Annotated in this window: 53 protein-coding genes (2 of these 53 cut by a window edge); 25 read left to right on the top strand and 28 right to left on the bottom strand. The window is 53.6% G+C overall.

Features of this window, described 5'->3' with window-relative positions:
* Positions 1 to 519, bottom strand: partial view of a nitrate regulatory protein gene (locus EPIR_RS09075; RefSeq protein WP_023655066.1) — the beginning only. Its footprint begins 699 nt before the window's first position; only the first 519 of its 1,218 coding nucleotides appear in the window; the start codon lies at positions 517 to 519; its stop codon lies off the left edge, out of view.
* Positions 520 to 670: 151 nt separating this feature from the next.
* On the opposite strand from EPIR_RS09075, the gene EPIR_RS09070 reads away from it, so the two are divergent.
* A complete protein-coding gene (locus tag EPIR_RS09070; protein ID WP_023655065.1) occupies positions 671 to 2,140 on the top strand; it encodes a catalase in 1,470 nt (489 codons plus the stop codon).
* Between the two features lie 66 nt (positions 2,141 to 2,206).
* Here EPIR_RS09070 and EPIR_RS09065 read toward each other — a convergent pair whose 3' ends face one another.
* The 5 genes from EPIR_RS09065 to EPIR_RS09050 form a co-directional block, all read right to left on the bottom strand.
* Complete coding sequence (locus EPIR_RS09065; protein ID WP_023655064.1) at positions 2,207 to 2,956, bottom strand: 5'-nucleotidase, lipoprotein e(P4) family; 750 nt, start codon at positions 2,954 to 2,956, stop codon at positions 2,207 to 2,209.
* 301 nt (positions 2,957 to 3,257) lie between these two features.
* Positions 3,258 to 3,467, bottom strand: coding sequence for a glycine zipper 2TM domain-containing protein (locus tag EPIR_RS18205; protein WP_012441463.1), 210 nt, complete (start codon positions 3,465 to 3,467; stop codon positions 3,258 to 3,260).
* Positions 3,468 to 3,695: 228 nt separating this feature from the next.
* Positions 3,696 to 4,349 carry an NAD(P)H-binding protein gene (locus tag EPIR_RS09060; RefSeq protein WP_023655063.1) on the bottom strand — a complete coding sequence of 218 codons (654 nt, stop codon included), beginning with the start codon at positions 4,347 to 4,349 and terminating at the stop codon, positions 3,696 to 3,698.
* A gap of 85 nt (positions 4,350 to 4,434) precedes the next feature.
* Positions 4,435 to 5,622: an aminotransferase-like domain-containing protein gene (locus tag EPIR_RS09055; RefSeq protein ID WP_023655062.1), complete on the bottom strand. Its 1,188-nt coding sequence runs from the start codon at positions 5,620 to 5,622 to the stop codon at positions 4,435 to 4,437.
* Positions 5,623 to 5,901: 279 nt separating this feature from the next.
* Entirely contained in the window at positions 5,902 to 6,564 is a 663-nt protein-coding gene (locus EPIR_RS09050) for a DUF3313 domain-containing protein (protein ID WP_023655061.1), read from the bottom strand.
* Between the two features lie 104 nt (positions 6,565 to 6,668).
* Here EPIR_RS09050 and EPIR_RS09045 point away from each other — a divergent pair, with 104 nt between their 5' ends.
* The 3 genes from EPIR_RS09045 to EPIR_RS09035 are packed head-to-tail and all read left to right on the top strand — an operon-like array spanning position 6,669 to position 8,297.
* On the top strand, positions 6,669 to 7,301 hold the full coding sequence (locus EPIR_RS09045; protein ID WP_023655060.1) for a TetR/AcrR family transcriptional regulator: 633 nt from the start codon (positions 6,669 to 6,671) through the stop codon (positions 7,299 to 7,301).
* Positions 7,302 to 7,309: 8 nt separating this feature from the next.
* Complete coding sequence (locus EPIR_RS09040; protein ID WP_023655059.1) at positions 7,310 to 7,975, top strand: DUF1345 domain-containing protein; 666 nt, start codon at positions 7,310 to 7,312, stop codon at positions 7,973 to 7,975.
* 25 nt (positions 7,976 to 8,000) lie between these two features.
* A complete protein-coding gene (locus EPIR_RS09035) occupies positions 8,001 to 8,297 on the top strand; it encodes an Rdx family protein (RefSeq protein WP_023655058.1) in 297 nt (98 codons plus the stop codon).
* Positions 8,298 to 8,342: 45 nt separating this feature from the next.
* Here EPIR_RS09035 and EPIR_RS09030 read toward each other — a convergent pair whose 3' ends face one another.
* From EPIR_RS09030 to EPIR_RS09020, 3 genes are all read right to left on the bottom strand, one after another.
* Positions 8,343 to 10,727, bottom strand: a complete 2,385-nt coding sequence (locus EPIR_RS09030) for a TonB-dependent receptor domain-containing protein (RefSeq protein WP_023655057.1) — start codon at positions 10,725 to 10,727, stop codon at positions 8,343 to 8,345.
* Between the two features lie 323 nt (positions 10,728 to 11,050).
* Complete coding sequence (locus tag EPIR_RS09025) at positions 11,051 to 11,530, bottom strand: GNAT family N-acetyltransferase (protein WP_023655056.1); 480 nt, start codon at positions 11,528 to 11,530, stop codon at positions 11,051 to 11,053.
* Between the two features lie 109 nt (positions 11,531 to 11,639).
* Entirely contained in the window at positions 11,640 to 12,974 is a 1,335-nt protein-coding gene (locus EPIR_RS09020) for an LLM class flavin-dependent oxidoreductase (protein ID WP_023655055.1), read from the bottom strand.
* Positions 12,975 to 13,192: 218 nt separating this feature from the next.
* Between EPIR_RS09020 and EPIR_RS09015 the strand changes: the two genes are divergently transcribed.
* Positions 13,193 to 14,110 carry a bestrophin family protein gene (locus tag EPIR_RS09015; protein WP_023655054.1) on the top strand — a complete coding sequence of 306 codons (918 nt, stop codon included), beginning with the start codon at positions 13,193 to 13,195 and terminating at the stop codon, positions 14,108 to 14,110.
* A 103-nt stretch (positions 14,111 to 14,213) separates the two neighbouring features.
* On the opposite strand, the gene fabV is transcribed toward EPIR_RS09015, so the two are convergent.
* Positions 14,214 to 15,413, bottom strand: a complete 1,200-nt coding sequence (fabV, locus tag EPIR_RS09010) for an enoyl-ACP reductase FabV (protein WP_023655053.1) — start codon at positions 15,411 to 15,413, stop codon at positions 14,214 to 14,216.
* Positions 15,414 to 16,011: 598 nt separating this feature from the next.
* Here fabV and EPIR_RS09005 point away from each other — a divergent pair.
* Positions 16,012 to 17,286, top strand: a complete 1,275-nt coding sequence (locus EPIR_RS09005; protein WP_023655050.1) for a Glu/Leu/Phe/Val family dehydrogenase — start codon at positions 16,012 to 16,014, stop codon at positions 17,284 to 17,286.
* Between the two features lie 61 nt (positions 17,287 to 17,347).
* Here EPIR_RS09005 and EPIR_RS09000 read toward each other — a convergent pair whose 3' ends face one another.
* From EPIR_RS09000 to EPIR_RS08990, 3 genes are all read right to left on the bottom strand, one after another.
* Entirely contained in the window at positions 17,348 to 17,773 is a 426-nt protein-coding gene (locus tag EPIR_RS09000) for a hypothetical protein (RefSeq protein WP_023655049.1), read from the bottom strand.
* Positions 17,774 to 17,822: 49 nt separating this feature from the next.
* Positions 17,823 to 18,269 (bottom strand): DUF441 domain-containing protein, encoded by a 447-nt coding sequence (locus EPIR_RS08995; protein ID WP_023655048.1) that lies wholly within the window; start codon positions 18,267 to 18,269, stop codon positions 17,823 to 17,825.
* Between the two features lie 102 nt (positions 18,270 to 18,371).
* The gene (locus EPIR_RS08990) at positions 18,372 to 19,004 is read right to left on the bottom strand and encodes an aspartate/glutamate racemase family protein (protein ID WP_023655046.1); all 633 of its coding nucleotides are present in this window, start codon (positions 19,002 to 19,004) and stop codon (positions 18,372 to 18,374) included.
* A gap of 255 nt (positions 19,005 to 19,259) precedes the next feature.
* Between EPIR_RS08990 and hpxO the strand changes: the two genes are divergently transcribed.
* Positions 19,260 to 20,417: an FAD-dependent urate hydroxylase HpxO gene (hpxO, locus tag EPIR_RS08985; protein ID WP_023655044.1), complete on the top strand. Its 1,158-nt coding sequence runs from the start codon at positions 19,260 to 19,262 to the stop codon at positions 20,415 to 20,417.
* Between the two features lie 40 nt (positions 20,418 to 20,457).
* On the opposite strand, the gene dcp is transcribed toward hpxO, so the two are convergent.
* Together dcp and guaD are read right to left on the bottom strand one after the other, a co-directional pair.
* Entirely contained in the window at positions 20,458 to 22,602 is a 2,145-nt protein-coding gene (dcp, locus tag EPIR_RS08980) for a peptidyl-dipeptidase Dcp (protein ID WP_048697241.1), read from the bottom strand.
* 47 nt (positions 22,603 to 22,649) lie between these two features.
* Positions 22,650 to 24,008, bottom strand: a complete 1,359-nt coding sequence (guaD, locus tag EPIR_RS08975; protein WP_023655042.1) for a guanine deaminase — start codon at positions 24,006 to 24,008, stop codon at positions 22,650 to 22,652.
* 367 nt (positions 24,009 to 24,375) lie between these two features.
* Between guaD and ydfG the strand changes: the two genes are divergently transcribed.
* The 3 genes from ydfG (at position 24,376) to EPIR_RS08960 (ending at position 25,982) form a co-directional block, all read left to right on the top strand.
* Positions 24,376 to 25,122, top strand: a complete 747-nt coding sequence (ydfG, locus tag EPIR_RS08970; protein WP_023655041.1) for a bifunctional NADP-dependent 3-hydroxy acid dehydrogenase/3-hydroxypropionate dehydrogenase YdfG — start codon at positions 24,376 to 24,378, stop codon at positions 25,120 to 25,122.
* Between the two features lie 177 nt (positions 25,123 to 25,299).
* Positions 25,300 to 25,647: a DUF1283 family protein gene (locus EPIR_RS08965; RefSeq protein WP_023655040.1), complete on the top strand. Its 348-nt coding sequence runs from the start codon at positions 25,300 to 25,302 to the stop codon at positions 25,645 to 25,647.
* A 38-nt stretch (positions 25,648 to 25,685) separates the two neighbouring features.
* Complete coding sequence (locus EPIR_RS08960; protein ID WP_023655039.1) at positions 25,686 to 25,982, top strand: DUF1161 domain-containing protein; 297 nt, start codon at positions 25,686 to 25,688, stop codon at positions 25,980 to 25,982.
* Between the two features lie 98 nt (positions 25,983 to 26,080).
* Here the strand turns inward: EPIR_RS08960 and EPIR_RS08955 are convergent, their stop codons facing one another.
* Positions 26,081 to 27,298 (bottom strand): MFS transporter, encoded by a 1,218-nt coding sequence (locus EPIR_RS08955; RefSeq protein ID WP_023655038.1) that lies wholly within the window; start codon positions 27,296 to 27,298, stop codon positions 26,081 to 26,083.
* Positions 27,299 to 27,402: 104 nt separating this feature from the next.
* Between EPIR_RS08955 and EPIR_RS08950 the strand changes: the two genes are divergently transcribed.
* Complete coding sequence (locus EPIR_RS08950) at positions 27,403 to 28,359, top strand: LysR family transcriptional regulator (RefSeq protein WP_023655037.1); 957 nt, start codon at positions 27,403 to 27,405, stop codon at positions 28,357 to 28,359.
* Positions 28,360 to 28,429: 70 nt separating this feature from the next.
* Here EPIR_RS08950 and bioD read toward each other — a convergent pair whose 3' ends face one another.
* From bioD to EPIR_RS08935, 3 genes are all read right to left on the bottom strand, one after another.
* Positions 28,430 to 29,092 carry a dethiobiotin synthase gene (gene bioD, locus EPIR_RS08945; RefSeq protein ID WP_023655036.1) on the bottom strand — a complete coding sequence of 221 codons (663 nt, stop codon included), beginning with the start codon at positions 29,090 to 29,092 and terminating at the stop codon, positions 28,430 to 28,432.
* 119 nt (positions 29,093 to 29,211) lie between these two features.
* On the bottom strand, positions 29,212 to 30,429 hold the full coding sequence (gene mlc / locus EPIR_RS08940) for a sugar metabolism global transcriptional regulator Mlc (RefSeq protein WP_023655035.1): 1,218 nt from the start codon (positions 30,427 to 30,429) through the stop codon (positions 29,212 to 29,214).
* 191 nt (positions 30,430 to 30,620) lie between these two features.
* A complete protein-coding gene (locus tag EPIR_RS08935) occupies positions 30,621 to 31,508 on the bottom strand; it encodes a LysR family transcriptional regulator (RefSeq protein WP_023655034.1) in 888 nt (295 codons plus the stop codon).
* A 102-nt stretch (positions 31,509 to 31,610) separates the two neighbouring features.
* Here EPIR_RS08935 and EPIR_RS08930 point away from each other — a divergent pair, with 102 nt between their 5' ends.
* Positions 31,611 to 32,879 (top strand): MFS transporter, encoded by a 1,269-nt coding sequence (locus EPIR_RS08930; RefSeq protein WP_023655032.1) that lies wholly within the window; start codon positions 31,611 to 31,613, stop codon positions 32,877 to 32,879.
* 108 nt (positions 32,880 to 32,987) lie between these two features.
* Here the strand turns inward: EPIR_RS08930 and EPIR_RS08925 are convergent, their stop codons facing one another.
* Complete coding sequence (locus EPIR_RS08925) at positions 32,988 to 33,785, bottom strand: DUF1460 domain-containing protein (protein ID WP_023655031.1); 798 nt, start codon at positions 33,783 to 33,785, stop codon at positions 32,988 to 32,990.
* A 247-nt stretch (positions 33,786 to 34,032) separates the two neighbouring features.
* Between EPIR_RS08925 and tus the strand changes: the two genes are divergently transcribed.
* Positions 34,033 to 34,962, top strand: a complete 930-nt coding sequence (gene tus / locus EPIR_RS08920) for a DNA replication terminus site-binding protein (protein WP_023655030.1) — start codon at positions 34,033 to 34,035, stop codon at positions 34,960 to 34,962.
* Positions 34,963 to 35,008: 46 nt separating this feature from the next.
* Here the strand turns inward: tus and fumC are convergent, their stop codons facing one another.
* Positions 35,009 to 36,406 carry a class II fumarate hydratase gene (gene fumC, locus EPIR_RS08915; RefSeq protein ID WP_023655029.1) on the bottom strand — a complete coding sequence of 466 codons (1,398 nt, stop codon included), beginning with the start codon at positions 36,404 to 36,406 and terminating at the stop codon, positions 35,009 to 35,011.
* A 401-nt stretch (positions 36,407 to 36,807) separates the two neighbouring features.
* Here fumC and EPIR_RS08910 point away from each other — a divergent pair, with 401 nt between their 5' ends.
* Both EPIR_RS08910 and add read left to right on the top strand, forming a co-directional pair.
* Complete coding sequence (locus EPIR_RS08910; protein ID WP_023655028.1) at positions 36,808 to 38,304, top strand: YdgA family protein; 1,497 nt, start codon at positions 36,808 to 36,810, stop codon at positions 38,302 to 38,304.
* A gap of 154 nt (positions 38,305 to 38,458) precedes the next feature.
* The gene (add, locus tag EPIR_RS08905) at positions 38,459 to 39,457 is read left to right on the top strand and encodes an adenosine deaminase (RefSeq protein WP_048697238.1); all 999 of its coding nucleotides are present in this window, start codon (positions 38,459 to 38,461) and stop codon (positions 39,455 to 39,457) included.
* Positions 39,458 to 39,522: 65 nt separating this feature from the next.
* On the opposite strand, the gene EPIR_RS08900 is transcribed toward add, so the two are convergent.
* The 5 genes from EPIR_RS08900 to EPIR_RS08880 all read right to left on the bottom strand — a co-directional run bounded on the left by EPIR_RS08900 (position 39,523) and on the right by EPIR_RS08880 (position 45,106).
* Complete coding sequence (locus tag EPIR_RS08900) at positions 39,523 to 40,563, bottom strand: oxidoreductase (protein ID WP_023655026.1); 1,041 nt, start codon at positions 40,561 to 40,563, stop codon at positions 39,523 to 39,525.
* 75 nt (positions 40,564 to 40,638) lie between these two features.
* A complete protein-coding gene (gene araC / locus EPIR_RS08895) occupies positions 40,639 to 41,550 on the bottom strand; it encodes an arabinose operon transcriptional regulator AraC (protein WP_023655025.1) in 912 nt (303 codons plus the stop codon).
* Between the two features lie 11 nt (positions 41,551 to 41,561).
* Entirely contained in the window at positions 41,562 to 42,542 is a 981-nt protein-coding gene (araH, locus tag EPIR_RS08890; protein ID WP_023655024.1) for an L-arabinose ABC transporter permease AraH, read from the bottom strand.
* A 17-nt stretch (positions 42,543 to 42,559) separates the two neighbouring features.
* Positions 42,560 to 44,083: an L-arabinose ABC transporter ATP-binding protein AraG gene (gene araG / locus EPIR_RS08885; RefSeq protein ID WP_023655023.1), complete on the bottom strand. Its 1,524-nt coding sequence runs from the start codon at positions 44,081 to 44,083 to the stop codon at positions 42,560 to 42,562.
* Between the two features lie 39 nt (positions 44,084 to 44,122).
* Positions 44,123 to 45,106 carry an arabinose ABC transporter substrate-binding protein gene (locus EPIR_RS08880; protein ID WP_023655022.1) on the bottom strand — a complete coding sequence of 328 codons (984 nt, stop codon included), beginning with the start codon at positions 45,104 to 45,106 and terminating at the stop codon, positions 44,123 to 44,125.
* A 359-nt stretch (positions 45,107 to 45,465) separates the two neighbouring features.
* Between EPIR_RS08880 and EPIR_RS08875 the strand changes: the two genes are divergently transcribed.
* The 10 genes from EPIR_RS08875 to nth all read left to right on the top strand — a co-directional run bounded on the left by EPIR_RS08875 (position 45,466) and on the right by nth (position 55,734).
* Positions 45,466 to 47,157 carry a ribulokinase gene (locus EPIR_RS08875; RefSeq protein WP_023655021.1) on the top strand — a complete coding sequence of 564 codons (1,692 nt, stop codon included), beginning with the start codon at positions 45,466 to 45,468 and terminating at the stop codon, positions 47,155 to 47,157.
* Between the two features lie 3 nt (positions 47,158 to 47,160).
* Positions 47,161 to 48,666: an L-arabinose isomerase gene (araA, locus tag EPIR_RS08870; protein WP_023655020.1), complete on the top strand. Its 1,506-nt coding sequence runs from the start codon at positions 47,161 to 47,163 to the stop codon at positions 48,664 to 48,666.
* A gap of 355 nt (positions 48,667 to 49,021) precedes the next feature.
* A complete protein-coding gene (locus EPIR_RS08865; protein WP_023655019.1) occupies positions 49,022 to 49,462 on the top strand; it encodes a DUF2569 domain-containing protein in 441 nt (146 codons plus the stop codon).
* A gap of 126 nt (positions 49,463 to 49,588) precedes the next feature.
* A complete protein-coding gene (rsxA, locus tag EPIR_RS08860; RefSeq protein WP_012441509.1) occupies positions 49,589 to 50,170 on the top strand; it encodes an electron transport complex subunit RsxA in 582 nt (193 codons plus the stop codon).
* Positions 50,170 to 50,745, top strand: coding sequence for an electron transport complex subunit RsxB (gene rsxB, locus EPIR_RS08855; RefSeq protein ID WP_023655018.1), 576 nt, complete (start codon positions 50,170 to 50,172; stop codon positions 50,743 to 50,745). The genes rsxA and rsxB overlap by 1 nt, the downstream gene beginning before the upstream one ends.
* Positions 50,738 to 52,714 carry an electron transport complex subunit RsxC gene (gene rsxC, locus EPIR_RS08850; RefSeq protein WP_023655017.1) on the top strand — a complete coding sequence of 659 codons (1,977 nt, stop codon included), beginning with the start codon at positions 50,738 to 50,740 and terminating at the stop codon, positions 52,712 to 52,714. Before rsxB ends, rsxC begins: the two co-directional genes overlap by 8 nt.
* Entirely contained in the window at positions 52,715 to 53,776 is a 1,062-nt protein-coding gene (rsxD, locus tag EPIR_RS08845) for an electron transport complex subunit RsxD (protein ID WP_023655016.1), read from the top strand.
* Positions 53,776 to 54,408, top strand: coding sequence for an electron transport complex subunit RsxG (gene rsxG, locus EPIR_RS08840; protein WP_023655015.1), 633 nt, complete (start codon positions 53,776 to 53,778; stop codon positions 54,406 to 54,408). Before rsxD ends, rsxG begins: the two co-directional genes overlap by 1 nt.
* Positions 54,401 to 55,102: an electron transport complex subunit E gene (locus tag EPIR_RS08835; protein WP_023655014.1), complete on the top strand. Its 702-nt coding sequence runs from the start codon at positions 54,401 to 54,403 to the stop codon at positions 55,100 to 55,102. Before rsxG ends, EPIR_RS08835 begins: the two co-directional genes overlap by 8 nt.
* On the top strand, positions 55,099 to 55,734 hold the full coding sequence (gene nth, locus EPIR_RS08830; RefSeq protein ID WP_023655013.1) for an endonuclease III: 636 nt from the start codon (positions 55,099 to 55,101) through the stop codon (positions 55,732 to 55,734). Before EPIR_RS08835 ends, nth begins: the two co-directional genes overlap by 4 nt.
* A 91-nt stretch (positions 55,735 to 55,825) precedes the next feature.
* Here nth and betA read toward each other — a convergent pair whose 3' ends face one another.
* Complete coding sequence (betA, locus tag EPIR_RS08825) at positions 55,826 to 57,466, bottom strand: choline dehydrogenase (RefSeq protein ID WP_023655012.1); 1,641 nt, start codon at positions 57,464 to 57,466, stop codon at positions 55,826 to 55,828.
* 44 nt (positions 57,467 to 57,510) lie between these two features.
* Positions 57,511 to 57,671, bottom strand: partial view of a betaine-aldehyde dehydrogenase gene (gene betB, locus EPIR_RS08820; protein WP_048697235.1) — the final stretch only. 1,297 nt of this gene lie beyond the right edge of the window; only the last 161 of its 1,458 coding nucleotides appear in the window; the start codon falls outside the window, past its right edge; its stop codon occupies positions 57,511 to 57,513.

Here is a 57,671-nt window from a genome sequence, read left to right as displayed (position 1 = left end):
CTGACCAGCAAGCTCTTTTCCCTGCATAAAGCTGAACATAGCCAGCAACGAACGTGAAATAAATGGGTCACTCGATGAGTCAGCGGCTTCAAATATCAGCGCCAGATGGGTGCGGATCACCTCACAGTATTGCAGCATGGCTTCTGGCTGACTTATCGTTAGCTCCTTAACCTGTTTTCTCAACAATGGCAGCGTGCTCAGGCTATGTAAAAAAGCGGCTATGCGGCTAAAAAGTCGTGAGGCGTTCGATAAAACAGAGTTTGTCGGATCTAATTCGACCAGCTGCTGATGCACTATCTGCTCTGCCAGCTGGACCTCTGAAGCTTTGTCATTCAGCCGATCGCCCCACGTTTTACCCCGTGAACAAAGATAGATATTGGCAGTACCTCGCTCTCTTTGCAGGACGTGAACCAGTTGGCTTATCGCCCCTACCAACTTTCCCATCTGCAATAGCTGCTGTAGGCCAGTGATTTCACTTTTCTTTGAAGCGAGGAGAAAATCCAGAGCTGAGAGGGCCATAGTCGAACCTGTCGATAAAAATCCATATAGATTAAATAGCAAGAACCATGCCACCGGTTGATGGCAAAACAGGCAAAACTCATCTCTTTTTTGCATTTTGTGTACTACGCTTACAGCAGCAATAACCATTGAAACATGGAGAGTATAAGCAATGAGCAATGATGTGCGTAAGCCAACAACAACTGACGCGGGTATTCCTGTAGCCAGTGATGAACACTCCTTAACCGTCGGTCCCGATGGCCCTATCGTATTGCACGATCATTACCTGATCGAGCAGATGGCAAACTTCAACCGTGAACGTATCCCGGAGCGCCAGCCACACGCCAAAGGCAGCGGTGCTTTTGGTCACTTTGAGGTGACTGAAGATGTCAGCCAATATACTAAGGCCGCCCTCTTCCAGCCCGGCGTAAAAACCGATGTGGTTATGCGTTTTTCTACCGTAGCGGGTGAACGCGGTAGTCCGGATACCTGGCGTGACCCGCGCGGTTTTTCCATCAAGTTTTATACCAGCGAAGGGAATTACGACATGGTCGGGAATAACACTCCGGTGTTCTTTATCCGCGACCCGATGAAATTCCAGCACTTTATCCGCTCCCAGAAACGTCGAGCGGATAACAATTTGCGCGACAATGATATGCAATGGGATTTCTGGACGTTATCTCCTGAGTCTGCACATCAGGTTACCTGGTTGATGGGGGATCGCGGTATACCCAAGACCTGGCGTCATATGAACGGTTATTCCAGCCATACCTATATGTGGGTCAACGCCCAGGGCGAAAAGTTTTGGGTGAAATATCACTTCAAAACCGATCAGGGTGTTGATTTCCTGGCTCAGGAAGATGCCGATACGCTGGCCGGTCAGGATGGCGATTATCATACGCGCGATTTGTTTAACGCGATCAAGGGTGGTAATGCACCAAGCTGGACGCTGCACATGCAGATCATGCCGTTTGCCGATGCTGAAACGTATCGCTACAACCCGTTCGACCTCACTAAAGTCTGGCCACACAGTGACTATCCGCTGATTAAAGTCGGTAAACTGGTGCTGGATCGCAATCCTACGGATAACTTCGCGCAAATTGAGCAGGTTGCTTTTGAACCGAATAATCTGGTGCCCGGCATCGGTCTAAGCCCGGATAAAATGCTGATGGGGCGTATTTTCGCCTATGCGGATGCACACCGCGCGCGACTGGGGGTGAACTACAAGCAGATCCCGGTCAATGCGCCTCAGTCCCCGGTAAACAGCTACAGCAAAGACGGCGCGATGCGCATCACCCCTGCTTCCGATCCGGTGTATGCCCCTAATTCAAAAGGTGGGCCTGCGGCAGATGGCGAACGTTATCCAACGGATTCCACCTGGTCTTCCCAAGGGGATATGGTGCGCTCTGCTTACACCCTGCGCGCGGATGATGATGATTACGGCCAGGCCAATGATTTGGTTAACAAAGTAATGGATGATGCTGCGCGCGACCGCCTGGTGAATAATGTCACCGGGCACCTGCTGAACGGTGTGGAAGAACCGGTCCTTTCACGCGCTTTCGAGTACTGGCGTAATATCGATAAGGTCACAGGCGATCGTATTGCGGCTAACGTATTACAGGAAAGAGCGAAACGCGGTTAATGTCTTGCGAGTAAAGCGCCCGTTGGGGCGCTTTTTTTATGTCAGCTTTTCACTACGATAGACTCGTTATTCTTTCTCTTTCCACGCATCGGTATCGTATTTTGACCAGGCGCCATAGGCAGCATTTGGCAGCACGAACCAGTCGTCGCCGAAGTGTTTAGCGCTCTCTGTGACTAACTGGCGTTGAGCATCAGCGCTTTTCTTCGGTTTAAACTGTGCCGCGAAGTCAGGCAGGCTGTCACCGAATAGCATGATTATCTGATAATCGTGCATTATTTTCTGCCTGCGCTGCTCTTTAGGTTCAGTATCCAGCAGGATATTCTGTTCAGAGACCTGTGGCAGCCCTAATTTTTTTAATGTTGCGATAGTCTGGGCTTTATTTTTCTCAAAGCGATCGGAGACATAAAAAATACGGACTTTTTTGCTGTCTGCATTGTCGAGGAAGGCTTTTGCCCCTGGGATCAGCTTGGGATTACCGTGCTGTTCCCAACTGTCCCAGGTATCCCACTGGGTATAGTCATGGCATTTCTCAACATCTCTCACCAGCAGGGCGCTGTTATCAATAACCGTTTCATCCAAGTCCAGTACCACTGCGGATTTTTCCGGCGCGCTTAACTGACTGACTTTCTGGTCGAAACGTTCCTGAGCAAGACGATAGGTCTGAAGCTGTAGGGCCATGACTTCAGCAGATTTTTGCTGGTAACGCAGCGCCATTTCATAACTTTGCGCAGGACAGAGCGATGAAGTCTGTGCCGCAAAGACTGAAGCGCTGACGAACGACAGTGTCAGAAGTATCGACTTTGGTAAAACGTGCATATTATCCCTCTCTAACAATAAAATTCAGATGCAAGACGTGCAATCTTCCTGCTCCGCCTTGCTGAGATAATAACATCTACACTTTTTTTATGAAGGAAGGGTGACAGTAGCTTAAATGTAATAACGGATGCGGTGACAAGAAATCGTGCGTGGCGTCTACTTCAGGCAAGTATCTTCTGATAATCATCATCATATAAATGCTAGTTGAATGGTGAAAAGCTTAAACCAATGAGACTATTGCTAGCGCAACCGGCAAAGACGGGTGCCGGAGAGCAGATTATGCGCCCCGGCACCTCAAGAATTAACGGCTAACCTGATGACCGACAATGCCGCCTATTGCAGCCCCGCCTAAGGTTCCCCATGTGCTGCCGCCTGTCAGAACGGCACCGCCGACTGCGCCAACGCCTGTGCCAATAGCAGTGTTCCTGCCGCGATGAGACATGCCACAAGCCGATACGGCAAACGTTATTAACAGAACAACTGCAATAGTACCACTGCGTTTTAACAGCATGTTTATCTCGCCACATAGTCGTTATGAAATATAAGAGTCAGCCATTCACTCTCATTTTTTTAGCACGGCTTAATGCCTGCCGTGCTCTGTGCGGAATATAATGCTTAGTGAGAAGACTTCACAGGTAAATATTCCGAGAATGAGCGATTTTACCCCTGACTCCAAGACTATCGACGTGACAAGATTGTGATCACATCAGGTATTATCCAGCCGCGAACTGGCAAAAACTTATGCTAGCGTTTTTATCGCCTCATCCACAGGCGTATTACCATCAGTCAGCTCAATGATGGTGCGCTTTACCTGGGGGTGTTCGACCAGCGCGACCAGCGCGCCTGCCACGTTGTCGCGGGAAATATTGCCGTAAGGAACGGCCAGTCCGGCGCTCACTTTACCGTTACCGGCCTCATCCACCAACGTGCCCGGGCGCAGAATAACCCAGTCAAGATTGCTCGCGGCCAAATAGACATCGGCCTGTTTCTTCACCGCCATATAGTGCTCGAAACCTGCTGACAGCTGCCGTCCGCGCCCGGCCTCAGGAAAAGCAGAAACCAGCAGGAAATTAGAGATGCCCGCCTGTTGCGCGGCCGCCACCGCCAGCTCCAACCCTCGGCCATCAATGGCGTTGGTGTTTTCCTCGCCACCTTTTCCCCCTGCTCCTGCGGTGAAGACCACGCTGTCGCATCCCGTCATCAGCGCGGCAAAATCATTCACGCCGAGGCTGGTCAGACTACCACTCGCCGGAACGGCACCCAGCTGTTTCAGTTCTTCACCCTGCTCTGCCTGTCGATGCAGCGCTACGGGCTGATGTCCACGCTGTATCAGCTGTTTCACCAGACGACGTCCAACGTTACCTGCCGCACCAATGATAAATACCTTGCTCATCACTTCCTCCGGATTGCGATTCAGCAACCAGTTTAGCTGACTGAGCGGGAATCGTTTTCCATCTCCGTGCTGTGCGCGAGAAAAATTACAGATGTTTCTTCAACAGTCCGGCCAGCGCCGACATTCCCTGAATAATTTTTTCTTCACTATGCGTGGAGTAGCTAAAGCGGGCAAAATTTTTGCGCTGTTGCGTTGGGAAGAACGTCGCCCCCGGCACCCAGGCGACCCTGGCCTGCGGCACCGCATACTCCAGCATAAATTTCTCGCTATCAAAGCTTTCAGGGAATTCCAGCCAGGTAAACAGGCCACCGTGCGGATTGGTGTAGCGGATGCCCGCTGGAAACTCGCTTTCCAGCACCGACATCATCGTTTCCTTTTTGGCCAGATAACGGGCCTTAATAACCTGGATATGCGCATCAATATCGTGCCGTTCAAGATAAAGCGACACCGCTGCCATGTTTAGCGTGCTGCACTGGGTATCTGCCGCCAGTTTCAGCAAGCCGAGCTTTTCGGTAATTTCTTGCGAGGCAACTGACCAGCCGAGACGTAGGCCGGGGGCCAGAATTTTTGAGAAGCTGCCAAAATAGATCACCCGCCCTTCACTATCCATACTCTTCAGCGTGGCGACCTTTTCCCCCTGATAGCGCACCTCACGGTAAGGCGAGTCCTCAAGAATAATAAAGTCATACTGATTCGCCAGCTGGATAAGATGGCGGCGGCGTTCCAGCGACAGAGTGATCCCCGTGGGGTTATGGAAATCCGGTACGGTATAAAGAAGTTTGATCTGCCTGCCGGCCTGGAGCTGCTGCTCAAGCACCTCCGTCATCATGCCATCCTTATCCATCGGGATAGCCAGATATTCAGGCTGACAGGGATTAAAAGCTATCAGCGCACCGAGGAAAGTGGGCGCTTCGGTAGCCACCAGATCACCGGGGTTGATCAGCAGTCTGGCAGCCAGATCCAGCCCCTGTTGGCTCCCCTGCAATATTAATACGTTATCTTGTTCCGTGGCGACGCCATCCGTCGTCATTCTGGCCGCGATCTGCTCTCTGAGCTTCGGCATACCGGTAGAATGGGTATATTGCAGGGATTTCTCACCCGGCCCGCACAGCAGTTCGGCAAAAATGTCCTGAAGCTCTCTGGCCGGAAACAGGCTGGAGTCAGGATAACCTCCACCGAATGAGATAATGCTCGGGTCGGCTCCGTACTGCAGCAGCTGTCTGATAGCCGAAGGCTTCACGCCCTCCATTCTGTCAGCATAACGTATGGTCATATTCCGTATTCTCTACAATGATATCGGGCGGGAATTCACGTTATGAGAACTCGCTATAAGTTGTCAATCAGTTAACTTTATTTCAACGCAAGATTACCGGAGCACAGGATGGTCAGGTTGTTGACTGGATGGAGCAAGTGTCCGACGAACAGTATCAGCAATAAAAGCCAGCGGGCGCAGCATTTACCCGTCTCATTTGCCCGTCTGATTGAGGCCTTACGTTATCCCCGTTCTGGCTTTTCCCGGAGAAAACAGGCGGCACGATGGCCGCCCGGTGGCTTACTTGAGCATGGATGACAACTGGTCGGCCCCCTTATCAATGCCTACCCTGGCAGCGGCGAGCGAGCCGATGCTTGCGCTGACGTTCATCGCGTTAGGGTACTGTTTGGTAATATATGCCTCTAACAATCGGTTATTGTCAGCCTGATAAATTTCAACCGCATAGCTGACCCAACCATTCATCAACCCTTCCTTTCCCCGCACCGCCTGCACGATGTTATAGGGGCCACCTGCCAGGTCGAATTTTGTGAAGGTTCCCATCACCGGCGTGGTGGTTTCAGCCCCTGTTAATGTCAACCTAATGCGTAATCCGCGATTGGACGGTGGCTGCCCAAAGGTGAAGCGCGTTTTGAGCATTTCAGCATGACGTTGATACAGGTAGTCAGCCAGTTCTTTGCGGTCTGACTGGCTGAGATCGCCAAACTGATTATCCGCACCGCTATAAATGACGACCGGATCGAGCGTCACTTCGCTGTACTTACGCCAGTCAATGGCACTACCGGTACGCCACGGCTGACGGTAAGACTCCTCACCATCATTTGGCCGCAGCTGTTCTGCAGTTGATAATCCTGCATAGCGGGGCAGTTGAGTCCCTGCGCAACCGGCTAAAGCCAGTGAGAGCAGGATAACGCTAAATCGAAAGGGCCGAATTTGGGTCAACATAGTAAAACCTCATAAATGTACCGTACTGTACGGTTTATTTATGCCCTGGCAGGATTTTTCTGTCAATAGAATGTACACTCGGATTTATTTTCACGAGAAAACCGATGAAAGTCCGTACTGAAGAGCGCCGCGAGGCGATAGTTGAAGCGGCCGCGCAGCTATTCCAGCAAATGGGTTACGAACGCGCCTCCATGAACGAGCTGGCGAAACGGCTCGGCGGGTCTAAGGGCACGTTATACAACTATTTCCCGTCAAAGGAAGAGCTATTCAGCGCGGTGATCCGTACCTATGCCACTCGCCATCTGACCGATGCCGCCAACGCGCTGGATATGCCGTTAAAGAAAAATGTGACGCTGGAAGAAAAGTTGCAGCATTTCGGGGAGCAGATGCTTAACGTGATGACCACCGATAACACCGCCTTGTCAGTCTATCGCATGGTGGTGGCAGAAGCCGGACGTTCGGAAATGGGTATGCTGTTTTATGAATCAGGGCCGCGTGAGAGCGTTGAAAAGCTGGCGCGGCTGCTCTCCTCCGCGATGGATAACGGCGTACTGCGTATCGGCGATCCCCGCATTCGCGCACTGCAATTCCTTGCTTTATTGACGGCCGAAATTGAAGAGCGTATTTATCAGCGTACCGCGCAGCCGTTGAGCCTGAAACGTGTGCAAGAAATGACCGCCTGCGCGGTAAGAATGTTTATGGCCGGAGCGGCTACCCCGTCTCCTGTCGTGAGGTAAACGTCTAGATGGCTCTTCTTCCTCCATTCAAACATCTCTACCAGGCACGTCCGCGCCTGCTAATTGCTTTTTTACTCGCCGTCGTCAGTTTTTTCTTTATATCTGCCGGTCAGTCATTGGCACAGCGCCTGCTGATTAGCTGGAATGTGCTGGCCTGGTTATACCTGCTGTCGCTATGGTGGCTAATGCTGCGCACGCCAGCAAACAATATCGCCCGTATTGCCCGTGTCCAAGATGAAAGCGCCGCAACCGTACTGGCATTAGTCTGTATTGCCTGTCTGGTGAGTATTCTGGCGATTCTGTTTGAGCTTGGAGAAGTGAAGCATCTCAAAGATGCGGCCCAGGTCCGTCATATTGTTCTGACTGTCGCCACGCTGGTTGTATCCTGGTCATTACTTCCCACGGCATTCGCCATGCATTATGCCCATATGTTTTATCTGAACGACTCAGCGTCACATAAAGCTTTGCTTTTTCCTGATGGACAGTCGAAACCTGGCTACTGGGACTTTATTTATTACTCGTTCACCATTGCGGTCGCGTCACAAACGGCCGATGTGGCAACCGGAAATACCACTATCAGGCGCTTGACGATCTTACAGGCTGTCCTGTCGTTTATCTTTAACCTGGCGATCCTCGGCCTGTCGATAAACGTCGGTGCAGGTCTGCTAAACTGATCGGCATTCAATGAGGAAAAAAATCATGACTGCTCTGCCCACCGTTACCATTCACTATTGCTCCCAGTGTAACTGGATGCTGCGCGCCAGCTGGATGGCACAGGAGCTGCTGCACACCTTTAACACCGATCTCGGCGGGGTAACGCTGATCCCCGGCACGGGGGGCATTTATGAAATACGCGTTAATCAGCAACCGATCTGGGATCGTAAAGTGGATATGGGTTTCCCGGATGCCGCCGAGATCAAGCGCCGCTTGCGGGCCGTCTGTTTCCCGCAACGCGACCTGGGACACATCGACAGCCATAACGATAAAACGCCATAAAAAAAGCCGCGCATTGCGCGGCCTGTGAAAGAGCCGTAACCCGTATCAAAAATCGACATTAACGCCCAGCTGGAAGTTACGGCCCGGCATCGCGGCTAATGCGCGGTCATTCAAATCGCGAGCGGTCTGCCCGGTCAGATCACGACTGCTCAGGTAGTCCCAGTACTTACGATCGGTCAGATTATAGATACCGCCGCTGACCTTCACGTTTTTGCTCACTTTCACCCATGCGCTGATATCCACCACACCGTAACCCGGTACGCGCGTATATTCGCTGCTGGAGTCGGTCAGAGAGCTGCCACTATTGGTGTAAGACTCACGGTTAGTGGTTTCTGCCTGTTTCCCTTTCACAAAGGTGGCGGTGGCTGTAGCCCCAAAACGTTGCGCCGGGTCGTCCCAGCCGACACCAACGATGGCTTTCATGGGTGCCACGCTGTCAAGGTCGACATATTTATCGCCGCTGTAGCTGGACTTAGATTTACCTTGACTGTAGCCAAGCGCAAACGTCGTGTTCAGTCCATTCACCTCTTCGAACCAGCTACCGTAATTGATTTTAGTACTGATTTCGCCGCCCCAGATATAGGCCTTGTCGCGGTTTTCCGCCTGGTAAATCGTCGCCAGGTTTGAGGGAACATTGACGAACTTTTCAGGATTGCTGGCACGGCTGTAGCGGGTGTAAGCAATAAAGTTTTTATAAGTGTTGTAAAACAGCGAACCGTTTAACGTCACTCCTTCGCTTACCTGCCCCTTAACCCCCCATTCAAAATTATTGCTGGTTTCAGTATCAAGGTCAGTACTACCGACCAACGCATATTGCGCGCCGGGGATATAGTTACTGCCCAGATTCCAGGAACCATAAAGCTGGTTGGCATTGGGGAACTGCGCCCCGCGCTTATACTGGAGGTAGGTCATCATGCCGGGAGTCATATCGTAGTTGAGGCTGACAGATGGCAGCAGTTGGGTGTCACTGTTCGTTTTGCCGTAGAGTGCCTGTGCGCCATCGGATGTCAGTACGGCGGTTCCGTCAGCCAAATTCGCCAGATTTTGCGGCCTGGTTTCCTGATGAGCCACGCGCAGCCCAGGAACCACGGCAAACCCGTGGCCGGCAACATCAAACTGCATGCTGTCCTGTACAAAGGCCCCCAACGCCAGGGTGCGGCTGTCAGCCTGCGGTTTCGTTACCGACTGCGTGGGTGTCTGGCTGAACGGCCTTTCGGTATCAGCGATTCTGGCGTTAACACCGCTCAAAATAGCATGACGACCGAGAGTTTTCGCCAGCTGGGCTTCATAACCCCAAGTTTTGACATTGTAATCGGAATACGTGCGCAGATACCCGTTTAAAGGCGGCTCCTGTGGCGACAGCGTGTTGTCATGCGCTTCGGTTTGCTGGAAATAGATTTTATTGCTCAGGCTGTCGACCCAGTCATTATCCGGCGTCCATTCGTCCTTCAGGCTGACTCCCCAGCGGCGCGTGTTGCTTTGCTGATTAGCATCCCCCAGGATCGCCGTTGACCTGCTGTTCCAACTGTCATAGCGGGTATGATTCACCTTGCTGTAGAAATCGACCGTCCCGGTCAGCTTATGCCGATCGTTGGGTTGCCAAATCCCCGAGGTCAGTACCGCATCAGAGTGCCAGTTAGCGGGATAGGCATCCAGCACGCCGCTGTTATTGCGTGTTTGCTGACCATCGCGACGGCTGTAGGCGATCAGACCGCGCAGCGTCTCGTCACCTGCGGCGGCGGTGATGCCGTTATGCCAGCTGCGGCTGGAAGAGTCATAGTCACTTTGATAGCCAAAATAACTCTGTTTGCCGGGCAGCAGATAATCATCCGCCGATTTTGGCAGGAAAGAGACCGAGCCGCCCAGCGCTGTGTTAGCGCGTGATGTCGCGGTGGCTCCGGCTTCAATATCCACCCGTCCATACAGGTACGGGTCAATGTAATCGCGACCAATGCCAAAGGTATTCACCCCTGCGCGACCGGCGTAACTGCGCCCGGCGGCATCCGGTTGCGGGATGCCATCAACATCTAGCGCAACACGGTTGCCTTCCAGACCGCGAATGTTATAGCCCGCATAGCCAGCACGATCGAAACCACTTTTTCCGCTACCCGAACCACTGCTGCTACCCACCGCGCCGATCAGCGGCTGGTAGCGCATGATCGAACCAAAGTCGTTAGCACCCCGCTGCTGCATTTCAGCGGCGTTAATGCTGACTGAGCTTCCGGCCACCTTTTTAACCTGTGGCGAGAGCACGGTCATCAGTGCTTCGTCAGATGTCGTCGCTGGCTTTTGTTGCTGGCTGGTGCCGGTGTCAGGCAATCTGTCGCCCTGCTGTGCGGCGGCGACAGAAGACGTTGCGGCGGCGCTAAACAACGTCCCCATCATTAATGAGCTGTGCAAAAAACCCTGACGGATTGAAAAATTAAACATAATAAATACCTGAATAAATTATGGGTATCGGCTCAGGCATAGCTTCCATAGCGGGTGTAGACGGTCCTAAACGAAATATCGCAGGACAAAAATAAGGATGACGCAGACCATCATATACAAATGATAATCATTATCAATAAAAGTGTGCAGAAATTTACATTTGCACATGAGTGGTTTCACGAGGCTGGCGTTTATATGGGGAATGAATGATTAACGTTCCCCGCTATGGCTGGGTGAACGGGAAGTGCTGGAGATAAAACGATTTTTACAATAAAAAACCGCCGTCCCTTTAGGGACACGACGGTTTTCTGCTGAGCAGGATATCAGGAACTTGCAAAATCGCTCAACACCTGCCCTTCCATTCGGTAGCGTACCCATTCATCCTGCGGACTGGCACCGAGGCTTTGATAGAAGTCGATCGCCGGCTTATTCCAGTCCAGCACGCTCCACTCCAGGCGGCCACAGTGGCGCGCTACCGCCAGTTGAGCAATATGGCGCAGCAGCTGCTTTCCGGCTTTTTGGCCGCGAAAACGTGGTGAAACGTAGAGATCTTCCAGGTAAATCCCCTTTTTTCCCAGCCAGGTCGAATAGCTGGTAAAAAACACTGCATAGCCTGCCGTCTCGCCATCCACCTCACAGATAAGTGCTTCTGTCGCAGAATTTTCAGCAAACAGCGAGTTTTCTATATCCTGCTGGCTGGCAACCACTTCATGCAATGCCTTCTCATACTCGGCCAGTTCAGCGATCATAGCGAGGATCGCTTTTGCGTCTTCGCGCACGGCACGCCGAATAACGATAGTCATAAATATTCCCTGTTACTTGCTGTTGTTGGCCGCCAGCATAACCGTTAATGACTGTTGAAAGAAGTACATTGCCTTGAGTGACTTACTGTGCAACCCCGGCAACAGTGGATCAACCCGCCTGACGCAGGAACTCGCGTGCCTGTGTATAACGGTTAGGCCGCGCCGGGATCTCCAGCCGCTCACGTAGCGTGCGGCTGTCGTCCTGATGCCAGTAGCCACGCGCTTCCAGGATGGGTAATACCAGATGGACAATATCCTCAAGCGCTTCGTTCAGCACCGGGCCACAGATAATAAAACCGCTGGCTCCCCCCTGCTCAACCCAGCGGATAAAAGTCTCCGCCACCTGTTGCGGCGTGCCAAAAAACTCGCCTTTTGGCAGTGCGCTACGAAAGGCCACTTCACGCAGCGTCAGATTTTCCTCTGCGGCCTGGCGTTTAATCTGGTCAGTAGTTGAACGGAAGCTGTTCTCGCCAAGTCGCCCCAGTTCGGGGAATGGGCCATCCGGGTCATACTGACTGAAGTCGTGGTGATCAAAAAAGCGGCCCAGATAGTTAAGCGCCTGCTCAAGCGACAATAACGACAGCAGGTACTGATATTTCTCTTCGGCTTCAGCCAGCGTTGCGCCAACAATCGGGTTAATGCCGGGGTAAATACCCGGCAGCACGCGTCCCGCCAGCTGCACCTGATGCTGAAGCCGCGCGGCGTAGCGCTGCGCTTCTTCCAGCGTGCGCGCATTCGTGAATACCGCATCCGCAGAGAGTGCTGCCAGTCGTATGCCGGCCTCGGAAGCGCCCGCCTGGAAGATCACCGGCTGTCCCTGGGCTGAACGCTGAATATTAAGCGGGCCTTCTACAGTGAAATGCTCTCCGTGATGATTGAGCTTGTGCAGTTTTTCCGCCGCAAAAAATTCGCCGCTCTGCTGGTCACGAATAAAGGCGTCATCCTCCCAGGAATCCCACAATCCCTGCACCACTTCTATATATTCGCCAGCAATCTGATAGCGCTGCCCATGCTCGGGGTGTTGTTTGCCGAAATTACGCGCTGAGCCTTCAAGTGGTGAAGTGACCACGTTCCAACCGGCACGGCCATGACTCAACAGGTCAAGAGAGGCAAGCTGACGTGCCACGGTAAACGGATCGCTGTAGGAGGTTGAAATCGTTCCGGCCAGGCCAATGCGCTGCGTGACCGCCGTCAGGGAAGAGAGCAGTGCCAGCGGTTCAAAACGATTGAGAAAATGCGGCAGTGATTTTTCATTAATGTGCAGCCCGTCAGCAACAAACAGAAAATCGAGTCCGGCATCTTCTGCCTGACGTGCTAACTGCTGATACCAGCTAATATTCACGCTGGCATCGGCAGGCACGCGGTGATGACGCCAGGCATTCATATAGCCACCTGCGCCCTGTAACATCAGGCCAAGTTTAATCCGGCGTGGGGTTTGACTCATGGTGTATGACTCCGTGCTGAGAGAACAGAACGACAGACTTCCATAAAATCAGCGCGGAATTAAATATTAAAATCCCCTTTATAATGCCGTTTTATCGCTAACAAAGGAGTTGGTCACCCTGCGCAATAGTTGTCCGACGAAAGAGTTTTGCACCCTGCGCCTGCGGCGTATGATAGAACATTTGTTGATACCCACGTTTATTTTCCGGATCTGCCACTATGATCGTTCGCCCACTACAGCACTGGTTCCCACGCCTGTTTTCATGGCACGGTGCCGTGCTGTCGAAAATTATGTTTCGCCTTAGCCTTAACCTGATGATGTCGATTTTCGCCGTGATTTGCTTTCAGTGGTATGAAACCCTGGGGATCAGGCTGACCACGGCCCCATTCAGCCTGCTGGGCGTGGCGATTGCTATCTTTCTCGGATTCCGCAATAGCGCCAGCTATGCGCGCTTCGTTGAGGCCCGTACTCTGTGGGGATCGCTGCTGATTGCCCAGCGTTCACTATTGCGCCAGGCTAAAGGCGCGCTGCGCAACGATCCGCTGGAGGTAAGCCGGTTTTGCACTCTGCTGATGGCGTTCAGCTGGAGTTTAAAACATCAGCTGCGTGCTACCGATGACAGTGAGGATATTCAGCGCCTGGTGCCGGAGCCGTATCGCGCGCAGGTGCTCGCCAGTCCTTTTCGCGCTAACCGCTTGCTGCTGTGCCTGGGCTGCTGGCTGGCGGATCGTCGTGAAGAGGGAGCCATCAGCGACCTGCTGTATAACGCGATGGACAGTAATCTGAATGAGATGGCGCACATTCTCGGCGGCTGCGAACGTATCAGCTCCACGCCGATCCCGTTTGCCTACTCGCTGATTCTGCATCGCACCGTCTATTTGTTCTGCACGCTGCTGCCTTTTGCGCTGGTGGCCGACCTGCACGCTATGACGCCGCTGGTATCGGTATTCATTTCTTATACTTTTCTGTCGCTGGAGTCACTGGCGGAGGAGCTGGAGGAGCCGTTTGGCATTGCGGCAAATGACCTGCCGCTAAACGCACTCTGTACGGCAACGGAGCGGCTTCTTAAAGAAATGGACGATCGCCTGCCGTTGCCCGCCATGCCAAAGCCGGATGCCCGATTTAATTTGGTATAGCTTTGCGCGACATCAGAGGATGTTCAACCCGCGAAAACAGGACGCTTGGTTGAAGAAAAAAAAGGGCAGCCGCTGGCTGCCCCTTGATCCATCCGGCTGAAGATTACATCTGCACCAGATTTTTGATTTTTACGTCCGGATTCACATCTGCTTCATAGTCCACACCTTCCAGCCCGAAGCCAAACAGGTGCATAAACTCGTTTTTGTATCCGACAAAGTCAGTCAGCTGATTCAGGTTCTCATTGGTCACGGTTGGCCACAATGCAGAAACTTCATCCTGGACGTCTGGCTGTAGCTCTTTATAGTCTGCACGCAGGCGACCGGTTTCATCGACAATCGGCGCGGCGTTATACAGGCTGTCTTTAAACAGACCATATACCTGCTCGATGCAGCCTTCATGAGTGCCTTTCTCTTTCATCACCTTAAATAACAGGGAAAGATAAAGTGGCATCACCGGAATGGCCGAGCTTGCCTGAGTCACTACCGCTTTCAGCACGGAAACTCGAGCGTCACCGTTGCCGTGGGCCGCCAGGGTATCACGGATGGTCAGCACGCGCTTATCCAGATCCTTCTTCGCTTCACCAATTGAACCATTCCAGTAGATATCGTGGGTGATCTTCTCACCCAGATAGGTGAAGGCGGTGGTTTTAGCCCCTTCCGCCAGCACGCCGGCTTCCAGCAGTGCATCGATCCACATCTGCCAGTCTTCACCGCCCATTACCGCTACGGTGCCGTCGATCTCTTCCTGAGAGGCAGGTTCCAGCGAGACATCGGTAATGGTTTCTTTATCGGTATTCAGACCGCGCGTGGTCAGCGGCTTGCCAATTGGTTTCAGCGTTGAGTTGAACACTTCACCGGTTTTTGGATGGGTGCGGCGCGGCGCGGCCAGGCTGTACACAACCAGATCAACCTGACCCAGGTCCTGCTTGATCATTTCAATCGTTTTCTGCTTAACGGCATCTGAATAAGCGTCACCGTTAATGCTGTTCGCATACAGCCCTTTCGCCGTAGCCAACTCTTCAAATGCAGCAGAATTATACCAGCCAGCGGTCGCCGGTTTGTTCTCTTCGCCTGGGCGTTCGAAGAACACGCCCAGCGTATCCGCATGGCAACCAAATGCGGCGGAGATGCGAGCAGCGAGTCCATAACCCGTAGAGGCGCCAATCACCAGCACTTTTTTCGGGCCGGAGGTTATCGCGCCCTGAGCGGTGACGTACTCGATCTGTTTTTCTACGTTAGCTTTACAACCCGCCGGATGGGCAGTAACACAGATGAAGCCACGGATGCGTGGTTTAATAATCATGTCGACCTCAATTATGAAACTTTTTTCATGAACTTATTGATTAAATACGGCCGCTAGAATACCGCTTATGCCGGTTCAGGCAAAGTACGGAAACGCGCTAATCGCTTTCCAGTCTGTTTTTTCGTCATTCAATGACGGGTGTTTGAGCGCGGTGTCAGTCTGGTCAAGGTGCTGCGTGACGATTGCACGACAGGACTTACCTGCCAAGGTTCAATTTTAAACTTCTTCGTAAGATGGCAATCGGGATTTTACATCCTGCTCCGCACCGTGACAAAAGTATGATCGGATTCAAACTTCAGGAAATTACCAAGGCCAAAAATCCATTCATTTTTAATACATAACTACCGCTCAAAGTCGGTAATTTTGGGAGTAAGTCATCCTAAAAACAAATAAATATGCAATTTGCAGTGCGGTAAAACCCTAAAAACAATAAATATTCACAATAATTTAAAAATCTGGAAACCTTTTTTTAATGTTAAATTACCGGCCACTCAGTGAGATGCACTGAGACATCCACGGTAATACGGTATTTATCACAAAGCGCTACCCGTCAGGCCAGCATTCGCCAACGGAGAGGCGCTAACAGAAAAGGTTTGTAATGGAAAAGCTTTCTTACGTTTCTGATGGCAGTAAAACGGCCTGGTCAACCTATCTGCAACAGATCGATCGCGTTGCCCCTTATCTTGGAGAACTGTCGCGTTGGGTGGATACCTTGCGTCATCCCAAACGCGCGCTCATTGTCGATATTCCGCTACAGATGGATGACGGCACCATCCGTCATTTTGAAGGCTACCGCGTTCAGCACAATCTTTCTCGGGGCCCGGGAAAAGGCGGCGTGCGCTACCACCCAAATGTTGATCTTAACGAGGTGATGGCGCTTTCCGCCTGGATGACGATTAAATGTGCGGCGGTTAATCTACCTTACGGTGGCGCTAAAGGGGGCATCCGTGTCGATCCTTTTAGCCTGTCCGAAGGGGAACTTGAACGCTTGACGCGTCGTTATACCAGCGAAATTGGCCTGATCATTGGCCCGCAAAAAGATATTCCCGCACCGGATGTGGGCACCAACGCCAAAGTGATGGCCTGGATGATGGATACCTATTCCATGAACCAGGGGACGACCATTACCGGCGTGGTGACCGGCAAGCCGATCCATCTCGGCGGTTCTTTAGGCCGTGAAAAAGCCACCGGGCGCGGCGTCTTCATTACCGGCCGTGAAGTGGCACAACGCAGCGGTATTGAAATCGAAGGCGCGAAAGTCGCTGTACAAGGTTTCGGTAACGTGGGCAGCGAGGCGGCTCGCCTGTTTTGTGCTGCCGGAGCGCGGGTGATTGCCATTCAGGACCACAGCGCCACGCTGTTTAACCCGAACGGTATCGATCTGGTGGCATTAGGCGAATGGCAGACCGCCAATAAGAAGATTGCCGGTTTCAGCGGCGCTGAGGAAATTGATGACGAAGCGTTCTGGGATGTAAAAATCGATATTCTGATCCCGGCGGCACTGGAAGGTCAGATTACCCCCCAGCGTGCAGAAAAACTTCACTGCCGCCTGGTGCTTGAGGGGGCTAACGGCCCCACCTTCCCCCAAGCCGACGATGTCCTTACTTCACGCGGCGTTACGGTCGTACCCGACGTCATCTGTAACGCTGGCGGTGTTACCGTAAGTTACTTTGAGTGGGTGCAGGATATGGCCAGCTTCTTCTGGAGCGAAGTTGAGATTAATGAGCGCATGGATAAAATCATGACTGAAGCGATGGTTCACGTCTGGGACAAAGCACATGATAAAAACTGTAGCCTGCGCACCGCAGCCTATATTGTGGCCTGCGAACGTATTCTGATGGCCCGTAAAGACAGGGGTATCTACCCCGGTTAATATTGAATGGGGCGGGCTATCCCGTCCCATTCTGTACGGCTCTTTCTAGCGATCCGGCGCGTTACTCTTTGTCGTGCAATGCTTCGGCTTGCGCCTGCTGATAGTGCTGTTTGAAAGCGGCGTTTTTTTCCACCAGGCCGAGGGCAGCTTCAATCAGCTCGTTTTGAATCAGGGTGGTTTCTCCGCCACTCGTCTTCCAGTGGACATACATCACGCAAAGCGCGGCGACCTGAAGCTGTTCGCCTTCCTGCTGAATACCATCAAACTGATACTCTGCCGCTGACCAGTGATAAATTGCCGCAACAAACGGCATATCCCCGCTCTCGTCCAGCTCCGGCAGGGTAGCAAACAGCGCCTGCATCTCAGGGGTGGCGACATAGTTCTGACGACCGATTGCATCAAGCTGCCGCCCGTGGGCGCGGGACTTATTAACCTGTTTCGCCTTCGCCTTCGCGCGTTTAAGGCGTTTATCCTGTTTGCTGCTCACACTGTTTCTCTGTCAGTTGAAAATTCGGCTGGCAGGATAACATAAATCGCTACCCTTTCCCGATCATCAGCGACAGCAGGCCGGCAGCGATCAGCGGCCCGACAGGAACGCCCCTGAACAGAGAGACTCCGATAATTGTGCCGATTAACAACCCACCTACCACCGTCGGCTGGGTGCCCATCAGCGATACCCCGCGTCCGCCCAGCCATGAGACAAAAATGCCTATCGCCATTGCCAGCAGTGATTTCCAGTGTAAAAAAGAGTGCATCAGCGAAGAAGAGGGTAACGTGCCGCTGGCAATCGGTGCCATCACACCAATAGTCAGAATAATGATCCCCACCGTAACGCCCTGCTTTTCAATCCACGGAAAGGTTTGTTGCAACGGCGTCATACGGATAACAATCAATACCAAAAGTGCAATAGTCACCGTGATGTTGTGGCTAAAATAACTCAAAGCGGCAAGGAACAGCATGATGGCTAGCGTCAGATCAAACATTTTCACTTCCTGATATAACAGATTAAGGACATCGTGTTATATCAGCATAATCACTTTCACCAGCAAATCTGTTTTTTATCTGCAGGTTACTTCATTGACCGTTTAACGCAGTGCGTCAATGGCAGCCTGTAGGCTGACCTGCGGGCCACTCAAAACGGCCAGCGTGCTGTTAATCCATTTTTCCGCGCCGCTCATCGAGGCCTGCGCCAGCACAATGCAACCCAGCGCACTGTCTGGCCGCTGTTGAATATAGTGTGCTATTTCACGGTGATAACCCTCTATATCCCCCTGGTTGAACCACGCCCATGCCCGTGGGATCAGCTCTACATACAGCCGATCGCCGGGAATAAAGGCGTTAAATAACCGGGTAGTGGATTCAAGCGTTGACTGGGCAGTGCAAAGTACAAGAATGGTGCCGTGATAACGTGAGGCGAATTTTGCCAGGGTGGCATCTATGCGCAGCACCGGCTTACTGAATTGAGCATCCCACACCGCGATACCTAATGTGCTACAGGTGACGATAACGGCATCCGCCTGCTGGCACAGCTCCTCTATCACCTTGCGCGTGGCGGAGATAACTGGCGCAGTCACCGCCTGTTCTACTTGCGTCTGCGCGAATAGCTCGCCTTCAACCCGATGCAACAGCTGAATATCATCTTCATCAAGTACGTTTAACGCCTGCTCGAAAACCTCAATATTGCTTTGGGCTGCGTGCAGGCAGGCAATAACGGTCATAACAGCATCTCCTGAGGAAGAAAGTTTAACTGTGGCAAAAAGCGCCATAAATGCCAGTCATTTTTTTATCCTGGAAAGAACAAACGTTCCAACCTTATTGCACTAAAAAAGCGCATGGCATCATTGTGGCGCAGATTAAATCGTAACTTTTGTTTCATCACTCACCTCAAACCTCAGCCAGCGGCACTTTTTGCTTAATTCTTTCATGGTATAAAAATTGCTTATTATTAGGTTAAGACGGTCGAGGAGAAACAAATGAAAGCGATTATTATCGGAGCCGGTATTGGCGGAATGTGCACGGCGATTGCCCTGCGTCGTTGCGGAATTGAGAGCGATGTGTTCGAGGCGGTTAAGGAGATGAAACCGGTCGGTGCCGCCATCTCCGTTTGGCCAAACGGAGTCAAGTGCCTTAACTATTTGGGCATGAAAGAGGAGCTGCGTGCCATTGGCGGCCCAATGGACTTCATGGCTTACAAGGATTTTCGCAGCGCGGATACCCTGACGCAGTTTAGCCTCGATCCGCTGGTACAACACTCAGGTGAACGTCCCTATCCGGTGGTACGGGCCGAATTACAGGCCATGTTGCTGGATAACTTTGGTCGCGAACGGGTGCAGTTTGGCAAACGGGTGAGTCGCGTGAATCAAAATAGTGACGGTGTCACGGCCTTCTTTGACGATGGCAGCGAGGCTCACGGCGATTTGCTTATCGCCTGCGACGGCACGCATTCGGTAGTACGCCAGTCGGTGCTGGGTTATTGCACCGAGCGCCGCTATGCAGGTTACGTCAACTGGAACGGGCTGGTAGAGATCGATCCGTCGCTGGCTCCGGCTAATCAGTGGACCACTTTCGTCGGCGAAGGGAAACGCGTGTCGCTCATGCCGGTTGCCGGAAATCGCTTCTATTTCTTCTTTGACGTACCGCTGCCGAAAGGGCTGCCAGAAGACCGCAGTTCCCTACGCGACGATTTAACCCGTTACTTTGCTGGCTGGGCTTCCCCGGTGCAGCAGCTGATTGCCCGGCTGGATCCAGAGACTACCAACCGTGTCGAAATCCACGACATTGAGCCGTTTTCACCACTGGTGAAAGGCCGCGTGGCGCTGCTAGGCGATGCTGCACACAGTACCACCCCGGATATTGGTCAGGGCGGCTGCGCGGCGATGGAGGATGCGGTCGTGCTGGCTATGACGTTACAAAGCAACTCGCTGGGCATTGAGGATGCCCTGCTACGTTATCAAAATAAACGTGCCGGGCGGGTAAAGGATCTGGTGCTGAAAGCACGTAAACGCTGCGATGTCACCCACGCGAAAGATGCAGCAACGACCGCCGAATGGTACGCCGGACTGAAGCAAGAAAACGGCGAACGCATTATCGGCGGGATGTGTGAAACGATCCAAGGCGGCCCGCTGGCGTGAAGCGCGCCGCTCATCATTTACAGCCCCTTAAACGGGGTTGTTATTTAAGTCCACGGTCAGACAGCATCGCGTCAATTTCCGCATCGCGGCCGCGCCAGTTGCGGTAGAGCTGTTTAAGATCTTCGCTGTTACCACGTGACAGCACGTTGTCACGGAAACGCTGACCGTTTTCCCGCGTCAGGCCACCATGCTCATCAAACCAGGCAAAACCATCATCCGCCAGCATTTGTCTCCAGAGATAGGCGTAATAGCCAGCGGCATAGCCGTTGCCCCAAATATGCTGGAAGTAACTGGAGCGATAGCGCGGTGGAACCGCTGGCAAATTAATCTGCTCCTGGGTTAATGCATTCTGTTCGAAGCTGTCGACCTGCTGCAATGGTTGTCCGGCATCAAGGGCGTGCCAGTGCTGATCGAGCAATGCCGCTGCCAGCAGTTCGCTCATTTCATAGCCTTTGTTGAATTTGCTGACGCGCAGCATCTTATCACGCAATGTGGCTGGCATCGGTTCGCCGCTCTGGAAGTGGCGGGCGAAGTGGCTGAACACCTGCGGGTTGCTGGCCCAGTGCTCGTTAAACTGAGACGGGAATTCAACAAAGTCGCGAGGGGTGGCCGTACCGGATAAGCTCGGATAGCGCTGATTGGCGAACATCCCGTGCAGCGCATGGCCGAACTCGTGGAACAAGGTGATGACATCATCCCACGACAGCAGAGCTGGCTGCCCTGGAGCCGGTTTGCTGAAGTTGGCTACGTTATAGATAACCGGCTTGCTGCCCAGCAGCGTTGACTGATCAACGAAGTTCCCCATCCATGCCCCGCCGCCTTTATTATCGCGCTTAAACCAGTCTGCGTAGAACAGCGCCAGCGGCGTTCCATCTTTATCAAACACCTCATAGACCTTAACGTCCGGCTGATAAACCGGCAGATCGGGCCGCGGTTTAAAAGTGATTCCGTATAGCTGCGTGGCGGCATAAAATACGCCATTCTCCAGCACATTGTGCAGCTCAAAGTAAGGCCTGATCTCGGACTCGTCGAGATCGTACTGAGCACGCCGCACCTGTTCGGCATAATATTGCCAGTCCCACGGTGCAACGGTAAAACCGCCCTGCTGCCGATCGATGATCGCCTGAATATCTGCCGTTTCACGCCGCGCGCGCGCCGTAGCCGCCGGGGCGATTTGCCGCATAAAAGCCAGCGCGGCCTGCGGGTTTTTCGCCATCTGGTCCTGAAGTTTCCACGCCGCATAGCTGTCAAACCCCAACAGCTTTGCCTGCTGCGCACGCACCTGAGCCAGGCGCATAACCACTTCACGCGTGTCATTGGCGTCTGACTTTTCTGCCCGCGTCCAGCTGGCGTCAAACAGCGTCTTGCGTGCGCTACGATCGCTTAATTTTTGCAAATCGGGCTGTTGAGTGGTGTTCTGTAACATCAGCAACCACTGGTTTTTCTGACCACGGGTCTCTGCGGCATCGGCGGCGGCAGCCAGTTCATCCTTATTCAGGCCGGCCAGCTGCTGCGGGTCGTTGAATCGCGCACTCCCCGCTTTCGTTGCCGCCAGAAGGCGGGTGCTGAAGCGGGTGCTCAGGGTGGCTGATTCCTGGTTGAGGGCTTTGAGCTGCGTCTTCTCTTCGTCATTAAGGCGCGCTCCGGCCAGCTCGAAGGACTGCCAGGTGACCTCCACCAGACGCAGCGATTCCGCATCCAGTGGCAAACTAAGACGTTGCTGGTAAACCTTGTCCAGTCGGGCAAAGAGTTTAGTATTCAACATGATGTCATCATTCAGCGCCGCCATCACCGGGGACATTTCCTCATCCAGCGCCTGTAGCTCATCATTGGTATTACTGGCGGTCATCGCGCTGAATACGTTGTAAACGCGCTGTAGCGTCCGCCCGCTCTGTTCAAGCGCTTGATAGGTGTTGGCGAAGTCGGGCGGCGCAGGATTGTTCGCAATACGTTCAATTTCAGCGCGCTTTTCAGCTATCGCGGCGACAAGTGCTGGTCGATAATCGGCATTTTTAATCTGATCGAATGGCGGAGCCTGAAACGGCAATGAACTTATATGGCTGAAAGGATTACTCTGTTGCGACTGCATCTGGCGACTCTCCTGCTGTGATTCTGCCGTCTGTGCGCCCTGTGCGCTGGCGGTAAGTGCAATACTGATGGCCCAGACCAAAGGTCTCATCCTCATTCCCTGCTCTCCATATGATTAACGACTGGAATTTCAGCATAGGTGCTCTACACAGCAAAATCATTCCCAATGGGCTGTTTTTTAGCATCTGGTTGCCCACGCTGCCAAACGCAGCGGCCATGTACCCAGGTTGCCGCGATGTTACGATCGTCGCCCAGCGTCATCAGTAGAAAGAGTTTTTCCCATATATCGCGGCTGTTGGCGTGGCGCAGCTGCTGTAAAGCGGATACTGCCGGGTCCAGCACCACGAAATCAGCCTCTTTACCGCTGGCAAAATTACCAATATAGCGATCGAGATCCAGCGCCTGCGCCCCACCGAGAGTGGCGTGATAGAAAGCTTCGCAGGCAGACAGCTTATACCCGCGCAGCTGCCCAACTTTGTAAGCTTCACCCATCGTTTGCAACATGCTGAAGCTGGTGCCTGCCCCCACATCTGTCCCCATCCCCCGCTTCACGTCCTGCTGCCAGCAGCGCTGGAGGTCAAACAGGCCGCTGCCAAGAAACAGATTTGACGTTGGGCAAAAGGCAATCGACGAATCGGTATCATGCAGGCATTGCCATTCCCGATCTTCCAGATGCAGGCAGTGGGCAAACACGCTGCGTTTCCCCGTGAGCTGATAATGATCGTAGACCGCCAGATAGCTATCGTGCTGTGGGAACAGTTCCTTCACCCAGGTCACCTCTTGAGTGTTCTCACTCAAATGGGTATGTAGCCAGATATCGGGAAACTCACTGCGCAGAAGCTGCACTTTTTCCAGCAGCTGCGGTGAAGAAGTCGGCGCAAAGCGCGGCGTCAGGGCATAGCTTAAACGCCCTTTATTATGCCAACGCGCTATCAGTTCCCGCGTCTGCTGGTAACTCTCTTCGGGGGTTTCTATCAGTTCATCCGGCGCATGGCGATCCATCATCACTTTACCGGCAATCAGCCGCATCTCCAGTTTTGCAGCCGCCTCAAACAGCGCATCAACCGACTGCGGATGAACGGTGCCAAAAACCAGTGCGCTGGTGGTGCCGTTACTGAGCAACTGCTCAAGGAAAAATGCCGACATTTTCGCCGCGTGCTGTGAGCAGTGATACTGGCTTTCAACCGGAAAGGTGTAGCGATTAAGCCATTCGAGCAGCTGTTCGCCAAAGGCACCGATCATTTCAGTTTGCGGATAATGAATATGACTATCAACAAAGCCCGGCACGATTAATCGACCGCGATAGTCCAACACGCTCTCGCCCGGCTCTAGCAGATGTTGCCCCTGCTGCCATTCTGTTAATGAGACAATGTGGCCTTTATCCAACAGCAACAGCCCATCTTCCAGATAGCGCGCGGCTTCCGGTAACTGCTGTGGGCTGTCAACGGTACGGGTGATATCAAAGAAACTGGCACGAATGGCGCGCGTATCGTTCACTGACATAGCTTTTCCTTTAATACTGCGGCATAAGGACGCATTGAGTTATTGATAAAGTTTCTGCAATTGTTATGCCAGTAAATTTTACAAATTAATACTTATATTACAGTTAGTTAGGTTTTTGTGTCATCACATCGGATGCGCAACCGATTGCCAGCAAAGAAAGCGGTGATTTTCGGCAAAAAGAGTGCATTAGCAGCGCGTTTAAAACGCCAGTTTCGTTCGTCCATGCACTACGATCATACAATCAAGAAAACAATCGCACGTTATTGGTGCAGTTTTTTTGTCTTACGATGACGATAATTCACTCGTTACCGCACAACATTCAGGTGTTAAAGTGACAACGACCCAAAATGTGAAAAGGAAGAGTGAAATGATCGTATTTGTTACCGGTGCTACCGCCGGATTTGGTGAGAGTATTACCCGCCGTTTTGTCTCTCAGGGCCATCAGGTTATTGCCACCGGCCGCCGTCAGGAGAGGCTTAATGCCTTAAAAGAAGAGCTGGGAGACCGTGTTTATCCTCTGGTTCTGGATGTGCGTGACCGCAGTGGGATCGATGCGGCCTTAGCCAGCCTGCCGCAAGAATGGCGTAGTATCGATATACTGGTCAATAACGCCGGACTGGCTCTGGGGATCGAACCTGCGCAAAACGCCAGCGTGCAGGATTGGGAGGATATGATCGATACCAATAATAAGGGCCTGGTTTATATGACGCGCGCTATTTTACCGGGAATGGTAGAACGTAATAACGGGCATATTATCAACATGGGTTCCATCGCCGGTAGCTGGCCCTACCCGGGCGGCAATGTCTACGGTGCAACAAAGGCGTTTGTGCGGCAATTCAGCTTTAACCTGCGCACCGACCTGCATGGCACTGCGCTGCGCGTTACCGACATTGAGCCGGGCCTGGTGGGCGGCACCGAGTTCTCCAATGTACGTTTTAAAGGCGACGATGCGCGCGCTGATAATGTCTATCACGGCGCCGAGCCACTCACGGCGGAAGATGTGACCGAATCCGTCTGGTGGGTAGCAAACCTGCCTAAGCACGTCAATATTACCTCGCTGGAGATGATGCCAGTTGGGCAGAGTCAGGCGGGGCTTCGTGTCCATAAAGCATAGCCAAAGCCGTTTATATCTGGCGTTTTCTGTCTGTCAGGTCACTCAGTCAGATGCTAATCTCGCTTTAACATAAACGACAGGGTCGGCTCACTGGTGAGCACTTTGCAGCTGGTGATATACTGGTTGATGTGATACGTGCAGTCGTAATGACTGGCAGCCTAAAGAAAGGAACCCACAATGAAGACAATGCAACAACGTCTGGCTCAGGCCGCGCTTCCGCTGGTCGTGCTGGCCGCACTATTTACCGCTACACACGGTGCGCATGCGCAAACCAATCGCCTGATTATTGAAAATGGTGATAGCGCGCTGACCAAAGAGCAGGCACGCGAGCAAAAAGAGCAGTGGGATGCTACCCACCGTCTGCGTGGTAAAGTGAATAATCGTGTCGAAAAGGAGTTCGATAAAGCCGACCGCGCCTACGACAATCAGGACAGCTGCGAAAAGAGCCTGAACGTGAATGCCTATTGGGAACCAAACACCCTGCGTTGTCTCGATCGCCGTACCGGCCGTCAGGTGACGCCATAATTGACTTGCTGCGCTCAGATTTGGTGCAAAAGGATATGATGATGAAACGTTTTAAATTGGCTTTATTAGCACTTACCGTCGCCGCGCCCCTGGCAGCCACGGCATCCTGCGAGTCAGTGAAAGCTGATATTAGTCAGAAGATTATCAACAATGGCCTGTCTGCTTCAGGGTTTAGCCTGGAAATTGTGCCTAACGATCAGCTCGAGCAGACCGGAGGCCAGGTCGTCGGGCACTGCGAAAGTGATACGCATAAAATCGTTTATAAAAAAACCAACGACGCAGGTGAAAGCAATACGTCTGCCAGCACCGGAACGTCGCAGGATAGCTCACAATAGCGTAGTGAATAAGGTGGCCCGTTGATGGGCCGCCTCCCACCCTTTAATCGGGCCGGCGTGCTGGGATGAGACGCGAAACGGCCAGGCTCATTAAACCATCAGCTTCGATACGACAACCCCTGATGTTTCATATTTTCAGCCAGTTTCTTTTGCAGGATGATAACAATCAGCGGGAACCCTGATGCAGTCACTGCACTTACCGCCAGCAGCGTGTTCAGATTTTGCGGCGTGATACCCTGATTGGGTAAGAGCAAAGCGGACATAAAAAAGGCAAGGGTTGTAATCAGATACATGATTGATGTCTGCAATGAAGTGAATCCAGCCCGCTGCCGATCGTCAGGGAATTGAACCGTCACCGCCGATGATAAAACCAGACGACTGTAAGACGCCCCGAGAAATAAAATAATAAATAATGCCGAATTCTGATAGCCCAGGGCCGCTATCAGCAAACTCAGTAGAAAAATGAGAGTTGAACCTGTCGCCATAGTGGCAGCGGAAATACGGGAGGTTAATATGCCTGTTATTTTAGTGGACAGATAACCAGCAATACCTCCTGTGAAAAAAAGCCACGGCAACAGGCTTTGTGATGCACCCAACCGTTGGGTCATCAGTGGCACCAGAATGGGAATGACCAGCATTGGGCTGAACTGCACCAGCGCATTACTGGAAGCAAACAGCAACGTCTCCCTATCAAGAGAGGGTTTACGCGGGGCAAACTGCCTATCTGAAGGGCGCGAATTTTTGGGGACCGTGATGATAATCATGGGTAATGCCAGCAAACAAAGTGCGCTGATTAACCAAAGAGCGACATGCCAGCCATAATGTGTACACAAAAATAATACAGCAGGCATACCGACAATGCTGACCAGCGAAAATGCAGCAATCACCGTGGCCAGCATTTTCCCCCGCAGGTTAACTGGCGCGTAATTTATCAATATACTGGTACCCACTCCCATTGTCGTGCCACCAAGCAACCCGGCACAGAGTCGTAACGCCAGCAGAACATCAAAACGGGTGGTGAGCGTGGTCAATAATGTAAGCATGCCTAACAGTGCCATATTGATGAGCAAAAAACGCTTCTGATCGAACCGTTTGATCCAGTAAAAAACAGCGATTCCCGAAAGGACCGCGCCTGACGTATACAGCCCTGATACATAACCAGAAAAGGACACAGGAACGGCAAAATCTGCTGCCATAAAGGCAAAAATGGGGTTGAACGCCATGTATTCCAGCGCATTCGCAAACTGAATAAAGGAGGTGACAACGGCTATCCGTATAAGGACGTTGTGATTAAACCTGTGCGGGATTCGTGACATTGGAAGCAGCCTGTAGATGTAAGGTATCTTTCAGCTTAACGGCTGTCACTGTTGAGAAAAAGATGGTAAAACGGCATTCATATTTATCAAATATGGGATAATAAATGCGACCGGCTCTTGATTTTACGACCCTGAAAATCTTCGTCGCCGTGGTTGAAAGAGAAAGTTTTGTCGGCGCATCCAAAGCCCTTGAGATGCCGACATCAAACGTGAGCCGTTGTATTTCTCAGTTAGAAAAAAAACTGAATCTTCAGCTTATTGAACGCAGCACTCGGCACATGAAACTGACCCCGTCAGGCCAGCTACTCTATACCCGGGCAAAGCCATTACTGGAGATGCTGGAACAAACTGAAACTGAATTAACATTGCGGCAAATTCAGCTTAAAGGACCATTGCGTATCTGTATTCCCAGTGAAATGGGGCCTGCGCTTCTGAGTTCTGCTATTGCCGATTTTGCCTGTCAGTATCCGGATGTCGAGATCAGCTGCGTCACAAACTTGTCGGGCTTAGAATCTCTGCGAGAGGATCTGGATTTAGCGATCGTTGTTACTCGTGGTCAGATGGATGACAGTGACTACATAGCCCGTCATCTGGTGACCATCCCTTGCACTATTGTTGCAGCCCCTGCCGTCATTCAGCGTTATGGCACCCCTTCTCATATCCAGCAATTTGAAGAATTACCCTGTATTACAACGGTAAGTGCGCTGAAAGGTGCTCCCTGGCAGTTTGTTAATACAAAGGGGGGATTCGAGACAATTAAGGTTAAAGGGCATTATCGGGTAAACAGCGGAGAGATGGCGGGACGAGCTGCGGTATCAGGTGTCGGTTTCGCCATTCTATCGAAACAAGCCTGCCAACCCTACATTAGCGATGGACGGTTAATCGAGGTTGAGTTTGAACAGCAGGCGGCACCATTGCAATTGTTTGCACTTTATTCAAATGGTCGTTATTTGCCCGCCAGAACAAGAGCTTTCATTGATTTTATACACCAGAGTCTGATGCCCCCCCCCCCCCCCCTGATGGACGCAGGTTGCAAACGGCCTGCCCGCCTGAAGCCGTGACAAAGCCGTCAAATGTGACAGCGTCACGCCAACGTCAGAAATTGCCCGCAAACAGCAGGTAATCAGACCATTAAAATAAAGGTGACAGATCGAGGTAATGCGCCAACTCACGCGTCTCTGGTCGGGACAAATAAGGTATTTCTCCCAGCAACGGTGCCGGAATTTTATTTCGCAGTACGGCAATGATTTCTGCATAGTGCGACAGCCCTGGATTTATGCGATTAGCGACCCAACCACACAGTGGTAATCCATCATTGATCACCGCCTGTGCGGTAAGCAGTGCATGGCTGATGCAGCCCAATTTAATCCCCACGACCAACACCACCGGCAGTTGCTCCCGTACAGCCCAATCAGATAACGGTTGCAGATCGCTCATTAGGCTACGCCATCCCCCCGTGCCCTCGACAATGATATAGTCAGCATGGTCATCCAGCGCTTTCAGCCCAGTGCTCAACACATCATAGCTAATCGGCGTTGGGCTGGTACTGATCTCGTTATCCAGCAAAGTTACCGGGTTTATTGCCTGATAGGGCAAAGCGACGGAAGAAGACGCCTGTAACACCAACGCATCTTGATTGCGTGCCCCTTCTGGAGTTTGATTACTGCTTTTTGCCACGGGTTTATAACCCACGCTGCGCTTCCCCTCTGCTGTCAGCTTCTGCAATAACGCGCGCGAAACCACCGTTTTCCCAACTTCCGTATCCGTTCCAGTGACAAATAACCGTGTTGACATAGGATAACTCCGGCATGCCCGGCTCGGGCTGTTTAAAGTTTAGGTGCTCAAGTTGAACAAAAAGTTTAGGACAATGCCTGTCCCTGGGGATTGCGTTAGCGCAATGTTTGGTGGGTTTATCAGCCTTGTAGCAATTTGATTAACAGCGATCCGTTATATAACGCCTCCTTCACCAGTGCGGCTGAGGACAACGTGCCGGGCTGAACTAATTGAGTGGATTCTATGCGGAGTTCTGCGGTGTAGGCTGGCAAAGCCTGCTGACGAATGCGGGTAGCAATAGCGGGAAACAGGATCGACCGTGCCCGATTAAGCGGTGAACCAATCAGTATTTTCTGTGGATGAAAAACATTGACCATGACGGCCAATATTTGCCCCACGCTAGTGCCAACCCCGGAAATGATATCGCAGGCCAGCGGATCCCCGGACAGTGCGGCATCACATAACGTGTCGATGGTCAGTGGCTGATTATATAGGGCAGATGCCTTAGATGCCGACAGACGTTGCGCTGCCAGCGCCAATATCGCGTCGATACCTGCGACCGTTTCCAGGCAGCCGTGATTACCGCAATAACACAATTTGCCACAGGGATCGACCTGGGAGTGACCGATCTCGGCCCGCGTGGCTCTACCTCCATGCAGCAGCTGACCGTCAGTGATAATCCCTGCCCCGACGTTGTGATGAATGATCACCTGAATAATGTCGCTGTCTTCACGCGAAGCACCAAATAACGCTTCGGCCTTAGTCCAGGCGCAAATATCGTGCTGAATGAAAACGGGCAGCCCGGTGCGTTTCTCCAGTTCAGCCCCAAGCGGCATGTTCTCGACCTGATAAAATGGCATGCTGTGAACGATGCCAGTTTGACCGTTTATCGTTCCGGTCAGCGTAATGGCAATAGCGGTCAGTCGTTCAAGTTGATGTTGATGCTGGATAAAGAAGCGATCGACATGGTGCAGAATACGCGTTAGCAGTGATTTTTCAGCCACAACGGGCAAAGGAAACTGCTGTTCAGCTATCATCTTACTGCTCAGATCGCGCAGCGCGAGGGTGATATCCCCATTACCGATGCGCACGGAGAGATAATGCCATCCACGGCTGTCAAGCACCAATCCAACTGCGGGACGTCCACGGCATCCTGCATCTAAAAATTCGGTTTCCTGCACCAAATGGGCTTGCAGTAGTTCACGTACAATTTTGGTAATACTGGCTGGAGCGAGGTGTGCTTTTTTGGAGAGCTCAATGCGCGACACGGGACCATAGCGATCGATCAGGCGGTACACCATCCCGGCATTCATTTGCTTGATATGGTCAATATGACCAGGCAGGCTATCCGTAATCACATTCTCTCCGGGTTATTATCATTCGCTTAATGTCGCTGATACCTGCTGACATGGGCTGTTATTATTTACGCTGAAATAAAGCCATCTACTCATGGTGAAACACTAATCAGATGAGGTCAACTATGTGTTTTGAAATGTGATTTACAACACAAAACCTCAGTTAAACAAGATGATGTTTTACGATATCGACTCTAACCGGGCAACAATAATGTCTTCATCGCAGCGGCTACCGCTGGCATTTCCCGCTGTTTTGACCACACCAACCAGACCTCAGATCGCGCATCCTGTTCTTGCAGGGGTATCCAGACCACATCATTCAACCGCACCCGGTGAAATGAAGCCGGTAAAATCGACACGCCCAGGCCGCCAGAGACCAGGCCAATAATGGTCATAGCTTCTCCCACTTCTTGAGCAATATTGGGTTGAATATCATATCGTTGCAGTAATTGGATAATTTCGCCATACAGTGCAGTGCCTACTCCAGGGGCGAAGAAAACAAAAGGCTCAAGCGCCAGTTCACTGAGCGCAATCTGTTGACGGTGTGCCAGTCGGTGTGCTCGGTGCACCAGGGCATACATCGGCTCTCGTAGCAGCAGCTGGTGATGAAACGTTTCTGGGAGCACGGTATTACGCATAACCCCCAAATCAAGTCGCCCATCGCTAAGCGGTGCCAGCTGTTGGCGCGTATTGATCTCCTGCATTTCGACATGAACAGCCGGATAACGTTGCCGAAAAGTAAAAAGTGCATGCGATACGGCACTGATTAGCGGAGCGGATGAGGTAAAACCAATGCGTAACTCCCCTTCGTCTCCTCGATGCAATCTTGCTGCTTTGTCGGCAGCCTGTTCAACCTGCTGCATAACAAGGCACGCATCCTGGTAAAACTGCTGCCCGGCAGCTGTCAGTCGGACGCTACGGTTAGTACGGGCAAACAGCCGTGCGCCGATCTCCTGCTCAAGGATTTGAATCTGCTGACTCAGCGGCGGCTGCGAGATATTTAGCCGCATTGCAGCTCGACCAAAATGCAGCTCTTCAGCAACGGCGATAAAATATCGCAGGTGACGCAATTCGATATTCATATTTACAGCATATCATTTGAGATTATTAATATATTAGACATCATAAACCATCTTTCCTACTCTTCACAGGTTGATAATTTTTATTACACCTAAGGATCCGAAGTGAACCGCTTTTCCCCAGCCGTCACGCAGCCCATAAGCGATGAACGGTCAACGTCCGCCCCTGTTTCTACTCCTGCCGTAGCCAAAAATGTGTATATCAAACGCGGTACGCCCCAGTTTATGCGCGTGACTCTGGCGCTGTTTTCCGCAGGGCTTGCGACCTTTGCCTTGCTTTATTGTGTTCAGCCCATGCTACCGCTTCTGTCGCAAGAGTTTGGCATATCACCTGCGGCAAGCAGCATATCGTTGTCGGTTGCTACCGGGCTAATGGCGCTTGGACTGCTGGTAACAGGCCCACTTTCCGATGCGGTTGGACGTAAGTCGGTCATGGTTACAGCACTGCTGCTTGCGGCTATCTGCACTCTACTCTCCGCCACCATGACCAGCTGGCACGGTATTTTGGTGATGCGGGCGCTGACCGGGCTGGCTTTAAGCGGTGTGGCGGCAGTGGGGATGACTTATCTCAGCGAAGAGATCCACCCCGGCGTGGTGGCCTTTTCAATGGGCCTGTATATCAGCGGTAATTCAATCGGCGGTATGAGCGGCCGCTTGCTCAGCGGCGTTATCTCAGATTTCAGCAACTGGCGGGTTGCGCTCATGGTGATCGGCTGTTTATCTCTTGCTGCTGCACTGATGTTTTGGAAAATTTTGCCAGCATCACGTCACTTCCGTCCAACTTCACTCAAGCCACGCAACCTGATGCTAAACTTCCGCCTGCACTGGCGCGATCAGGGGCTTCCGTTACTGTTTGCTGAAGGATTTTTGTTAATGGGGTCATTTGTTACCCTGTTTAACTACATTGGCTACCGTTTGCTGTCTGCTCCCTTCTCCCTCAATCAAGCCGTGGTTGGACTGCTTTCCGTGGTCTACCTGACCGGCTCCTGGAGTTCCCCTAAAGCGGGAGTGATGACGGCAAAATACGGGCGCGCACCGGTACTGCTCTTTTCCACCGCCATTATGTTGACCGGACTTGTGGTTACCTTGTCAGGTTATGTCTGGTTTATCCTGCTGGGAATGATGCTCTTTACCGCAGGCTTTTTTGCCGCGCACTCGGTCGCCAGCGGCTGGATTAGCGTTCGCGCAAGACACGCACGCGGCCAGGCCTCGTCGCTTTATCTTTTCTTCTACTATCTGGGTTCGAGCGTGGCAGGTACTTTGGGAGGCGTTTTCTGGCACAGTTTCGGCTGGCACGGTATTGCCGGGTTTATCGCTGCTCTGCTGCTACTGGCGTTATTGGTAGGTTCACGATTGCACGCCAGAAAGCTTTAATCAGCACTGTTTTTCACTCGCGCCGGGACCATCCGGCGCTACTGCTCTTTTAAGCCCGAGCGAGTCATTAATCCCCTTATTCAGGCTTATAGCATTTCGATGCTGGATCTACTCTGTACGCAGAACAATAAATCCGGGTTTCGCAGCCATATACTCAATAAATGGCGAATCAACCACCTTACGGTTACTTGCCAATGAGGAGGCATTCCTGAACCAAACCTTACCATCGGTTTTGATGACTATCCCGGTATGTGAAACATCCAGTCCCGGAAGTTTAGAATAAACGCCGACATAATCACCGGATTTAAGTTTATCAAGCATCGCTTCATTGATTGCGTGGCCTGGTATATAGTTTATTTCCCTGGGTATAATGCCAAGGTCGGGTATATATTGGCTACCGTCTGCTTTCGCGTTAAGGTTCTTTTGCACACTCACGTAATCAGGGCTGATCTGGCGTGTGACATCGGTGGCATTGTAGGGAGCAACAGCGAACCAGTCAGTGAAAAAATGCTTTCTGCTGAAATATCCAACATTTCCATGCGCATATCTTGTATCAACCAAATTGTTAATAAATGATGTATGATCTTTAGATCGCGTCAAGGCTTCCACGTAATCAAGCAGGGTAAAACAATCGACTCCGTTGAAATCTGCTACCAATATTTCTTTATTATCTGCTGATCCAATCAGCGTATTGCCCTTGTAGGGAGTATTCAGAAAAGCCGATGACACAGCACTGATAAGATTACCGCGTTCAGCCTCCCCTGACGTAATAACTTTTTCGCGAATGACCTCATTCACTTTATCGGAAGTAAACCGATCCATTTTCGTCTGATATTGATTGCCGTTGCTTTTAGTACACGAGGCGAGGCAGGCCGAAAGTAATAAAAATAGAGCCGTCTTTTTCATGTGTATTTTCCCTAATAGATATTCCCGGCGCATATTTAATAACATTTTTTTATGCATGCGAGCGATAAAAGCCGTTTGTTTATACTGCGTTGATTAACTAGGGTTGATAACCCTGTTTAAGGGAGCTGCATCACGTAAAACCAGCGCTACCCTTTCCTGTTTGAAAAACAGCTATCTTCAGTGTTGAAGTTCATCTCCTTTGTCATTATGATAATTTAGTATGTTGTAACTAATATTCGAGGTAACAATGAACCGTTATGATGTTATTGAACAGCTTCATCGCGTTGTAGCTCAACTGGAGCATGAGCTGCGTGAGTTACAGCAGCAGATAATGACCTTACGCCTGCTGGCGGCGCGCGTTTTTGAGTTACCCGAGGTTGCAAAAGGTCAAGAACATGAACCTTTGACGCAAATTTCAGTAAGACAACTCACCGGTCAGCAGGCACTGCAACGCGCGTTGACCCACTTCAGCCGCCTGTTTATGCAACATCAGTCGGAAAAGCTCAGCACCAAAGCCGCAGTACGCCTCCCCGGAGCGATCTGCATCGAAACCAATAACCCGCAATCTGCCCTGCTGCGTCAACAAATTCAGACGATTAATCAGCTGAAGCAGCGCCTGGAACAGCTCATCACTGTAGAATCCGGGTTGCCCAGTGAAGAGCGCTTTGAGTTCGTACATACGCACCTGCGCGGATTAATCACTTTGAATGCTTATCGCACCATAGCTTTGATCGAGTCCCCTGACTCGGTGCGTTTTGGCTGGGCAAATAAGCACATTATCAAGAACGTTAGCATCAACGAGATGCTGGAGAAGCTTCAGAAAAGCATAAAAGCGGGACGTGCTGTCGCCCCCTGGACACGCGAACAGTGGGCTGAACGGGTGGAAGACGAGATAAAGCTCCTCAAGTCACTGCCTGCTGATGCGGTGTTGAAAATAAAACGTCCGGTGAAGGTGCAGCCGATAGCCCGCGTCTGGCATGTAGAGCAGCAGAAACAGATCCAGCTGGCCTGCCCTTCGCCACTGCTGGTGTTGTGCCCGGATGCCAATAGCGTGCCCAAGCTGGGAGAGTTGCTGAATTATGATGCGGATAAGGTTGTGCACCGCTACAAACCTGATGCACAACCCTTGCACCTGCTTATTCCACGCCTGCATCTCTATGCCGATCGGCTGGCGTAGGCACGGCGCGGACACAATCCCCCTCTTTATTGAGCGGCGACCCGTCTTATACCTTCATGCTGCCGACCATCTCTTCCGGCCGCACCCAGGCATCAAACTGTTCTTCCGTCAGGTAGCCCAGCTTCAAGGCGGCTCCCTTCAATGTTAGCCCTTCTTTATGAGCCTTTTTCGCAATTTCCGCCGCCTTGTCGTAGCCGATATGCGTATTCAGCGCGGTGACCAGCATCAGCGACTCATTGAGCAGTTGTGAAATGCGGTCACGGACAGGTTCAATGCCCAGCGCACAGTGGTGATTGAAACTGTCCATGCCGTCAGCCAGCATACGAACGGATTGCAGGAAATTGTGAATAATCATCGGCCGATACACGTTCAATTCAAAGTTACCCGACGCGCCCCCCATATTCACCGCCACATCATTGCCCATCACCTGGCAACATAGCATCGTCAGCGCTTCACACTGGGTTGGATTAACCTTACCCGGCATGATGGAACTGCCTGGCTCATTTTCCGGGATAGCGAGTTCGCCAATGCCGCAGCGTGGGCCAGAGGAAAGCCAGCGCACATCATTGGCGATTTTCATTAGCGAAGCCGCCAGCCCCTTCAGCGCACCGTGCGCATGTACCAGCGCATCACAGGTCGCCAGCGCTTCAAATTTATTAGGTGCAGTGACAAACGGCAGCCCGGTCAGGGAGGCCAGCTCGCTGGCAACACGCACCGCATATTCTGGATGGGTATTCAGCCCGGTGCCTACCGCCGTTCCCCCCAAAGCCAGCTCTGCCAGATGGGGAATGCTGTGCTCAATATGGTTCAGATTATGACCTAGCATCGCCACCCAGCCTGATATCTCCTGACCAAGCGTCAAGGGCGTGGCATCCTGCAAATGTGTACGCCCTATTTTGACGATATCTTTGAAAGATTCAGCCTTTTCATGCAGCGTTTTCCGCAGCACCTGCAATTCGGGGATAAGATGCTCACGTAGCGCCGCCACCGCCGCTACGTGCATCGCGGTGGGAAAAACGTCGTTAGAGCTTTGGCTTTTATTCACATCATCATTAGGATGCACCAGTCGTGACATCCCGCGTTCGCCGCCGAGGATCTCACTGGCACGGTTGGCCAGCACTTCGTTCATATTCATATTGGTTTGCGTGCCGGAACCGGTCTGCCAGATCGCCAGCGGAAACTCGCCTTGATGTTTGTTGGTCAACACTTCGTCAGCGGCCTGAACAATCGCCACGGCTCGCTCGGCAGGCAACAGTCCGAGGTCACAATTAACCCTGGCGGCGGCACGCTTAGTCTGCGCCAGCGCGTATACCAGCTCGACCGGCATTTTTTCCGAGGAGATGCGGAAGTGTTCCAGCGAGCGCTGTGTCTGCGCGCCCCAGAGTTTATCGGCGGGTACCTCAATCGGTCCCATTGAGTCTTTTTCAACGCGATGCGCGGCCATTCCCCTCTCCTGTTATATAAACTGATGATTAAATGAGATTTTTAAGCACTTCACGGTCAGATGTGCGGCGATAGTCTGACATAGACTTGTTCAAGATTATGCGACTCATTCGCGTTTCTTGCACCTTCATTGTCCTGTAACTACACAATGACGTCAGCGCAGAGCGTCAAAACCGCCGCTAAATCGGTTATTTTCATGGGCAGCCCGCATCAGTTGAGATGATTTCTTTACTAAGGTTTATAAGGATTTGGCGAATTGCGCTGACGACAGCAGGCAGAATTGCTAATATCAGTAAAATACTAACCAATACGCCGCGCAGGCGTTTTCGTCGTCAGAAGATTGCCTGCTGAATGAATCAAATAAAACGGCGTTCGTGAACTGAAATAAGGACGACAATACAGATGAATAAAACAAAGATTGCCGTGGGGGTGATTGTCGCTCTTGGCGTAGTCTGGACTGCTGGAGCCTGGTTTACCGGTAAACAGCTGGAAAAGAAGATGGATCAGATGGTGCAGCAGGCCAATGAGCAAATTCAGGAACTCTACCCAGAGAGCCGTCTCAAGGTTAGCTACCAGGATTTCCAGCGCGGCGTATTCAGCAGCACTACACGATTTATCTTACAAAGTAGCTCTCAAACTGAAGATAATTCCGTGCTGAAGCCGGGTCAGACGGTGGAATTCAAAGAAACCATCGATCATGGCCCATTCCCGCTTGCCCAGCTGAAAAAATTCAACCTGATCCCCGGCATGGCTTCGGTTCACACCGAGCTGCTCAACACCGACGCGGTGAAAAAGCTGTTTGAAATCACCAAAGGCAAGTCGATTGTGCAGGGTGAAACCCGAATCGGCTATGGCGGAAGCACGCATTCCGATATCCACCTGCTGCCAACCGACTACAGTAACGCGCAGAGCGGGGAACGTTTCGCGTTTGATGGCGGTTTGCTGAAAATATCCGCCGACGATAAAGGCGACAAAGTCACCATCAGTGGTGACGTTGGTAACCTGCAGCTGACCGGAAAAAATCAGCTGGATGCCGCAGTAACGGTTAACCTTAGCGGCCTGCGTCTGGATGCTAATTCTCACCTCAGCCCCGAAGGGATGCGTATCGGCGATCAGACCATTGAATTGCAAAAACTGGTTGCTTCAGTGGACGGCAAAGAGGCACTGATTGCCGAAGGCCTGAACGGTAAATCGAGCTTTGATTCAAAAGAAAACCGCGTCAGTGGGCAGATTGATTACACCCTCGACGGTGTGAAAATAGAAGGTCAGAATTTCGGACAGGGCAAACTGTCAATGAAGCTGGCGGACTTCGACGGCAAAGCGATGAAGGCGTTTTCTGAAAATTATAACCGCCAGTTGCAGGCACTGAGTGCGGATAGCGCACTGCAAGCCAATCCTGAGCTGTATCAGCAGCGCGCTGGCGAAATCCTTACCGCCAATCTCCCCCTGCTGTTGAAAGGCGATCCTTCTATCACTATTGCGCCACTGAGCTGGAAAAATGAGAAGGGCGAAAGCAGTTTCACCCTGTCGGCCCAGTTCAAAGATCCGGCTAACGCCCCTAAAACGGCTCAAACGCCGACGCAGCAGCTTGATAACGTGCTGAAATCGCTGGACACCAAACTGACCATCTCAATGGATATGGCTACGGATACCATGACTCACGTGGCGCTGGCTGAAGGTTATTCGAAGGAAGAAGCCGCTAAGCTGGCCGAGCAGCAGATTAAAGGTCTGGCTGCTATGGGTCAGATGTTTAAGATAACCACCCAGCAGGACAACAATATTGTGACCAGCCTGCAATATGGCGCCGGTCAGGTGACGATGAACGGCGAAAAAATGCCGCTCGATCAGTTCCTGATGCGTTATATGCTGGGCACCGCCGTCCCGGGCACTTCAGAGTAATTTCCTTTCAGAGCGCCACCAGGCGCTCTTTTTTTAGCATGGCAGACTGATATTTCAGCAACCGACGAGCCCTTTGCGCAATTCGCTGGCGCTGTTGCGCAAACTGTTTTTATAATGCGTCGCACTTTGAATGATAAACACAGAGAGTGCCGAAATGATCGATTCTCAGCTTCCCCTTACCGATATTCATCGCCATCTTGACGGCAATATTCGCGCGCAAACCATTCTTGACCTGGGTCGTGAGTTCAACCTCACCCTGCCTGCCACTACGCTTGCTACCCTGCGGCCGCATGTGCAGGTGATCGACGCTGAACCCGATCTGGTCAGTTTCCTCAACAAGCTGGACTGGGGGGTAAAAGTGCTGGGATCTCTGGATGCCTGCCGCCGCGTGGCGTTGGAGAATGTCGAAGATGCTGCACGAGCCGGGATCCACTATGCCGAACTGCGTTTCTCGCCGGGCTACATGGCAATGACGCACGGTTTGCCGGTAGCGGGCGTGGTTGAAGCGGTGATCGATGGCATCAAGTCCGGCTGTGCTGTACACAATATTGACGTACGGTTGATTGGCATTATGAGCCGCACCTTTGGTGAAGAGGCCTGCCTGCAAGAGCTGAACGGGCTGCTTGCTCATCGTGATGGCATTACCGCACTTGATCTCGCTGGCGATGAACTGGGCTACCCCGGCCAGCGCTTCCTGAACCACTTTAACCGCGCGCGAGATGCCGGCCTGCGGATTACCGTGCATGCCGGTGAAGCGGCAGGCCCGGAAAGTATCTGGCAGGCGATCCGCGAACTGGGTGCCGAGCGCATCGGCCACGGGGTAAAAGCGGTGGAAGATCCGGCGCTGATGGATTTCCTGGCACAGGAAGGGATTGGCATAGAGTCCTGCCTGACGTCGAACATTCAGACCAGTACCGTCGCTACACTGGCGCGGCATCCGCTGAAAACTTTCCTCGATCACGGCATTCTGGCAACGATCAATACTGACGACCCGGCGGTACAGGGTATTGAAATCGATCACGAATATCGTGTGGCGGCCCCGGCTGCCGGCCTCAGCGTGCAACAGATGCGCGTGGCACAGGAGAATGGTCTTAACATTGCTTTCCTGAGCGAGGAAGAAAAAAACGCCGTTCGCGCCCGCGTGGCGGCATAATATCCCCTGCGCGCGTCTGTTGTCGACGCGCGCAGCAGCCAGTGCGAATAGGTCTATCTCGAGGGTTATTTCAGCGAAACGGTCTGACGCTTCTCGGCTGACTGCAACCCCAGCTCGATAATCTCCATGACCTGAATCGCCTCCGCCACTTTCACCGGGTTTTCACCCACGCCGTTGACCGCGTCACGAATGCCTGCGTAATAGGCCGGATAATTGCCCGGAACGGTCAGCAGCCTCTCTTCAACCTGCTCTTCCCCCTTCAACAGCGTCAGAGTGCCGTCGCGCATATCGTAACCCCACTCTTCAAGGGGAGGTCGTGCTCCTGTTCTCAGGTTCTCCTCCTGGGGATCGAGACCATATTTAACAAAGCTGCCGTGAGTACCGTGCACCTGATAACGCGCTGAATCGGCAGCCACCAGCATGCTGCCGTGCAGGATCACGCGGCGCTGCGGGTAGATTAGCGTGGCATGGAAGTAATCGGTCGTCACCGCCCCAGGACGCAGGTTGGCAATGTCAAGGTGGACAGCCACCGGTGAACCAAACAGTTGCAGGGCCTGGTCGATCAGATGTGGGCCAAGGTCGAACCAGATGCCGCTGCCTGCCCCTTTCTGCTCACGCCAGCGCTGGCGGACTTCTGGGCGGAAGCGGACAAAGTTCGACTCAAAATAGCGAACTTCACCCAGTGAACCTTCCTTCAGCAGGGTTTTCAAGGTCAGAAAATCACTGTCCCAACGCCGGTTATGGAATACGGATAACAGCAGCCCTTTGGCATTCGCCAGCGCCTCCAACTCGTGTGCCTGCGACAGGGTGACGGTGAAAGGCTTGTCCACGACCACATGTTTACCTGCGTTCAGGGCGGCTTTCGCCAACGGGAAGTGGGTATCATTAGGCGTCGGGATGACGACCAGTTGCAGTGACGGATCGTCAAACAGCTGCTGCGGGTCGGATACCACCTGCACCGATGGATATTCGGCATGGACTTTGCCCGAATCACTACTGGAAATGGCGGCCAACTCCATGCCGGACGTCCCGGCGATCAGCGGCGCGTGGAAGGTTTTACTGGCGAAGCCGAAGCCCACCAGGCCAACACGGATCTTGTCACTCATTTTTGTCCCTCACGTAGTTATCCGTTGATTTAAAACCATCAACCACAACAGGACAAGGCGGATTTGGCTGAAAACCTATCCGTTAGCACGGTCGGCTAAGTGCCAGCTTGCACCGTTTGTATCCGACGCAGCCAGACTGCGGCGGCGGAAATCACTGGGGCTGACACCCGCCCGTTTACGAAACACGCGGGAGAAATAGAGTTGGTCATCATAGCCGACTTCCCTACCCACACTGGCAATCGGCTGCATGGTGTTTTGCAGCAGCAGCCTGGCACGGATCACGCGCTGATCTTCGCGCCATCGCATTAGATTGACGCCCATCTGCTCGCGAAAAAGGTGTGCCAGCCGCGAAGGAGACAGACAGACATGCCTCGCGACTTCCTCTATTTTTACCTCTGCCGCCAGATGCTGCATAACGTACTGACAGGCCTCTACCACCCGCGCGTCGCGTACCTGCTGATGGCTGCGCGGATCTTCCTGAATGGCGCGTAGCAGCAGGCGTTCCAGCAGGTTCATCGCCAGCTCTTCGGCATAACGCCGCCCCGCATTATGCGTCTCTTCAATGCTGGCAAACAGGCGCTCAAATTCGTCGCACAGCCCGTTCGACAGACGCAGACGGCCAATCCCCTCAATCTGCTCCTGCCACGTCAGCCAGTCACTCCAGTAGGCACGAGGACGAAAATAGATCCAGCGGTGGTGCCAGCAGTCGCTGTCCGCCGAGCGGCCATAATAGTGCGGGGTTTTCGGCTGAAACAGCAGCAGGTCGCCGGGTTCGCAGTCAAACGCATTCTCCCTCTGTTCCACGCGCCCACGTCCTTTGATGGTCAGATTAAGAATAAAACCCTGCATGCCCTGTGGCCTGTCGATAAAGAAATCGAGCGGGCCTGCCGCATCGATCGGCGTCAACCCCGCCACCAGCCAGGCGCTGAACAAATAGCCCGGTAACAGCGGATTAGATTGCGCCACCGGCGCCAGACGATGATACATACCGCCTCCTGTCAGACTGCTTTTGCTTTCTGTTTATAGCGGTCGAAAATGACCGCAGCTAACAATATCAGCCCTCGCACCACGTACTGTGAGAAAGGCGAGATATTAAGGAGATTCATCGCATTCTCAACCGTACCGAGGATCAGCACTCCGGCTACCACGTAGGAAATTTTTCCGATACCGCCCTTCAGCGATACGCCGCCCAATACGCAGGCGGAGATGACAATCAGCTCGTAGCCGAGGGATGTCATCGGCTGACCGCTGGTCATGCGCGAAGCGAGGATGATGCCCGCCGCCGCCGATACCAGACCGGACAGGATAAAGATAATGATGCGCGTGCGCACTACCGGCACGCCGGCCAGACGCGCCGCCTCTTCATTTCCACCAATCGCCAGCGTATTACGGCCGAAAGTGGTTTTATTCAGCAGGAAAGCAAATACCAGCAGGGTAATAAGTGTCAGCCATACCGGGGCCGGGATGCCAAGCCAGCTGGCATAGCCGAGTGCAAAAAAACGTTCATCTTCGATACCCACCGCCTTACCGTCGGAGAAGATATAAGCCAGTCCACGCACAATCTGCATGGTGGCCAAGGTGGTAATCAGCGCATTGATCTTCAGCCTGGCAATCACAAATCCGTTGATAAACCCGCAGGCCACGCCAAGCAGCAGTCCTGCCGTCACGCCAAACCACAGGCTCTCAGTCAGATTGATCACCACCGCACAGACAACTCCGGCGCAGGCAATTACCGAGGCGACTGACAGGTCAAAATCACCGGAAGCGAGACAGAACAGCATGCCACAGGCCACCATGCCGGACATTGACATCGCCAGGCCGAGGCCTTTCATATTGATCAGGGAACCAAAGTTAGGAATAAACAGGATACAGGCGATAAACAGGACGGCAAACACCACCAGCATGCCGAAATTTTCCCAGATGCGAGCGGGGCTAAAAGGTGACACCGTAACGGGTGTTGCAGATGATGTGTCAGACATGATTTTCTCCTGTCGTTTCAGGCCAGCCGGGTGACGGACTGGGCAGATTTAGGCATCGCCAGACTCAGGGTCAGGGCTTCCGTTGCGTCGTTATGGTCAAGCTCTCCGGCTATCTCCCCTTCACGCATCACCAGAATACGATCTGCCAGCCCCAGCACCTCCGGCAAATCGCTGGAAGCAAACAGCACGGCAATCCCCTGCTGCGCCAGGGCATAAATCAGCTGGTAGATTTCATTTTTCGCCCCAACGTCAATGCCGCGCGTCGGTTCATCCAGCAGCAGCACCTTCATCTCCTCCGACAACCAGCGGCCAAGTATCGCCTTCTGCTGATTGCCACCGGACAGATTCACCATCAGCTGGTTGGCTGACGGCGTTTTGATATTCAATGAGCGAATATGCGCCTCGGCGTTTTTCGTTTCCCAACCCCGGTCGATCAGACAGCCCGCCTTCAGGTGATGACGCCTGGCGCTGATGTTGATATTGTCGCGCACCGAGTGCACCGCAATAATGCCGTCAGCCTTACGATCCTCCGGGCAGAGCATGATCCCGGCACGAATCGCATCGCCCGGCGCTTTGAGGCTGAGCCTTTTACCATCAAGACACAGCTCGCCGCCGCCGAGGCGCGTAGCCGCGAATATACCCTTCAGCAGTTCGCTGCGCCCTGCGCCCACCAGGCCGAACAGACCAACAATCTCCCCGGCGCGGACGCTAAGCGATATCGGGCTGCGCACCCCTTGCGCCTGCACGTTATTCAGCTCCAGACGCACTTCGCCCTGCTGGCGCGGATGGTAGCCATAAATATCGCCGATTTTACGCCCCACCATCGCCGCTACCAGTTGCTCCTGGCTGGTACTCGCCACATCGCTGAAAGTACGCACAAAGCGCCCGTCTTTAAATACGGTAATCGCATCACTCAACGCAAAGATCTCCTCCATACGGTGCGAAACGTACAGCACCACCTTACCGTCGGCACGCAGCTGACGGATAACGCGGAACAGCCGATCGATTTCCCGTGCCGACAGCGAACTGGTCGGCTCATCAAAGGCGATGATGCGGGCATTACGCGCCAACGCCTTCGCGATCTCCACCATTTGCCACTGACCCAGTGAGAGATATTTCAGTGGCAAATCAGGATCGATATCCATACCGAGAGTTTTCAACAGTCGTGCCGCTTCTGACCTGAGCCTGCCACGTTTAACCAGCCCGCTGCGCTGCGGTAGCTGGCCGAGGAAAATATTCTCCGCCACCGACATTTCTGGCACCAGGTGCAGCTCCTGATAGATAATCGCCACCCCGGCGTTGAGCGCATCGGTGGTCTGCATAAATTTTACCGGCTGACCCTCAAGGCGGATCTCACCCGCGCCCGGCTGATAGCTACCGCTAAGGATTTTTAACAGTGTCGATTTGCCCGCGCCGTTTTCCCCCATCAGGGCGTGGACTTCCCCGGCGTGGCACTCAAAGCTGATATCCTGTAATGCTCTGACGCCGGGAAAGCTTTTACCGATGCCGTGAAAGCGCAGCAAGGCGGCTTGCGTAGTCATAGTTCCCCCCAGTAAAGTTGTTGGCTGAGTGCGTGCAGGTTACATCAGCCCTTTTTTCGCCAGCTCGGTTTTGAAGTTATCTCTGGTTATCAGCACCACGTCGGTCACTTCAGTAAATCCTGCCGGTTCAATGCCATTTACCACCCAGTCATGCAGCATTTTGATACTGCGATAGCCGTGCACATCCGGGCTTGGCAGCAGTGACCCGTAGAATCCGGTCGCCTGACTTTTCGATAGTTCGCTGACGGCATCCACCCCGTTAATGCCGATACCAATCACGTCTGCGGCTTTAAACCCTTGCCCTTCGCTGGCGCGCACGCCGCCCAGCACGGTGTTATCATTCATGCCGACGATCAGCCAGTGTTTCACTTCGGGATGTTGCACCAGCAACGAGTTACCGGCATCGAATGCGCCGGGAATATCGTTAGATTTGGTCGGTACCTGGTAGATCTGTTTTTCCGGGAAGCCGGCAGCTTTTAGCGCCGCCACGGACCCGCCGGTGCGACGACGTGCGGTATCCAGCTCGTTGGCGGTGATCGCCATCACCGCCGTCTCATTCAGGTTCCAGCCGCGTTTTTGCATCTGCTGATACAACTCGTTGCCCTGACGTTCGCCAATTTTGGTCGCTGCCATCATAACCAGCGGCACGCTATCCATCGGCTTGCCTTTTGCCGTAACAAACCGATCGTCGACGGCGATAACCTTCAGGTCATAGCTGCGCGCTTTTGCCACGATCGCCGCGCCGAGTTTCGGGTCAGGGGTACAGATGACAAAACCTTTGGCACCGCTGGCCGCCAGACTGTCGATGGCGTTGAGGGTTTTCTCCCCATCCGGCACGGCGATTTTTATCACTTCAAAATTCAGATCCTTGCCCGCCTTGTCGGCAAATTTCCATTCGGTCTGAAACCACGGTTCTTCCGGCTGCTTGACCAGAAAACCGAGCTTGATCGTTTCCGCCATAGCGAATTGTGACATAACGGCAGCGAGGCCAATCGCAGCCAGTGATTGAGTCAGTTTGTGCATGATGCTCTCCGCATAAATGCCCATATCAGGCGGTTTGTGTAACCGATAACAAAATAACGAAAGTAAAAATAAACGCTTTTTAACAAGTCATTACCTGAACACTGGCAACCTGACAGTGGCGGTATCCACCTAGTTCTACCCGCAAGCAGGCAAAAATAGGTAGAGCGTTATCACACGCTGAGATTACAGCTGATTTATCCATAAATTCAGTCAATTTAACCTTAATGCAACATTTGAACATCATCACATAAGTGCCGCGAACAGCAGGAAAATACATATTTATAGCCCGGCCAGGCTAACCGTTATTTTCCCGACTTCCCAGGATAGAAGTCACTGTTACGGCAAGCGGGAGGATCACTATGCATAAGGGTGCCATTACCCTCGGACTGGATTTCGGCAGCGACTCCGTGCGGGCGCTGGCGGTGGAGTGCGCGACCGGGCGCGAACTGTTTAAGCAGGTCGTGGCGTATCCGCGCTGGCAGGCAGGGCGCTACTGCCTTGCCGCACACAATCAGTTTCGCCACCATCCCCAAGATTATATGGATGCAATGGAGCAGGCAGTGCGTGACGTTGTCACCAAAATGTCACCGCAACAGCGGCGTGATGTGGTGGGGATTGGCGTGGATTCGACCGGTTCCACCCCTGCTCCCATCGATCGCCAAGGCCGGGTTCTGGCCCTGCGCCCAGAGTTCACCGACAACCCCAATGCAATGTTTGTGCTGTGGAAAGACCATACTGCGATTGAGGAGGCCGAAGCGATCACCCGACTCTGTCACAGCGGTGAGTTTCAGGACTATTCACGCTTTATCGGCGGCGTATATTCCTCGGAGTGGTTCTGGGCCAAAATTCTGCATATCAGCCGCGTTGACGCCGCCGTACGTGACGCGGCGGTCTCCTGGGTCGAGTTATGTGACTGGGTGCCGGCATTATTAAGCGGCACGACCGCACCTGAGGCTCTGAAACGTGGTCGCTGTGCCGCCGGACACAAGTCGCTCTGGCACCCTTTGTGGCAGGGCCTGCCGGAAGCACGCTTCCTCAATGCCCTCGATCCCCTGCTGACGTGCAATCTTGATAACCCGCTTTTCAACGAGACCTGGACCGCCGATCGCCCGGTGGGCCGGCTTAGTCGCCAATGGGCCGCCCGCTTCGGTTTGTCGGAGGATGTGGTTATCTCCGGCGGCGCGTTCGACTGCCATATGGGCGCGGTCGGGGCGGGTGCGCGGCCCTATACGCTGGTGAAGGTGATCGGCACGTCGACCTGCGACATTATGATTGCCGATACGCAACGGGTGGCTGACCGGGCAATTAACGGCATTTGTGGACAGGTAGACGGCAGCGTCGTGCCGGGAATGATTGGGCTGGAAGCTGGGCAATCGGCTTTTGGCGATATGTACGCGTGGTTCAGCCGACTGTTGAGCTGGCCGCTGGTACAGGCTGCACGGCAGCAGCCCGCGTTGCGCCAGCAGTTTGAACACGTTCGTAAGACGCTGCTGGAAGATCTGACCGCCGCCTGGGCTGCCGACCCGCAGCTCGATCATCTGCCGGTGGTGCTTGACTGGTTTAACGGCCGCCGCACCCCTTTTGCTAACCAGCGGCTGAAAGGCGTGATCGCCGATCTGAATCTCGGCACGGATGCCCCGGCGCTGTTCGGCGGCTTTATTGCCGCCACCGCCTTTGGCGCACGCACCATTATGGAGTGCTTCGAGCAGCAGGATCTCCCGGTGCAGCAGATCCTGGCACTTGGCGGCATCGCGCGTAAATCGCCGGCCATTATGCAGGTGTGCTGCGATGTGATGAATCGCCCACTCAATATTGTCGCTTCCGATGAGTGCTGCGCGCTGGGTGCGGCGATTTTTGCCGCCGTAGCCGCCGGAGTTTATCCGGGCATCCCCGAAGCGCAGACGCGCATGGCCAGTCCACTGGCGCAAACCCTGCAACCCGATCCGGAACGCGTTCTTCGTTTCCAGCCGCTTTATCAACGTTACCTTGACTGGTGCGACATGGCCGAACCGCTATTTGCACCCGCCCCACTATCCGTCAGTAAGGAATGATGTATGACACAGATAAATAACCGCAGCGTCTGGTTTGTCATTGGTACTCAACACCTGTACGGTGCCGAAACCCTGCGCCAGGTAGAGCTACATGGACAGCAGGTGGTGGATGGCTTAAACCGCTCTGGTAAACTGCCCTTCAGGCTGCAAATCCGACCGCTGGTCAAAACCCCTGACGAAGCCCTGGCCCTGTGTCGTGAGGCCAATTATGACAGCGATTGTTTTGGCATCATTACGTGGCTGCACACCTTTTCACCGGCCAAAATGTGGATCGGCGGTCTGTCGATCCTGCATAAACCGCTGTTGCAGTTTCATACCCAGTTCAACGCCGAAATTCCGTGGGACAGCATGGATATGGACTTTATGAACCTGAATCAGACCGCCCACGGCGGGCGTGAATTCGGTTTTATCGGCGCACGTATGCGCCTGCCGCATCAGGTGGTTACAGGACACTGGCAGGATGAACGCGCCCAGCTGCGTATCGGCCAGTGGATGCGTACGGCGGCAGCCTTGCAGGCCAGCCGACAGCTCAAGGTCGCGCGCTTCGGCGATAATATGCGCGAAGTGGCGGTTACCGAGGGCGATAAGGTGGCTGCGCAGATCCAGTTTGGTTACTCGGTGAATGGCTGGGGCGTCGGTGATTTAGTGGAGATCATCAACCAGGTCAAAGATGGCGATGTGAATGCGCTGGTTGACGAGTACGAAAGCCGCTATGAGTTCACCGCCGTCACGGCAATCAACGGTGCTAAGCGCCAGAACGTGCTGGACGCTGCGCGTATTGAGCTGGGCATAAAGCGTTTTCTTGATGATGAAGACTGCAAGGCGTTTACCACTAACTTTCAGACGCTGCACGGCATGACGCAGCTGCCCGGCCTGGCGGTACAGCGCCTGATGCAGCAGGGTTATGGCTTTGCCGGTGAAGGCGACTGGAAGACCGCCGCCCTGCTGCATATCTGTAAAGTGATGGCCGGGGACCTTGCGGGCGGCACCTCGTTTATGGAGGATTACACCTATCACTTTGCACCGGGTAACGATCTGGTGCTTGGTTCGCATATGCTGGAGGTGTGTCCGAGCATCGCCAGTGAAGACAGGCCGCTACTGGATGTTCAGCCGCTTGGTATCGGCGGCAAGGCCGATCCGGCGCGGCTGATCTTTTCGGCTCCAGCGGGGCAGGCAGTCAATGCCAGCATGATTGATCTGGGCGATCGTTACCGTCTGCTGGTCAATGTGGTGGATGCCGTTAAGCCACCACAGGCGCTGCCGAGGCTGCCGGTAGCGCGTGCGCTATGGCGTGCAAAACCGTCGCTGGCCACCGCGTCAGAGGCATGGATACTCGGCGGCGGCGCACATCATACGGTATTCAGTCAGGCGCTGACGGTTGACGATCTGCGGCTGTACGGCGAGATGCAGGGGATTGAGGTGCTGGTCATAGACGAGCAGACCACTCTGCACGGCCTGCGCGATGCGCTGCGCTGGAATGAGGCTTATTACCGTCTGAATCCACGTTAACGATCTGTTTTTTGAAGAACCGGGCCACGCTTCGGTTCTTCAAACGTTTCACTTGCCCCCACCAGCCGCACGGTGCCCCCCCTTCCCAGCGCTTACTTCGGCTTAACCTGCCTTATCCGGTGGTTTTTTTCAGCCAAACCCGCTGGCCTTTGCTTATCATCACCCTATACTGGCCAGCTTTTAAGCTTTATAAATACGGCGCATCTGGCAAAATATTTCAGATGCTTCCAGTAAAACCCCGGTAATGACCTGCACAGCGATATTACGTATAATCGCGCCTTTCCCGCAGGTTGCCGCACGGTAACCTGCTTTTTGCTGTCAATGGCTGACCCTGTCAGTCGGATAAGGACAAGATGTGGCTGTAGATCCTCAAACCCGCCTCGGCGGTTGGCTGCTGGTGCCACTGGCCTGGCTGATAATGACGCTGCTTACCAGCGCGCTGGTGATGGCAATGTACTTAAGCGCCCTGTTCGATCCGGCCATGCGTCAGGCACTGTTCAATCCTCCCCATGGCGCGTTGTTGCAGTGGGCAGCTTCGCTGATAACCTCAATAGTGGTATGGGCCTACAGTGCGTGGGTGACATGGATATTCTGCAAGCGTTCACGACGTCTGCCTCGTCACTACATTATCTGGCTGCTGTTAAGCGTGGTTCTGGCGTTAAAAACCTTTGCCTTCTCTCCGGTGACTGACGGCACAGCAATACGCACGCTCTTGATTGCCCTGCTGGCAGCCAGCGTGCTGGTGCCGTATTTCAAACGTTCCCGGCGTGTAAAATCGACTTTCATTGAATCCTGATGGTCAATAAAGCGACAAAAATTTAATCCTGAGTGCGCTGGCAAACGGCGCATTGCGTGCAGCGGTTGTGGTCGGGTGAGCAATATCCGATAATAACCCGGTTTTATCTCTATTTCAGGCGTAACAATGACCGAATACCTGCTACTTTTTATTGGCACAGTGCTGGTGAATAACTTCGTTTTAGTGAAGTTTCTCGGCCTCTGTCCTTTTATGGGCGTTTCCAAAAAACTGGAGACGGCTATTGGCATGGGACTCGCCACCACATTTGTTATTACTCTGGCCTCGATCTGTGCATGGCTGGTGAATCACCTGATCCTGCTGCCGTTAGATCTCGTTTACCTGCGAACGATGGCCTACATTCTGGTGATTGCCGTCGTCGTGCAGTTCACTGAAATGGTGGTTCGCAAAACCAGCCCCGATCTCTATCGCCTGCTGGGTATTTTCCTACCGCTTATCACCACAAACTGCGCCGTACTGGGCGTGCCGCTGTTGAGCGTTAATCTCAATCATACCTTTATGCAGGCCGCCATCTACGGCTTCAGCGCCTCCATCGGGTTCTCGCTGGTGATGGTACTGTTCGCCGGAGTGCGCGAACGTCTGGTGCTGGCCGATGTGCCTGCGCCCTTTAAAGGTTCGTCGATTGCCCTGGTCACCGCTGGCCTGATGGCGCTGGCGTTTATGGGCTTTGCCGGGTTGGTTAAGTTCTGATGAGTGCTATCTGGATTGCTATTGCGGTACTGAGTGCGCTGAGTCTGGTTTTTGGTGGGCTGCTGGGCTACGCTTCGCGCCGCTTTGCGGTGGAAGAAGACCCGATTGTTGAGCAAATTGATGCTATTTTGCCGCAAAGCCAGTGCGGGCAGTGCGGCTATCCCGGCTGCCGTCCCTATGCGGACGCCGTGGGTAATAACGGTGAGATGATCAACAAATGCGCCCCCGGCGGCGAGCAGACAATGCTTAAACTGGCTGAGCTGCTTAACGTTGAACCGCAGCCACTGGGTGCCCAGGAAGCGCGTGAACCCGAGCGTAAAGTCGCCTGGATCGACGAAGCCAACTGCATCGGCTGTACCAAATGTATCCAGGCCTGCCCGGTGGATGCCATCGTTGGCGCGACGCGCGCCATGCACACCGTGCTGAGCGATGTCTGTACCGGCTGCGATCTTTGCGTTGCCCCCTGCCCGACCGACTGTATCGAGATGCGTCCGGTCGCTACCACCACTGCTAACTGGAAGTGGGATCTGCAAACTATCCCGGTTCGGGTCATTACTGTAGAAAGTCATGCTTAACCTGCTTAATTTATTCAAAAAAGATCGGCTTTGGGATTTTGACGGCGGTATCCATCCCCCGGAGATGAAAACCCAGTCTAACGGCACGCCGCTGCGTCACTTACCGTTGCCCTCACAGTTTGTGCTGCCGCTGAAGCAGCATATCGGTCATGAGGGTGAGATTGGCGTGCGTCCCGGCGATAAGGTGCTGCGCGGCCAGCCGCTCACCTTCGGTACTGGCCGCATGCTGCCGATCCATGCGCCGACTTCCGGCACCGTAAGCAAGATTGCGCCGCATATGACGGCTCACCCATCTGCGCTGGCTGAAATGTGCCTGTTTATCACCCCAGACGGGGAAGACCGCTGGTGCGAAAAACGACCGCTGGACGACTACCGCAGCGTGGAGCGCAGTGAACTGGTGGCGCGCGTGCATCAGGCCGGAGTGGCAGGACTCGGTGGTGCCGGATTCCCGACCGCCACGAAACTTAACGGCGGGATGAGCGGGGTCAATACGCTGATTATCAATGCCGCAGAATGTGAGCCTTATATCACCGCAGACGACAGGCTGATGCAGGATTGTGCGACAGAGGTGCTGGAAGGTAGCCGCATTCTGGCGTGGATTTTACAGGCCGAACGGGTACTGATCGGCATCGAAGACAACAAGCCAGCGGCCATTGCCGCACTAAAAAAGGCGCTGGGAAGCGCCACCGATCTGCACATTCGCGTTATCCCTACTAAATATCCGTCTGGCGGCGCGAAGCAGCTGACTAAAATCCTTACCGGCAAGGAAGTACCCCACGGCGGACGTTCTACCGATATCGGCGTGCTGATGCAGAACGTCGGCACCGCTTATGCCGTGAAACGCGCCATTATTGATGGCGAATCGCTCACCGAACGCGTGGTTACGCTGACCGGTGAGTCGGTGACCCAACCCGGCAACGTCTGGGCGCGGCTGGGTACTCCGATTAGCCATTTACTGCAACACGCTGGATTTACTCCCGCAGCGGAACAGATGGTGGTCATGGGTGGGCCGCTGATGGGCTTTACGCTGCCGACGCTGGATGTTCCGGTGGTCAAAATCACCAACTGCATTCTGGCTCCAGCCGCCAGCGAGATGGGTCAGAATGAGGCTGAACAAGGCTGCATTCGTTGTAGTGCCTGTGCCGATGCTTGCCCTGCCGCCCTGCTGCCGCAGCAGCTTTACTGGTATAGCCGTGGTGGCGATCATGATAAGGCACGCGCGCACAACATCGCCGATTGTATTGAGTGCGGTGCCTGTGCTTACGTCTGTCCGAGCAATATTCCGCTGGTACAATATTACCGTCAGGAGAAGGCCGAAATTCAGGCCATCGATCTGGAAGCTGAGCGCGCTGCTCTGGCAAAAAACCGCTTCGAAGCACGCCAGCAGCGGCTGGAACGCGAGAAGGCGGCGCGTAGTGCTAAACATCAGCAGGCCAAACGTAGCGTAGCCAGCAGCGAGGCCGGGGCGATAAGCGCGGCGCGGGAGCGGGTCGAAGCGCAGCAGGCTGCAAGTACACCGCTGGATAGCCGCACCGACAATCCGCTCCAGGCCGCACTTCAGGCGCAGCAGCAGGCGCAAGTGCGCGTTCATCAGGCAGAGCTTCAGGCAGCCAATGAACCCGTTACCCGCCAGACCATAGATCCGCGCAAAGCCGCCGTGGAAGCGGCGGTAGCCCGTGCCAAAGCCAAAAAAGCTGCCCAGGCCGCTGAAGCGTCGACGACTCAAGCCGAACAGCCGCCGCTGCCCGAGTCAGAAAACGACCCGCGTAAGGCCGCCGTCGCCGCAGCGGTGGCCCGTGCCAAAGCCAAAAAAGCTGCCCAGGCCGCTGAAGCGTCGACGACTCAGGCCGAACAGCCGCCGCAGCAACAGCCCGCGCCAGAAAATGATGCACGCAAGGCCGCTGTCGCAGCGGCGATTGCCCGTGCCAAAGCGCGTAAAGCGCAGCAGCCTTCGATGCAAGAGGATTAAATGGCTTTTCGTATTGCAAGTTCGCCTTACACCCACAACCGCCGCAGCACCAACCGTATTATGCTGCTGGTGCTGCTCGCCGCCATACCCGGCGTTGCCGCGCAGTGGTACTACTTTGGCTGGGGAAATCTGATACAGGTTTTGATTGCATCGGTCGCTGCCCTCGTTGCGGAAGCCGCTATTCTGCACCTGCGGAAACAACCGATTGCGGAGACGCTGAAGGACAACTCCGCGCTGCTGAGCGCTCTGCTGCTGGGCGTGAGTATTCCCTCGCTGGCCCCTTGGTGGATGGTGACCATTGGTATGGTGTTCGCCATCATTATCTCGAAACAACTGTATGGCGGCCTCGGGCAGAACCCGTTTAATCCGGCCATGGTCGGTTATGTGGTGCTGGTGATCTCTTTCCCGGTACAAATGACCAGCTGGTTGCCACCTGCCGGGTTACAGGGCATTACACCAGGCTTCTTTGACACATTGAGTATGATCTTCCACCTTCACACGCTTGATGGCCACACCATGCAACAGTTGCAGGTGGGGATTGATGGCATCAGCCAGGCCACCCCGCTGGATAACTTCAAAACCGGACTCCGTGCCGGTCACAGCGCAGAGCAGCTGCTGGCACAGCCAATTTACAGTGGCGTGGTCGCTGGGCTTGGCTGGCAGTGGGTCAATATAGGTTTTCTGCTGGGGGGCATCTTCCTACTGTGTACCCGCTGCATCCGCTGGCACATCCCGGTGAGTTTTATTGCCTCACTGGCGTTCTGTGCCACCCTGGGCTGGCTGTTATCCCCGCAGAGCCTGGTTCCCCCGATGATCCACCTGTTTTCTGGCGCGACAATGCTGGGGGCCTTTTTTATTGCCACCGACCCGGTTACTGCCTCCACAACCAATAAAGGTCGCCTGGCTTATGGCGTGCTTATTGGCCTGCTGACGTGGTTAATTCGTAGTTACGGCGGCTACCCCGATGGTCTGGCCTTCGCGGTTCTGCTGGCAAATATCTGCGTGCCATTGATTGATTACTACACGCAGCCGCGCGTATACGGACACCGTAAGGGGAAGTGATGCTGGATGCTATTCGTAAAAATGGCGTAACGCTGGCAGTATTCGCCGCCATTACCACTGGCCTGACGGCGGTGATCAACGCGGTGACAAAACCGACTATTGAGCATCAGACCGCAGTACAACAAAAAATTCTGCTGGATCAGGTTGTTCCTCCTGAACTGTACAATAATCGGATCCAGGATGAGTGCTACTCTGTCACTGACCCGGCGCTGGGCAACAACAACCCTCACCACCTTTATCTGGCGCGTAAGGATGACAAGCCCGTTGCCGTCGCGCTGGAAACCACCGCTCCCGATGGTTACTCCGGTAATATACAGATGCTCGTCGGTGCCAGCTTTAACGGTATTGTCTACGGTACGCGCGTGGTGGAACATCATGAAACCCCTGGCCTGGGGGATAAAATCGAGCTGCGCATTTCCGACTGGATTAACAGCTTTAACGGTAAGCAGGTCAACGGCCCCAATGACGGTCATTTTGCGGTGAAAAAAGACGGTGGCGATTTCGAACAGTTCACCGGTGCCACTATTACCCCTCGTGCGGTGGTGAATGCGGTTAAACGCACAACGCTGTATATTGAAACCTTACCAGGGCAGCTCTCTTCGCTGCCAACCTGTGGAGATGCCAATGAGTGAAGCGAAAACCCTGCTGGTCGGCGGGCTGTGGAAGAATAACTCTGCGCTGGTTCAGCTGCTGGGCCTCTGCCCGTTGCTGGCCGTGACCTCAACCGCCACTAACGCACTCGGCCTCGGGCTGGCTACCACGCTTGTGCTCACCTGCACCAACAGCGCCATTTCGTTGTCGCGCCGCTGGGTGCCTGCGGAGATCCGTATTCCGATTTACGTCATGATTATCGCGGCGGTAGTAAGCTGCGTGCAGATGCTGATCAACGCTTACGCCTACGGGCTTTATCAGTCTCTGGGTATTTTTATCCCGCTGATCGTCACCAACTGTATTGTGGTCGGGCGGGCAGAAGCGGTCGCCTCAAAAAGCAGCGTGCCGCTGTCGGCGCTGGACGGCATGGCCATCGGCTTGGGTGCCACCAGCGTGATGGTAGTATTGGGCTCAATACGCGAGATTATCGGCAATGGCACTATATTTAACGGTGCCGATCAGCTGCTGGGGCCTTGGGCCAAGGCGATGCATATTCAGGTTGTGCATTTTGACTCGCCGATGCTGCTGGCGATGCTGCCGCCGGGCGCGTTTATTGGCCTGGGAATGCTACTGGCCGCCAAATATCTGATCGACAACAAGATGAAGCAACGTGCCGCCCTGAAAGCTGAGTCACAGGCGCAGGCACTGCCGGAAGGGAAAACAGGAGTGCTGTGAACAAGGAAAAGCGTCACGAAATTCTGGTACGGCTGCGTGATGATAACCCGCATCCCACAACGGAACTCAATTTTACCTCGCCTTTCGAACTGCTGATTTCCGTGCTGCTGTCTGCGCAAGCCACCGACGTCAGCGTCAATAAGGCCACCGCCAAACTGTACCCGATCGCCAATACGCCTGCCGCCATCCTGGCGCTGGGCGTGGACGGCGTGAAAGAGCACATCAAAACCATTGGCCTGTTTAACAGCAAGGCTGAAAACGTCATTAAAACCTGCCGCATGCTGCTGGAGTTACACGGTGGCGAAGTCCCGCAGAGCCGTGAAGCGCTGGAAGCCTTGCCTGGCGTTGGGCGTAAAACGGCTAATGTGGTGCTGAATACCGCCTTTGGCTGGCCGACAATTGCCGTTGACACGCATATTTTCCGCGTCTGTAATCGTACCCGCTTTGCGCCAGGTAAAAATGTAGAGGAAGTGGAAGAACGGCTGCTGAAGGTTGTGCCAAAGGAGTTTAAGGTCGATTGCCACCACTGGTTTATTCTGCATGGCCGTTACACCTGCGTGGCGCGTAAGCCGCGCTGCGGCTCCTGCCTGGTCGAGGATCTGTGCGAGTTCAAAGAGAAGGTTGAAATCTAATAAAAAAACCGGGAGCAAGTTGCTTGCCCCCGGTTATGATTGCCCCCATGACGGTGCGTCGACCAACAAAAGGTCGACGCCGGGAACAGAACTAGATTTTATAATATTCGGCCGTTGACAGCGGCAGCGGTGCTTTACCACGGATGGCATCGGAGATTTTCTCGGCGATCATCACCGTTGGCGCATTCAGGTTACCCGTGGTGATCTGCGGCATGATTGAGGCATCGACCACACGCAGTCCCTGCATACCATGTACCCGCCCTTCTGCATCAACCACCGCCATCTCGTCGTTACCCATCGCGCAACTTCCGCACGGATGATAGGCGGTCTCTGCATGTTCGCGAATGAACGCATCAATCTCTTCATCGCTCTGCACATGGCTGCCCGGCTGCAACTCTTCGCCGCAGTATTCCGCCAGTGCTGACTGATGCATGATCTCACGCGTCAGACGCACCGCGCTGCGGAACTCCACCCAGTCACGCTCTTCAGACATGTAGTTGAAGAAGATCGACGGTGCAGCATACGGATGTTTCGAGGTCAGTTTGATGCGTCCACGACTCATAGAACGCATTGGACCAACGTGAGCCTGGAAACCGTGCTGTTTCACCGGGCTGGTACCGTTGTAGTTAATCGCTACCGGCAGGAAGTGATACTGCAAATCTGGCCAGTCCGGCTGGTCATCACTGCGAATAAATCCACCGGCTTCAAACTGATTGCTGGCCCCGATACCGGTGCCTTTGAACAACCACTCGGCACCGATCGCAGGCTGGTTCCACCACTGCAACGCCGGATAGAGGCTGACCGGCTTTTTACAGCCGTACTGCATGTAAACTTCGAGGTGATCTTGTAGGTTGCGACCCACGCCCGGTAATGGGTGAACCACGTCAATATCCAGCTCGCGCAGCCACTCTTCCGGCCCCACTCCCGAACGTTGCAGAATCTGGGGTGAATTGATAGCGCCCGCGCACAGCAGCACTTCCCGCTTCGCTTCAGCCTGTTCCTGCTTACCGTTGCGCAGCCAGGTCACTCCGGTGGCCGTTTTGCCGTCAAACAGAATACGGTCGGTCTGTGCCTGGGTAATAATGGTCAGATTAGGGCGCTGTTTAGCCACATCGAGGTAGCCTCGGGCGGTGCTGGAGCGACGGCCTTCGGCGGTCACCGTACGATCCATCGGGCCAAAGCCATCCTGGCGATAACCGTTCAGGTCATCAGTTTCATGGTGCCCGGCCTGCTTCGCCGCATCGATAAAGGCGCGGTACAGCGGATTATTGCCCGGTTTCGGCGTGGTCACGCTGAGATAGCCTTCACCGCCGTGCCAGTCGTTTTCACCGATATCACGCTTCTCGGCACGTCTGAAATAGGGCAGACAGTTAAGATAAGACCAGTTTTCCAGACCTGGCTTGCTTGCCCAGTTATCGTAGTCCATCGCGTTACCACGGATGTAGCACATGCCGTTGATCAGTGAAGATCCGCCCAGACCTTTACCACGGCCACACTCCATGCGGCGGTTGTCCATATGCGGCTCTGGATCGGTTTCAAATGCCCAGTTGTAGCGTTTACCTTGCAGAGGATAAGCCAAAGCGGCTGGCATTTGGGTACGGAAGTCCCAGCGGTGATCTTTACCGCCTGCTTCCAGTAACAGTACCGATACGTCAGCATCCTCAGTCAATCGAGTCGCCAGTACATTGCCTGCTGAACCCGCACCGATAATAATATAGTCAAATTTCTGCATGTAACCTCCGGAAAATGCCGCAGCGAAACCGCTGCGGCAAGCAATCAGAATGCGGACGGGAACTCGCCCATCTCAATCAGAATTGATTTAGTACGCGTATAGTGGTGCAGCGTTTCCAGGCCATTTTCACGGCCCAGGCCCGACTGCTTATAGCCGCCAACCGGCATCGGAGCAGGTGACTCGCCCCAGGTGTTAACCCAGCAAA

It is taken from the genome of Erwinia piriflorinigrans CFBP 5888, from assembly GCF_001050515.1.
GTDB lineage: Bacteria > Pseudomonadota > Gammaproteobacteria > Enterobacterales > Enterobacteriaceae > Erwinia > Erwinia piriflorinigrans.
This window is presented reverse-complemented; position numbering and strand designations above follow the sequence as displayed.

Excerpts from the sequence above, each read along its gene's own strand:
- rsxC (WP_023655017.1), top strand. The coding sequence starts at position 50,738 with ATGCTTAACCTGCTTAATTTATTCAAAAAAGATCGGCTTTGGGATTTT.
- EPIR_RS09020 (WP_023655055.1), bottom strand. The coding sequence starts at position 12,974 with ATGAGTCAAACCCCACGCCGGATTAAACTTGGCCTGATGTTACAGGGC.
- araG (WP_023655023.1), bottom strand. The coding sequence starts at position 44,083 with ATGACTACGCAAGCCGCCTTGCTGCGCTTTCACGGCATCGGTAAAAGC.
- araA (WP_023655020.1), top strand. The coding sequence starts at position 47,161 with ATGACACAGATAAATAACCGCAGCGTCTGGTTTGTCATTGGTACTCAA.
- rsxD (WP_023655016.1), top strand. The coding sequence starts at position 52,715 with ATGGCTTTTCGTATTGCAAGTTCGCCTTACACCCACAACCGCCGCAGC.
- fabV (WP_023655053.1), bottom strand. The coding sequence starts at position 15,413 with ATGATTATTAAACCACGCATCCGTGGCTTCATCTGTGTTACTGCCCAT.
- EPIR_RS09060 (WP_023655063.1), bottom strand. The coding sequence starts at position 4,349 with ATGAGCAAGGTATTTATCATTGGTGCGGCAGGTAACGTTGGACGTCGT.
- EPIR_RS09025 (WP_023655056.1), bottom strand. The coding sequence starts at position 11,530 with ATGACTATCGTTATTCGGCGTGCCGTGCGCGAAGACGCAAAAGCGATC.
- fumC (WP_023655029.1), bottom strand. The coding sequence starts at position 36,406 with ATGGCCGCGCATCGCGTTGAAAAAGACTCAATGGGACCGATTGAGGTA.
- ydfG (WP_023655041.1), top strand. The coding sequence starts at position 24,376 with ATGATCGTATTTGTTACCGGTGCTACCGCCGGATTTGGTGAGAGTATT.
- EPIR_RS08910 (WP_023655028.1), top strand. The coding sequence starts at position 36,808 with ATGAATAAAACAAAGATTGCCGTGGGGGTGATTGTCGCTCTTGGCGTA.
- EPIR_RS08935 (WP_023655034.1), bottom strand. The coding sequence starts at position 31,508 with ATGAATATCGAATTGCGTCACCTGCGATATTTTATCGCCGTTGCTGAA.
- EPIR_RS08995 (WP_023655048.1), bottom strand. The coding sequence starts at position 18,269 with ATGTTTGATCTGACGCTAGCCATCATGCTGTTCCTTGCCGCTTTGAGT.
- EPIR_RS09055 (WP_023655062.1), bottom strand. The coding sequence starts at position 5,622 with ATGACCATACGTTATGCTGACAGAATGGAGGGCGTGAAGCCTTCGGCT.
- EPIR_RS08880 (WP_023655022.1), bottom strand. The coding sequence starts at position 45,106 with ATGCACAAACTGACTCAATCACTGGCTGCGATTGGCCTCGCTGCCGTT.
- EPIR_RS08965 (WP_023655040.1), top strand. The coding sequence starts at position 25,300 with ATGAAGACAATGCAACAACGTCTGGCTCAGGCCGCGCTTCCGCTGGTC.
- EPIR_RS09050 (WP_023655061.1), bottom strand. The coding sequence starts at position 6,564 with ATGTTGACCCAAATTCGGCCCTTTCGATTTAGCGTTATCCTGCTCTCA.
- EPIR_RS09035 (WP_023655058.1), top strand. The coding sequence starts at position 8,001 with ATGACTGCTCTGCCCACCGTTACCATTCACTATTGCTCCCAGTGTAAC.
- EPIR_RS09005 (WP_023655050.1), top strand. The coding sequence starts at position 16,012 with ATGGAAAAGCTTTCTTACGTTTCTGATGGCAGTAAAACGGCCTGGTCA.
- EPIR_RS09070 (WP_023655065.1), top strand. The coding sequence starts at position 671 with ATGAGCAATGATGTGCGTAAGCCAACAACAACTGACGCGGGTATTCCT.
- dcp (WP_048697241.1), bottom strand. The coding sequence starts at position 22,602 with ATGAGGATGAGACCTTTGGTCTGGGCCATCAGTATTGCACTTACCGCC.
- EPIR_RS08875 (WP_023655021.1), top strand. The coding sequence starts at position 45,466 with ATGCATAAGGGTGCCATTACCCTCGGACTGGATTTCGGCAGCGACTCC.
- EPIR_RS08990 (WP_023655046.1), bottom strand. The coding sequence starts at position 19,004 with ATGACCGTTATTGCCTGCCTGCACGCAGCCCAAAGCAATATTGAGGTT.
- rsxA (WP_012441509.1), top strand. The coding sequence starts at position 49,589 with ATGACCGAATACCTGCTACTTTTTATTGGCACAGTGCTGGTGAATAAC.
- guaD (WP_023655042.1), bottom strand. The coding sequence starts at position 24,008 with ATGTCAGTGAACGATACGCGCGCCATTCGTGCCAGTTTCTTTGATATC.
- EPIR_RS08900 (WP_023655026.1), bottom strand. The coding sequence starts at position 40,563 with ATGAGTGACAAGATCCGTGTTGGCCTGGTGGGCTTCGGCTTCGCCAGT.
- EPIR_RS08835 (WP_023655014.1), top strand. The coding sequence starts at position 54,401 with ATGAGTGAAGCGAAAACCCTGCTGGTCGGCGGGCTGTGGAAGAATAAC.
- araH (WP_023655024.1), bottom strand. The coding sequence starts at position 42,542 with ATGTCTGACACATCATCTGCAACACCCGTTACGGTGTCACCTTTTAGC.
- tus (WP_023655030.1), top strand. The coding sequence starts at position 34,033 with ATGAACCGTTATGATGTTATTGAACAGCTTCATCGCGTTGTAGCTCAA.
- EPIR_RS09040 (WP_023655059.1), top strand. The coding sequence starts at position 7,310 with ATGGCTCTTCTTCCTCCATTCAAACATCTCTACCAGGCACGTCCGCGC.
- EPIR_RS09030 (WP_023655057.1), bottom strand. The coding sequence starts at position 10,727 with ATGTTTAATTTTTCAATCCGTCAGGGTTTTTTGCACAGCTCATTAATG.
- EPIR_RS08925 (WP_023655031.1), bottom strand. The coding sequence starts at position 33,785 with ATGAAAAAGACGGCTCTATTTTTATTACTTTCGGCCTGCCTCGCCTCG.
- EPIR_RS18205 (WP_012441463.1), bottom strand. The coding sequence starts at position 3,467 with ATGCTGTTAAAACGCAGTGGTACTATTGCAGTTGTTCTGTTAATAACG.
- add (WP_048697238.1), top strand. The coding sequence starts at position 38,459 with ATGATCGATTCTCAGCTTCCCCTTACCGATATTCATCGCCATCTTGAC.
- EPIR_RS09045 (WP_023655060.1), top strand. The coding sequence starts at position 6,669 with ATGAAAGTCCGTACTGAAGAGCGCCGCGAGGCGATAGTTGAAGCGGCC.
- EPIR_RS09015 (WP_023655054.1), top strand. The coding sequence starts at position 13,193 with ATGATCGTTCGCCCACTACAGCACTGGTTCCCACGCCTGTTTTCATGG.
- EPIR_RS09065 (WP_023655064.1), bottom strand. The coding sequence starts at position 2,956 with ATGCACGTTTTACCAAAGTCGATACTTCTGACACTGTCGTTCGTCAGC.
- hpxO (WP_023655044.1), top strand. The coding sequence starts at position 19,260 with ATGAAAGCGATTATTATCGGAGCCGGTATTGGCGGAATGTGCACGGCG.
- EPIR_RS08955 (WP_023655038.1), bottom strand. The coding sequence starts at position 27,298 with ATGTCACGAATCCCGCACAGGTTTAATCACAACGTCCTTATACGGATA.
- araC (WP_023655025.1), bottom strand. The coding sequence starts at position 41,550 with ATGTATCATCGTCTGGCGCCGGTGGCGCAATCTAATCCGCTGTTACCG.
- rsxB (WP_023655018.1), top strand. The coding sequence starts at position 50,170 with ATGAGTGCTATCTGGATTGCTATTGCGGTACTGAGTGCGCTGAGTCTG.
- betA (WP_023655012.1), bottom strand. The coding sequence starts at position 57,466 with ATGCAGAAATTTGACTATATTATTATCGGTGCGGGTTCAGCAGGCAAT.
- EPIR_RS08950 (WP_023655037.1), top strand. The coding sequence starts at position 27,403 with ATGCGACCGGCTCTTGATTTTACGACCCTGAAAATCTTCGTCGCCGTG.
- rsxG (WP_023655015.1), top strand. The coding sequence starts at position 53,776 with ATGCTGGATGCTATTCGTAAAAATGGCGTAACGCTGGCAGTATTCGCC.
- EPIR_RS08960 (WP_023655039.1), top strand. The coding sequence starts at position 25,686 with ATGATGAAACGTTTTAAATTGGCTTTATTAGCACTTACCGTCGCCGCG.
- bioD (WP_023655036.1), bottom strand. The coding sequence starts at position 29,092 with ATGTCAACACGGTTATTTGTCACTGGAACGGATACGGAAGTTGGGAAA.